The sequence below is a fragment of the Cysteiniphilum sp. JM-1 genome (genome assembly GCF_008711525.1).
In the GTDB taxonomy this organism is placed as follows: domain Bacteria; phylum Pseudomonadota; class Gammaproteobacteria; order Francisellales; family Francisellaceae; genus Caedibacter.
Genome location: NZ_VXKS01000021.1, coordinates 1 through 45,417, shown reverse-complemented (window position 1 = coordinate 45,417; position 45,417 = coordinate 1). Strand labels below are relative to the sequence as shown.

Below are 45,417 nucleotides of genomic sequence, written 5' to 3'. Positions count from 1 at the left end.
CACTAAAGCCTGATTTAGCAGCGCAGCCAATCTGGGTGAGTTTATCTTCTTGTCTGAGTTTCATGTATAGCTTTACCTGTTCTGTTGTGACTCGTTTTCTTGCCATACCTTAATCTTAATTATCTGCAGCTTTATTGATTAAGGAATAGCCTACATGATTCAACCGGCAATTCTAGTTGTCGTGATCGGTAAAGCTAATTGTCACCTAATAGTTCCATAAAAATTGAACCATGAAAAATCATCACTATGATGAGTTATTCATACTCAATAATCAGATAAAAATAATGCTACCCGCAAAATATTATTGATACCCCACATAAAAAGATATCTTTTTATAGCAAATTTTCGTGTAAAAAAAATACAGATTTACAAGATCTACTTTGGATAAAATGACGCCAATACTTCTTGATCTTTATCACTCATGATCTTGTATGATTTGATATGTTGATACAATTCACTATATTCCACAAACTCACCTTTAGCATATAGCGCTTTGTTTATAGCAGTAAGCATTAGCTTAAGCGCTTTATCATCAACAACAGAAGCAACATCCATTGCACTGTAAAAGCTTTGATTGAATAAAGCATTACCCCAAGAGACAATTGCATGATTGACAGCGACTAGATCCTTATGATCACATGCTTTTTTAATATCTTTAAGCGCCTGATTGATATCCGGCTTTTCAATTGATGTTTGTTTATCTGAAGTTAGTGATACTTTCTTAGATCTAAACTTGCTAATAACCATAAGCAATACAATCAATGTAACTAACCATAAGATCGCAAAGATAATCGCTAACACCATCCATAGTTTGCTATGTACTACCTTAATGACTGTCTTTGCTGGCTGTGCTGCAGAAGCTGAATTTATCGCACTGTTTTGCACAGGTGTTACCACTTTGCCTGATAATACTTTAAAGGTTTGGGCGGGCAAAATGGCTGTTTGCATGGTCTGTGATTTCACATCAAACCAATGCACTGCAATCTTTGGAAACTCAATAACACCCTTCTCAGTTGGGATATAAGCAACCTTAAAGACTTTACTTGCTGCAGGTAGGTTATTCTCTACATAATCTTTGCTTTGCGCTTTATCTGGATATGCATTCACACTATCAGCATGTGGAAAGGTTAAATTAGGTAAACTAGCTGCTTCTACACCTGTTGCCGTTAATACAATCGTGCGCGTTACTGGCTCGCCAACAGTTAGCTCATTGGAATCACTTGACCAACTGTCTTTTAACGTAGCTGAATTGGCAGGCAACCAATCATTAATGTCAACATTTTGAGGAATTGGCTTCACATGCAACGTTAATGGATTTGACTTCACCAATATTGGCTTAGCACTTTGCATGGCAAAAAATGAATTGGGATTGTTTTGTAAAACCGCTGCCTGAATGATGCTTTGTGGAATAGTAATCTCACCCGCTTGACTGGCTGTAATTAAAAACTGTTGCTCAACCACATTATAGGTTTTGCCATTTTGTTGTGCTTGATATTGGCTATTTTTGCCAAAAGGCTCAATCGTTGCATTCGCTAATTGCAGTGGCTGCATACTTAAATTAGACAATGGCTCTGCATAATATAGTTTCAAGGTGTAGAGCACAGGTGTGTTAACGTACGCACTATCACTTGAAAGAGACGCATCCAAAAAGACATTTGCCGTTTGTTTACCATGAGCTCCTTGTGCTGCTTTAGTTACCGCAATTGTCAATGGCTTGGTTTGCTCACTACCAACAGTTAACGCTGGAATGGTGATGTTTCCAGTTTTTTTAGGTAATAAAGTCACAATATACGAAATATCCGACGTGCTTTTGCCATTAATAACGCTGGTCTGACTACTGGTGCTGGTACCATAAACATCAAAGTCCTGCTTCAATGGCGCCAAATCAGGTTGTTCATTCATATCATCAAGCTTAATCGTTAATGTCAAACTTTCACCATCTGCCACCTGTGTGCGATCAACTGATGCAGACACCGCAGCATGCAATGATTGCACCATAAACATAAATAAAGCAGGTATAAGTATAAGAATGCTGATTGTTCTTTTGATTTTTTCCATTTTGTATGTCTTATTTATTCTGCTGATAAATCTAATCATTATTCCCTCCATTTTGCGAGGTTTGACGTCGCTCATAATCTCTTAAGAATTTCTGCTTCAATAATCCACCTGGGTCATCTGGAATCTGTGACAAAATGGCATCAACCTTCTTCTGACGCAGTGCATCTTCACGCGCTTGGGCACTTGAAACCGCTACCTTTTGTGACGGATCATGATCATCTTCTTTGTCTTTGTCTTTCTCTTTTGCTAATGCCTGAGAACGTTCATCTTTTTGATTTTTATCATTATCTTTGTTTTTCTCACTTTGAGCACTTTGAGTGTTTTCAGTCGATGATTTATTATCTTGTTGCTCTTTTTGACCGTTTTGACCTTTTTGTTTTCTTTGCTCTTGCTGCTGATCTATATTCTGTTGATCATTGCTACGATCACTTTGACTCTGCTCATTTTTCTTATTTTGCTCATTTCTTTGACTATCTTTATCACTCTGTTGTTGATTAGCATGTGACTGATCTTGTTGATTTTGTTGATCTTTTTGATTCTGATTATTTTTATTACTTTGTTCATCTTGCTGATTTTTCTGATCACTATTTTGTTGACCCTGCTGACTTTGATCTTTTTGATCTTGCTTATTATTTTGATTGTTTTGACTGTTTTTCGTATTCTGTTGTTTATTCTGCTGATCTTTATTCTCTTTATTTTGAGAATTTTTCTGATCCTGCTTTTGCTGATTATTTTGTTGCTGTTGTTGCTTTAATAAATTCTCAATATACTCAAGGTTCGCTTTAGCGTCAGCAAAGTCGCTTTTTTTGGCTAAAGCCGCTTTATATGCTGCTATTGCTTTTTGATATTCATGCAATTGCGCTAAAGCATTGCCCTGATTATAGAGCCCAACTGCCGAGTTATCTTTCTCAAAAGCACTTAATGCTGCTTTATAATCTTGAGCACGATACAATGCCGCACCTTGCCAGCGACTATCACTAAACATCGCTGCTGCTTCTTTGTTTTTGTGCTCATTAAATAAGTTCTCAGCCTGTTGATTTTTATTCAACCACAGATCCTGCCAGGTGTTTGCCAACAACAGTGTCGGCAATAATAACACGACAACCCCACTGATACGTTTTACCGACATACTCTCTCCAACCAACCTTTTCGTGCAATCAATGCCACCACAATAATCAATAACCAAATAAACCAATGTCCTTCATCTTTCCACAATGCATTGGCTTTTTGTGCTTCTGTTTTTTGTGTCTTGCCATCACCATCATGGCTTAGCATTTTTGTGACATCCTGATCATTATCGGTAATTAAGCTAAATTGCCCATCACCTAAGCTTGCAAGTGTTTGCAATTCAGTAGCATTCATATTAGCAAATACAATTTGTCCCTTTTTATCAGTAACAAAACCGCCATCGCTATTTTTGATTGGTCCACCTTGTGCTGTACCAATCGCTAATACAGACGTTTTAATACCCTCTTTTGCTAGGTTTTTAGATTCTCTTAATGCTGCAGGTGACGGTGTACTATCAGTAACTAAAACAATCTGACCGTGAGCAAATCCCGCCTGTTTGATGAGTTTTGCTGATTCTACTAATGCTTTTTGGATATTATCACCAGCAATGGGTACAACGCTTGAATCCAGTGAGGGCACCATATTAGCAATCGTATTGCTATCAGCCGTCAAGGGCGATACCACAAAGGGCTCACTCGAAAATACGATCATTCCTGTTTGCCCCTCTTTAATCGATTTAAGTAAATCCAACACCTTAAAGCGTGCTCGCTCTAAACGCGTAGGCGGCACATCATTAGCATTCATGGTTTGAGAGACATCTAAGGCAATCACACGTGCTGCCACCTTTTGATAAACCGGTTGCGGGTACTGTGACCATGTTGGTCCTGCCAATGCAACAATGCCAATACACCACAATAAGAAAATCATCACTGGTAACATCCGAGTTTTACGTGCCTGCTGCCCGACTAATAGGTGCTTTAATAAGTGTGGATCACAATGCGCACTCCAGTTATTGCCACTGCTCTTGACTCTTAAGATCATAATGAGTAGAACAATCGCTGGAATGATCAACAAGAACCACCACGGACGTAAAAAGTGAAATGAATTAAATAAGTGGAAATCGATGGAACTCATATGACACTCCTTTGACTTCTTTTAACCCATAACAATGCCAAAATAAAGCTTAAGATCATCGCAGCTCCCAAAGTCCAGGGATAAAATGGTGTTATCGGACGAATGGTGATTTTATCGGATTTCACCGGCTCCAACTGATTAATTTTATTATAAATCGCTTGCAACTCTTTACCATCTTCAGCACGGAAGAACTCACCACCGGTCATCTGGGCAATTTTTTTCAAGCCATCAATATCCAAATCACTTGATGGATTAACAACTTGTGGACCAAACATCGTCTGCATCGTCATCTGCTTTGCGCCCAAACCAATGGTGTAAATTTTGATATGCTCATCTTTGGCAAGCTTAGCTGCCGTATCAGGATCAATAACACCGGCGTTATTGCCACCATCGGTCAAAAGAATAAGCGCGCGTGATTGTTTGGGATAATGCATCAATTGCTTAATCGCAAGACCAATTGCATCACCTATTGCCGTTTGAATGCCCGCAATACCGACGGTCGCATCATTAAGCATTTGTCCAACGGTTTTGCGATCAAAGGTTAATGGCGTTTGCAAATAAGGTTTAGAACCAAATAAGATAAGTCCCAAACGATCGCCTTCTCGCTTTTGAATAAACTCATTGGCAACCGTTTTCACCAAATCAATCCTTGACTCAGCCTTGCCATTGACCATCATATCTGGTGTACGCATACTGCCTGATAAATCAACTGCCAACATCAAATCACGACCTGTTTGTGGCAAAGTTAATGGCGCACCTAACCATTGCACACCAGCGCCTGAAACGACCAATAAGAACCAAATGATAAGTAACAAATATTTAAACCATGACAAATGAAGTGTTCGTTTAGCCTCACCTTCAGCCATTGTTTGTTGCAATGAGGTATAAAACGGAATCTTAAGCCCTTTTTTTGCATCACTATTGTTTATCCTTGGTAACACAAAACGAAAGATAATAGGTAATAAGAGTAAAACAAAAATCCAAGGATAAGCGATGGTCATCATAACACTTTCCTTAACCATTTTTTCGTTAATATAATGAGCGCTTGCTGCTCATCAATACTGACTTCTTTTAATCTATAGCTATCTAATAATAAACGCCCATCACCTTGACTAAAATCATCTGTTTTAAGCTGCTGATCCAGAAACTTCAACCAATCTTCATCAAAGTATAGATGTGCATTATCCACTTTAAGCTCTTGCATAATAACTCGCTTTATAAAAATAGAAACCTCTGATATAAAAGCCTGTGGTTTTTCTGACTGAGTAGCTTGTATCGTTTGATCAAACATCTTTATTATTGTTTGCTTGTGACGGTATCCCTTAATCTTTTTGGCTAAGAACCATATCAACAACGCAATCACAACTAAGATAATAACAGCCAAAATATACCAACCCACTGCCAGAGGCCAAATCGATACCGCAGGCGGAAGATGAATGTCTTTTAGCCCCGCTAATACATCAGTAGCCATAGCGCATTACTCCATGATTCAAGGTTTTAACCACATCATCATTCGTTGCTAATGCGACAAACTGCATATTATATTTGCTTGATAGTGCTTTGACCCTATCTAGGCGCTGATTAAATGGCTCGGCATAGCGCTTATGCACATCTTTGTCCGCGGCATTTAGCTCCAAGAAATGCAACTGCCCATCACTAAAGCAGTATTGCCCCCTATCAGGTAAACTCGCTTCTAATGGATCATAAGTAAATACTTGGATGATCTCACTCTTGCGATTAATTAATTTCAAATACTGTTCAGCTTCATCATCAAAATGCACAAAGTCACTGATCACAATCACAACACTGCCACTTTTAAGTGTTTTTGATAGATTCTTCAGTGTCATTGCCATTGAATGACTATTTGATGGTCTTAGCATATTATCTGGGTCACTCAGGCATTTGAAAAACTTCAATAAATGCGTGCGACTACGTGCTGGTGTTAACTGATATAAACCTTCATCGGCAAATACCACACCACCGACTTGTTCATGATGATTCAATGCTGCCCAACCTAATAATGCACATACCTTAGCGGCTAGTACACTTTTAAAACAAACGCGCGTTCCAAATTGCATCGATGCGGTTTGATCGACGATAAAATAAATCGCTCGTTCTCTTTCTTCCTTATACACTTTGGTATAGGGTTTGCCTAAGCGCGCAGTTAACGGCCAATGCATTAAACGAATATCATCACCTGGCTGGTAATGCCGGACCTCTTCAAAGTCCATTCCTCGCCCTCTGGCGCGTGAGACATGTTGACCGACCTGATTGGTATTAACCCGTTGACTATTAAAAAATTGAATATTTTGCGCCTGAAAACGCAAACTCAATAATTCATTAATATCTGCCGTTATACCTTGTTGATCACTTGTGTTTTTTAAACTCATGAGCGTTTCCCCTCTTCCACTTATGGAATCGGCACGGCTTTTAAAAGTGCATCAATCACATCATCACTGGTAATATTATCAACTTCAGCTTCAAAGCTTAGCAATATCCTATGCCTTAATACCTCATGAATCACCGCATGCACATCATGAGGTGACACATAGTCTTCTGCATTAAGCCAAGCATGCGCACGTGCCGCGCGCTCAAGTGCAATCGTGCCACGTGGACTTACCCCAAAACGAATCCATTTAGCTAAATCTTCATTGTATTTCGCGGCATCACGTGTGGCTAATACCAACTGAATCATGTACTCCTCAACGGCACTAGAAACATGCAGATCTAACACTTGTTGTTGCGCTGTAAATATTTGATCTTGTGTTATTAGCGGTGGCTTTTGCAAGTTCACTGAACGATTGCCACGATTTAATGCTAAAATTTCTTTTTCCATTGCTGCATCTGGATAGCCGATTTTAACATGCAGCATAAAGCGATCCAATTGCGCCTCGGGTAAAGGGTAAGTTCCCTCTTGCTCAATCGGATTTTGCGTTGCCATCACTAAGAATAAATCAGGCAATGGATAGGTTTGTTTGCCAATGGTAATCTGCTTCTCACCCATTGCCTCTAATAGTGCTGATTGCACTTTAGCCGGTGCGCGATTGATCTCATCTGCTAGCAATAAATTATGAAACAAGGGACCGGTTTGAAACTCAAAGCTTTGGCGCTCAGGAATATAAATCTCAGTGCCTGTTAAATCAGCAGGTAATAAATCAGGGGTGAATTGAATACGATGATATGAACATTCAATACATTCAGCTAAGGTTTTGATTGCCGTGGTTTTAGCAAGACCAGGCGCGCCCTCAACCAATAAATGTCCTGATGATAATAAGGCAATTAGAAGGCGCTTTGTCAAAGCGCGTTGCCCAACAATACGCGCATCTAAATACGCTAATAAACTTTCAAAATCCTGATATACCGGCATAAACCCTCCTAAGGCTTTAAAAACTTCATATAGTTAACGGTCCTTATTTTATAAATCCGTTTATGAATTTCAAGCCTCGTTATGCTTATGCCGTAAATTTCTAGACTTTATCCCAATAAACTTTAATGCCTGCAACAACATTTTGTGGGATACCGACATAATCAAGTTTTTGAGCAATCTTGTCACCTTGCTCAGAATAAGCAAACGTAAAGAATTGCTTAATATCTTGATTGATCCCCTGCTTTGCTTTCTCAGGTAACAAAACAAAAGTCGTTGCAACAATTGGCCAGCTGTTATTGCCAGGTTGATTTACCAAGAGCAGATTATAATTATCCTTTGCCTGCCATGATGCATACTTTGCGGCACTTGCAAAACTATTTAAATCAGCAGTTACTGTTTGACCACTTTGATTAATCAGTTTAACGGTTGGGATATTCGCGGTTTTGGCATAGGCATACTCGACATAGCCGATACTATCATCCACTTGCTGCACTTGTGCTGCCACGCCTTGGTTACCTTTAGCACCAATACCTACCGGCCATTGCACTGAAGTATCAACACCAACTTGTTTCTGCCATACAGGGTTAACTGATGCTAAGTATTGCGTAAAGTTATAAGTTGTCCCTGAGCCATCTGCGCGATGTACCGTGATAATCGCACTATGTGGTAACTTAAGCTTTGGATTTAACGCGACAATCGCTGGATCATTCCAATATTGGATTTTCCCTAAATAAATATCTGCTAATACTTGACCACTTAGGACAAGCTCATTTGTCTTAATACCCTGAACATTAATCACAGGCACAATACCGCCAACAATTGCAGGGAATTGTAATAAATTGTACTTACTAAGCTCAGCATTATTTAGTGGCTCATCTGATGCTGCAAAGTTAACCGTGCCTGCAAAAATCTGGCGCTGCCCGCCACCTGAACCAATTGGTTGGTAATTAATTTTAACACCTGTTTGATTATAATATTCATTTGCCCAACGTGACATTGCAGGATAGATAAAACTTGAACCTGAGCCCATAATAACTGACTGACTTGACACTGCCTTGCCATCACTTTCATGTGCTTTTTCGCTGCATCCTGATAATGCCAATACAGCCATAGCACTACTTGCCAGAGCACCAATCAATACAGTTTTCTTAAATTTTACTAACTTCATTAATTTATCCTTATGTTGTAAGTTTAAACCACTATTCATCTATTCATTATGAATATAATCAACCGTTCGTGGATCCTTAGGTGCGTTAAAGAATACATCAGTTGGGGCATACTCTACAAGCTCGCCATTAATCATAAACATCGTACTGTCTGATAAGCGCTCAGCTTGCTTTAAATTATGTGTCACCATCACGATCGTATATTGAGCCTTTAACGCTGTAAGCAACCCTTCTATCTTCTTGGTGGAAATAGGATCAAGCGCCGATGTTGGCTCATCTAGTAATAAAATTTTAGGTTTCACAGCCAATGTACGTGCAATACACAATCGCTGCTGTTGCCCACCTGAAAGACGTGTGCCTTGCTGTTGTAATTTATCTTTGACCTCATCCCATAAAGCGGCTTGCTTTAATGCCTCCTCAACGCGCTGTTGCAACTCAGTCTTAGGTAACTTCTCATGCAACTTAATGGCAAAAGCAATATTATCAAAAATACTCATGGGAAAAGGCGTTGGTTTTTGAAAAACCATACCAATTTCTTTGCGCAGTTGATTCAAATCGATATTTTTTTCTAAGACATTTTGCCCTTGTAACAAAATCTGACCTGTAGCTTTTTGCTTGGGGTATAACTCATAAATACGATTTAATGTTCTAAGCAAAGTGGACTTTCCAGAACCTGATGGACCAATTAATGCGGTAATTTTATTTTGCGCGAAGCTTGCATTAATATCATGCAATGTCTTGCTGTCACCATAATAAAAGTTAAGATTTTTTACTGATAAGTACTGCTGACTTGGCAAATTTAACACCCTCCCTTGAGTTTCAAATTGACTATGATGAGTTTGAGCTTGTGCTGTGCTTTCTATGTTTTCTAAATTCTTTAAGCTTTTAAATTCTGTCGATTGTTGCATGATCATCTCTTATTCTTTGATTTATTACCAGTTATTTATCTTTTGCAATCCAACGCGCCGTTAAATTCATTACCAATACTAATGCGGTAACAATAAGTGCCGCCGTCCATGCAACTTGTTGAAACTCCGGATATGGCTGCATTGCATTTTCAAAAATCATCACCGGTAGGCTCTCAATCGCTTGCCCCATATTGAAACTTAAAAAGCTGTTTTTTGCTGAAGTAAACAACAATGGTGCACTTTCGCCCATCACTCTTGCCGTGGCTAATACCACCGCAGTAATGAGTCCCGTCTTTGCCGAGCGAAAACCAATCATCACAATCACACGCCACTTTGGCACACCTAGTGCGATGGCTGATTCCTTTAACATCGGAGATACAAGATATAACACATCCTCCGCTGCACGTGTGATCATCGGCATCGCGATAACCGCTAGCGCAATGATTCCGGCATAACCTGAAAAACTGGTGTTAACAACAATAAGGGTATAGATAAATAAACCAACAATCACTGATGGCGTGCTTAACATCATATCATTGATAAAGCGTAAGACTTTAATCGTGCGTCTGAATTGTCGAAACTCAACAAAGAAAGTCGCCGTTAAAATGGAAATTGGCGTGGCAATGACTATTGCACCAATTGTTAACATCAATGAGCCAACAATCGCATTTCTAAGCCCTAGTTCCCTCGTGTCATGTATAAAAAGATACGTGCTAAAGCTAGGCATACCACGCATTACCAACTCATATAAAATGCTACACAAAAAAAAGATACTAATAATCGCACTTAGCCAGCACAGTGAGACAAAAATATTTGATTTAATACGGCGCTTAAGTGCGACTTGTCCAATTATATTCATTATGCCACCCCTACTTTGTAACGCTTTAAAATCCAACGTGATATCAGTAAAACCACCAGAGTGATTAAGAATAATATCAATCCTGTTTCAACTAGTGCGGCAGGATATAATGTGCCTAATGCTTCATTAAACTCATTAGCAATGGCTGATGAGATGGTCGCGCTTGGCATAAATAGACCTTGCAAACTATGGACATTACCAATCACAAAGGTCACTGCCATTGTCTCACCTAGAGCACGGCCAAAGCCTAAAATAATCGCACCCATCATACCAGGTAAGGCATAAGGAAAAATGACATTTTTAGTGACTTCCCATTTGGTCGCACCAATACCAAATGCTGCTTCTTTTGTCACTTGTGGAATCGCACTGATCACATCACGCATCACCGATGAGATTAAAGGGATCACCATAATGGCTAAGATAATACTCGCAGCAAAAATACTACTGCCCGTTGGTAAGCTTTTGATAAAGAACATCACAAGCGGCTCAAAGTGTGCCCAAAATGAGCCACTCTCGGCAAGAGCTGAAAACTTAGCCTGCCAAGATAGTGATAAGGGCATTAATTTTAATTGCAAAGATTTCACCCACGGCAAAAGGACAAAAAGCCCCCAAATACCATAAACGATACTCGGAATCCCTGCCATTAGCTCAATCAATCGCGCAAGAATTCTACCTATGCGTCTGGGTAATAACTCATCGATTAAAAGTGCAACACCTAAGCTAAAGGGCACAGCAATTACAAGTGCCAAAATAGATGTAACCAGCGTACCAATGATAACTGAATAGGCGCCAAATTGCTCAGTTACAGGATTCCACGCATCGCTCCACAGAAAAGAGACACCATACTCACGAATACTTGGCCAACTAAATACAATAAGACTCATTAACAGCAACACAAAAATGATCAGTGTTAGCGATGCCAAAGCTATTAATAGCTTCAAAAAATTTCTATCCCCACTTTGCCTCAAAACCTATCCTTCCTACTTAATTAAGTCGTTGCTAAGCATAAATATCAATTGTTACAGTTATGTTACAATTGATGGCTATGGTTGTTTTAAATTGAATTTCTCATATTTCTCACTATTATTCCATATGAACATAGGACTAAACACTAAGGAATATTTATGTTTCACATCTCAGAACGTAGAAAATGGTATATTGGATTTGGTATTGTCTTACTCATTATTCTTGCTTTTTTGGCTTTATTGCACAGTGAGATTACGATGAGCATTGTTATCATTGCGCTTATTATTGTTGCCATTTATGATGTAACACAAAAAAAGCATACCATACTACGCAACTTCCCCGTCCTTGGGCATATGCGCTTTATCTTGGAGTTCTTTCGCCCTGAGATTCAGCAGTATTTTGTTGCGACAGACCAAAGCGAGCGCCCTTTTGATCGACAAACTCGTTCTTTAGTTTATCAACGCGCTAAAGGCATCGAGGACACGCTTCCCTTTGGTACCGAGCGCGATATTAACCGCCCAGGTTATGAGTGGGTTTTGCATTCATTAGCACCTATCCACCCAAAGGATGTGGATCCTAAATTTCAAATAGGCAATCATCAATGCACCAAACCTTATATCTCATCACGCCTAAATATTTCTGCCATGAGCTATGGCGCCTTATCTAAAAATGCAATTATGGCACTTAATAAAGGTGCGAAGCTTGGTGGATTTTGTCATAACACTGGCGAAGGTGGTTTAACAGAATATCATCGCCAAGGTGGTGATATTTGTCTGCAAATTGGGACAGGATATTTTGGTTTTAGGACTAAAGATGGGCAGTTTGATCCAGATAAGTTTGCCATTCAAGCGCAGTATGATGATATTAAAATGATTGAGATTAAACTCTCACAAGGGGCAAAACCTGCTCATGGCGGTGTGTTACCTAAGGAAAAACTCACCCCTGAGATTGCTAAAATTCGTGATGTGCCGATGGGTGAAGATGTTTTATCTCCGCCTGCGCACACTGCTTTCTCAACTCCTGTTGAGCTATGTCAATTTATACAAAAATTGCGCGATCTCTCCGGTGGTAAACCCATTGGGTTTAAACTGTGCATAGGGCGCAAAACCGAGTTTTTCTCAATTTGTAAAGCCATGTTAAAAACGCAAATTTTTCCTGATTTTATTACCATTGATGGCGCTGAAGGTGGTACAGGAGCAGCTCCTGAGGAATACGTCAATCATATTGGTGTGCCACTTGAAGATGCTTTAGCATTTGTTCACAACGCATTGGTTGGTTCTGGTATTCGCGAGCATATTTGTATTATTGCCAGCGGTAAAACAGCGACAGGCTTTGATATGGTCAAGCGTATTGCCTTAGGTGCTGATGTTATCAATAGCGCCCGAGCCATGATGCTATCCTTAGGATGCATTCAATCTAAACAATGCAATCGCAATACCTGCCCAACCGGCGTTGCCACACAAAATCCACGACTATATAAAGCGCTTGATATTGATGATAAAAAACAACGAGTGTACCGCTTTCATGACGCAACCGTTAAAAGCTTTACTGAACTTGTTGGCGCTATGGGACTTAAGAACCCAAGTGAGCTTTCCGCCTCACGTGTTATACGTCGTATTGATGAAAAAACCGTGCAATCACTCGATGAAGTCTATCAATACCTTAAAAAAGGTAGTTTATTAGATGATAATAACTTGCCAGCGCAATATGCTAAGTACTGGCAACAAGCATCGGCTGAGCGCTTTTAAAAAAACTATCAGCAAAACGTCCATTTTATCGACTTATTTTAAAAACTGCTTGCAAGTGATTAACTAAAGATTGTAAGGTATCCACCGGTAACTTGCTCTTACACTTTTTTAAATACTTAAATTATAATAAATAACAGGTTTTGGTTTATCATCTGACTAGCAGTAAGAGAAGTCATATGAAAAAACGACTTGAAAACAACGAACAAATAGGAGGTAAAATGCACAAAACAATAAGTTTTATTAAAACCGAATATGGCGTTATTTTGCCCATCATCCTCTTTGTTCTATTAAATATGGTTTTTTTAGGTCTGGACCCATATAACATTAGCCACTTTGCCACGGCAGCTACAACCTTTGTTATCTTTGCTGTGATGCTCGTTTGCGCCTTTAATGTCGTTAAACACGCGGATTGGTTAGCTGAAAAATTTGGTGAACCCTATGGTACCTTAATTCTAACCCTTTCTGTTATCTCAATTGAAGTGGCATTAATTATCACCATGATGTTGATTGGCAAAGGGGACCCCACCCTTGCCCGAGACACGATGTTTGCCGTAATTATGATTGCCGTTAATGGCTTTGCTGGACTTAGTCTATTAACAGGAGGTATAAAACACAACACACAAATGTATAATACCGAAGGTGCTAGTATTTATATTTCTTTACTCATTCTTTTATTAACAGTCTGTTTAATACTCCCTAATTATACTGTCGCAACTGATGCGGGCACGTTTAACTTAAGTCAATCAGTTGTCGTGATTATTGTTTGTGTCATCCTTTATGCGGTATTTCTAGTGAAACAAACGGTAACACATAAAGACTATTTTCAGTATAAGCATGATGGCGATAGTGATGAGGAACACCACAGCCCTATGGGCTCAGTACTCTATCATGTCATTATGTTACTCCTTGGTCTTGTCGTGATGATTGCCTTATCAAAAAACCTTGCCAGTTTTCTTGAGTTTAGCATTCAAGAGGCAGGACTTCCCAGTAAGTTAGGCGGTTTTATTATCGCGCTTTTAGTATTAACCCCAGAGGGAGTGAGCGCTATTCAAGCTGCTTATAAAAATCAATTACAGCGCTCAATTAATCTATGCATGGGCTCTGCGGTTGCTACCATTTGCCTTACCGTGCCATCGGTACTTGTCATAAGCCTTGTCCTTGGTCAACCATTAATTCTTGGATTAAATAGCACATCAATTGTGATTATGGTGCTAACCTTTTTAATTGCCTTGGTTACCTTCACTTCACGACGCACTAGCGTCTTTAATGGAATGGTTCTTCTGAGTGTCTTTATCGTTTACTTTGCGTTGATTTTCGATGTCGCTCAACCTTTATCCCAACTATAAGGTCTCTGCTGTAAGCAAACAGCAAGACAACCTTCGCAATTGGCAAATCAAGAAAATGCAGCAAGGATTAAAACAAGCTCAAAACGATCAAATTGCAGCTGTCTATGATGTTTTACGCGTTTTCAATAAATGCAAAAAATGAAAAAGTAAAAAAGTAAGCTACTGTATATTTTCCTAGGTGATATACTGTTGACATTAATTAGCACGATACCTTTATTTGTTAATGTCAAAAAATAAACATAGCAAAAGCAGCAAACGTTGGCTTGATGAGCATCATAATGATCATTATGTTAACCAATCTAAAAAAGATGGTCTAAGATCACGCGCAGCTTACAAACTCATGGAGCTACAACAAAAAGATAAGCTATTCAAACAAGGCATGACCGTTGTTGATCTGGGGGCGGCTCCTGGTGGTTGGTCACAGGTTTTAACGGATTTTGTTGGTTCTGAAGGCAAGGTGTTTGCCTTGGATATTCTCGAGATGGATCCATTACCTGATGTGACCTTTATTCAAGGCGATTTCACCGAGGATGAGCCATATGAAGCCTTAATGCAATTAACTGAAGGTGAGTCAATTGATTGGGTGATCTCTGATATGGCACCAAATATGAGTGGAAATCGCAATACCGATCAAGCCGGATCAATGTATCTGGTTGAATTGGCACTTGATTTTGCCGATAGCACATTAAAATCACGTGGTAATTTCTTAGCTAAAGTTTTCCAAGGTGAAGGCTTTGATCCTTTTGTAAAGGCAGTTCAAGAGCGCTTTCAAAAAGTTGTTATTCGTAAACCTGATGCATCTCGTGCGCGCTCACGCGAAGTCTATGTGATCGGATTTAATAAACGTTAAAGGAATCATTCATGGGTCATAGACTATCAAAAATTTACACCAAAACCGGCGACAAAGGTACTACTGCCCTCTCAGATAATATTCGTATTGATAAATGCGAACCGATTATTGAAACCATTGGTCAGATTGATGAGTTAAACGCCGCCATTGGTGTGATTGTCGCCTTTTCAAGCAACCTTGACATAAACAACCAACTACAAAATATTCAACATCATTTATTTAACATCGGTGGCGAGCTATCGTTTCCTCAATTTAGCCAACTAACGGATCATGCTGTTACCGCACTTGAAATCCAAATTGATCATTGGAATGAGTCTTTACCACCTTTGAAAGAGTTTATTTTACCTGGTGGTTCACAGTGTGCGGCTTTAAGCCATCAAGCACGTACCATCGCACGTAAAGCAGAACGCCACTATGTTGCCTTGATCCAAGATCAGACAAAAGCGCATAACCCACTTATTTTAAGTTTTTTGAATCGCTTATCTGATTATTTATTTGTGTTGGCACGTTTTTTTAACCAATTAGATCAGCATGATGAAGTGTTGTGGAAAAGCCATAGAAGTGATAAAACACAGGAAAAATTATGAAAATTATTATTTTAGGCGCCGGACAAGTCGGCAGCTCTCTGGCTAAGAATTTACAAAAAGATCATAACATTAGTGTCGTGGATGAAAAAGCTGAGCGACTAAGACATATTCAAAATCACTTTGACGTCAAAACGATCTGTGGCTCGGCATCACATCCCAATATTCTTGAAGAAGCAGGTGCTAATGATGCGGATATGATTATTGCGGTAACTAATAATGATGAAGTTAATATCGTTGCTTGCCAGATCGCCTATAGCCTTTTTAAAATCCCAACGAAAATCGCACGTTTACGTAACAAAAACTACGCGCGCTATCCGCAAATTTTTAATAATGACAATATCCCAATTGATCTTATTATTAACCCCTCCGAGTTAGTTACTCAACGCCTAGTACGTTTAGTTGAGCACCCTGGTAGTTTCCAGATTGTTGATTTTGCTAATGGACGCTTGCAGTTAGCAGGGAGTGAAATTGCCGAGGACTCACCACTTCATGGCATGAGTATTCGTGAGTTTAGACAAGAGCTTCCTGATATCGATGCGCGTGTTGTTGCTATTTATCGCAAAAAACAAAACTTACTTATATCCGCTGATACCGTTTTGCAAAAAGAAGATGAAGTATTCTTTATTGCTGAGCGAATTAATATTCCTGCGATTTTACGCGAATTTCAACCACAACAAACGGCATGCCGCAAACTCTTTATCGCTGGAGGTGGCAATATCGGTATGGGGCTTGCTAAGAAGCTTGAGAATGATTATTTGGTTAAAATCGTTGAGCGCAACTATGAGAACTGTCACTTAGCTGCTGAAACGCTAAACAATACCACCGTACTCTCAGGTGACGCCTCTGATGCTGAGTTATTAAATACCGAGAGCATTGATGACACCGATCTTTTTTGTGCAGTAACCAATGATGATGAGGCTAATATCATGTCAGCAATGCTTGCTAAGAAAATGGGCGCTAAAAGCACCATTGCCCTTGTTAATAGCCTAAGCTATGCGGCTTTAGTTGATGAAACACACACCATTGATCGCGCGATTTCACCGCAAAGAATCACTATTGGTGTGATCCAAACTTACTTGCGCAAAGGTGATATGCTAAATATCTATTCACTTTATGGAGGACATGCGGAAGCCTGCGAAATTGTCGTGCACGGCACAGCTGACAGCTCGCCAATAGTTGGTAAGAAAATCAGTGAACTAAACTTACCAAAAGCGATTATTATTGGCGCTATCGTTCGCGATGACACCGTATTGATTGCGCATGATCATTACACGATTGAGTCAGGAGATCACGTTATTGTCACGATCACGGATCTTGATCATGTCTATACAATTGAAAAGCTCTTTCAGGTATTGCCGGTTTTTCTATAATCCTTTATTACATATTTTTTCATCTACCCACTTTACATCAAGCACATTTTCACCTAAATTATATAAATTATTTTTTATATAAAAATTCATGGATTTATAATGAGTGATATTGATGAACTTATTTTAACGAGAATTGCTGATGTGTGCCATATCATGGGCGATGCCAACCGTATGCGCATTTTGTTTCTATGTGCTAAAGAAGCAACGCCGGTCAATCACTTTGTTGAAAAGCTTGGCGTATCTCAGCCTCTGGTTAGTCATCATTTGAAATTAATGAAAGAACAGCGTCTGATTAAAGGTGAACGCCAAGGCAAACAAGTGCTCTATTCCTTATACGATGAGCATGTGCATTGCATTTTACAAGATATGTATAAACACTGGTCGGATGAAACCCATTAATCAAACGAAGGGAAAAAGAGGATATAAGATGTTTGAATATAAAATTTATGGCATGGACTGTTTGGATGAAGTTTCTGTGGTGAAACGAGAGCTTCTGCCTTATGTTAAAGATGAGAATCTTTTACAGTTTAATCTGTTAAAAGGCAAGCTCATGATCCATAATCAAACACAGCAATTTACACAAGCTGAAATTGAAAAAAGACTCAAAGCGACAGGCTACCAATTTATCAGTTGGCAACAATATGAGATCAAACAGCAAAGCAATAGCGAAAGCTTTTGGCAAAAACATATGCGCAGTCTATTAACACTAATTTGCGCACTATTTTTAATCATAGGCTTTGCTATCCATGGCAGTTATCATGGATTTTTAGATGCCCTTATTGGTGAGCATGGTGTAGCAACTGCTCAGCCTGTTAGCTCTATTATTTTCTATATTTTAGCTTTAATCATTGGAGGGTGGTTTATTTATCCTAAAGCCTGGGCAGCATTAAAACGTATGCGTCCTGATATTAACCTTTTGATGACAATCGCTGTGATTGGTGCGATATGTTTAGGTCAGTGGCTAGAAGCTGGCATGATTGTCTTTTTATTCTCCATTGCCTCATTGCTAGAGTCGTGGAGTGTTGGTAAAGCAAGAAAAGCTATTCAAGCCCTATTAGAAATTGCTCCAGATACTGCTAATGTTTACTGCGCACATCACAAAGACATTGATATTAAAAAAGTCGAAGAAGTCAACATTGGCACAACAATCGTTATTAAACCCGGTGAGCGTGTACCATTAGATGGCGTTGTTACAGAAGGTGAAAGCTTTATTAATCAAGCACCTATTACCGGTGAATCATTACCTGTCGAAAAAAAATCAGGTGATCCCGTATTTGCCGGCAGTTTAAATGAAGATGGTCTTTTGTATGTCAAAGTAACAAAACTTGCCACTGAATCGACACTGTCAAACATTATCCGTCAAGTGGAATTAGCGCAAGCAAATAAAGCCAAATCAGAGATGTGGGTTGAACAATTTGCCAAATACTATACCCCTTTGATGATGCTATTTGCCCTATTAGTCGCCATTATCCCGCCGTTATTATTTGGTGGTAGTTGGTACAACTGGATTTATGAAGCATTGGTTATTCTGGTCATTGCCTGCCCTTGCGCTTTAGTTATTTCGACACCTGTGAGTATTGTCTCAGGCTTAAGTGCTGCGGCCAATCATGGCATTTTAATCAAAGGTGGTAGCTTTCTTGAGTTACCTGCAAAGCTTAAAGCGATTGCTTTTGACAAGACAGGGACGATTACCCAAGGCAAACCTGTCATTCAGTCAATTATTAATATCTCAAAAGAGTATAGTGATAATGAATTATTACAACTTGCTGCAGCATTAGAAGAAGGTAATAACCACCCCTTAGCACACGCTATCTTTGATAAAATGGCGGCGCTTAAATTAGAAAAAACCTTTAATGTTTCTAATGTTCAAGTGATTAAAGGCAAAGCGATTACCGGACAAATTAATGAGCACAATTACTGGATAGGCAGTCATAAATATTTACATGAGAAAACAGAAATCACAGCAAATTTAAATGCTTTTCATGACCAGATTCTCGCATTAGAAAAAACAGGACATTCGCTATTAATCTTTGCTAATAGCAATCATATTCTTGGCTTATTTGCTGTTGCTGATAGCATCAAAGATAATGCAAGAGAAACCTTAGCCAAACTCAATGCGCTGGGTATTAAAACCGCGCTATTAACCGGTGATAATAAGGGTGCTGCACAGTTTATTGCACAACAAGCTGGACTTGATGAAGTTTACTCTGAGCTTTTGCCCGAAGATAAAGTAGCAAAAATCAAAGTGTTACAAGCACAATATCAAACAGTTGCGATGGTTGGAGACGGCATTAATGACGCTCCTGCTTTGGCAACAGCTGATTTAAGTCTTGCCATGGGGGATGCCGGTAGTGATGTTGCCATTGAAACGGCTGATATTGCATTAATGTCCGATGATCTAGCTAAATTACCGTGGCTTATACAACATGCCAAACGTGTTAAAGTCATTATTCAGCAAAACATCACCTTTGCCTTAGGACTTAAAGTAGTCTTTATGGCATTAGCTTTACTTGAGCTTGCTAATATTTGGATGGCCATTGGTGCTGATATGGGTGCGTCCTTACTCGTGGTATTTAATAGCTTGCGTTTATTAAAAAGCAAAAATCAGGATTGATAGTGCGTTTGGCGTTGTTTATCGCGGAATGCCTTATGGCATTGCCAAGGAAGTCCCTGCTCATTAACCGCAAACTGCTACAAAGCCATTAAAGGATATGCTACACTGTGACTCCGTTGATGCCATCAAATCAATGATGGCATAGATCTAAAATGGAGCATCTTATGGAAAACTTTATTTATTACAACTCAACTCGCATTTACTTTGGTCAAGGACAAATCACACAATTAAGTCATGCAATTGCCAAAGATCAAAAAGTACTATTAATCTACGGTGGTGGCAGCATTAAACAAAATGGTGTTTATGATCAAGTAAAAACAGCATTAGCCAACCATCAAGTGACTGAATTCTCAGGCATTGAACCAAACCCTGAATATGAAACCTGCCTCAAAGCAGTTGAACTCATCAAGCAAAATAATATTGATTTTGTCTTAGCTGTTGGTGGCGGCTCAGTCATTGATGCCACTAAATTTATTGTTGCAGCCGCTAAATTCAAAGGTGATGCATGGGATATTTTAGCCAAACATACTGACATTAGTGAAGCGGTACCTTTTGGCTGTGTGTTAACACTGCCTGCGACAGGCTCTGAAATGAACTCAGGATCAGTTATCTCGCGCCGAGCGTTGAATAAAAAACTTGCATTTATGCATGAGAAAGTATTCCCTGTTTTTTCAATTCTTGATCCAGAGACAACTTACACCCTACCGGCAAGACAAGTTGCTAACGGTGTCGTTGATGCCTTTGTCCATGTAATGGAGCAATATTTAACTTATCCGCAAAACGCCCAATTACAAGATCGTTTTGCTGAAGGCATTCTCAGCACGTTAATTGAAGAAGGTGAAAAAGTACTAACTCATCCTCATGACTATGATGTGCGTGCTAACATTATGTGGGCAGCAACACTTGCATTAAATACACTGATCGCTCAGGGTGTCAAAACCGATTGGGCAACACATATGATTGGGCATGAGTTAACTGCCTTTTACGGTTTGGATCATGCGCAAACCCTTGCAATCATTCTGCCAAGCATTATGGAATACAAAAAGGATAAAAAACAAGCCAAGCTGATTCAATACGCTGAGCGCGTCTGGCAGGTTGATAAAGCGCTTGCTGCTGAAACAAAAGTGCAAATCGCTATTGAGAAAACACGCGCCTTTTTTGAAAAAATGGGCAACCCAACCAAAATCAGTGCTTACCAATTGACTCAAGATAAATTTGACGACATTATTAATAATCTCAAAGATAATGGTCTTATCGCATTGGGGGAACATGCTGATATCACGCCTGAAGACAGTTTAAAAATCTTGCAAATGAGTTACTAAATAATAGTGAGTATATAATACAAATCTTCACCTCTGCCCTTGCGGGATTGCTCGTGCAGCATAGGCTGTGCGGGTAAGGGGTTTTTGAATTTATTCTCTTTCACTTATCAACACATCCTGCTAAAATTCACTCACTAATATCATACTTATTTATCAAAAAATGAAAAGATCTAAACTAATCAATACAGCTTTACCTATATTCGTTGCAACAACAGCCTTAGCAATAAGTGCTTGCTCATCAAATACTGGATTGGGTAATTACAATATCAATCAAGCGATGAGTTCAATGCCTACAAAGGTAAAAACACAAACCACTGATTTTAAATTTTATTTTGGTAAAAACTCAGCTCCCGCAGGCGCTAAAGACTTAGGTGAGATTACAACAAGCCGCCGAGCTAACGCCTTTGCCAAAGACCCTGTTGCTTCTTGTAACTGGGTATTCTACTCAGCCCTTCTAAGCTTAGAAAGCCAAGCCAAAGAAATGGGTGGCAATGGCGTTGCTAATATTCAATCGAATTGGAAAAATAACACGACATCAAGCACAGATACTTATGTGTGTGAAAATGGCTTATGGATGTCTGGTGTCGCTTTAAAAGGTAACGCCATCAAGCAGTAAGTCATTACCGCTTTCTGACACAAATAAACCGATGCGGCATCTCTTTTTTATCCTCTAATATGTCAAATCCTGCTTCAATAAATAATTCATGTAAATCCAGCTGATGAAATGCTTTAACAAAAGGTTCATTTAATTTGCGCGCTAACAATTTGAAATAAACACCTTTGATCCCGTGATCTTTACATAATTGCCATGTTTTATCTTGATATTGCAGTGGTGATGGTTCAGCAATAACAAACACCCCACCCTTTTTAAGTACACGTGAAGCTTCTGCGATAAGTTGTGTGATATATCTTGGTGGGATTTCATGTAACACATAGCACGCACTTAGTCCATCAAAGCGTTCATTAGTAAATGGCAATGATTCGGCAACACCTTGAATAAACTTTATGTGTGGGTAGTCTAACGCCGCATGCTTTAATAAATAAGGACTTGGATCAATCCCCCAAATATCGTGGGCACCTTGTTGATAAATCGCGTTGGAAGTTTTACCACCGCCACAACCGATATCTAGCACAGCGTGACAGTCTTTTAGATAATGTGCTATTTTTTTGCGTATGGGATCAACTTGATTAAGCATTGCAACATCAAAGCCTTTGATATAACCACGCGTTAATAGCTTTGAATAGTTTCCACAAGGAATATTATGAAACTCCTGTAAAACATACTTAGGAACAGGCATTTCCTGCAATAGTTTTTCATCTAAACGCACAGATCTATTTTTTGGATAAAAAACTGCCTTTATTAAGGTAAGCCAAGCTATTGGTGATTTAAAATTCAACTCATCAACCCAGCTTTTAGGTAAATCCAATTCATCCCAGTTTTGGATGTCAGGATCTAGGAAAGCTTTATTATCAACTTGCTGCATGGTTGAGAATCATATATTCAACAAACTATAAAGAATTGCTTGACGCATAAATACACCATTTCTAGCCTGCTGAAAATACCACGCGTATTCAGTTGCATCAACTGAGTTGCAAATCTCTTGCACGCGCGGCAGTGGATGCATCACAATCAAATCATCATGTGCATTATTGACTAACATATCCGCCGTAAGCACATAATCCATTGTATGCCCCCCATCTTCTTCGGAAAAACGCTCTTTTTGTAAGCGCGTCATATATAATACATCAACCACACCAATGACATCAGCTAAGTTTTCAACACAGTGTACGGCTACGTTTTTATTTTTAAGTTGAGCTAAGATTTCTTCTGGAATTTGCAATGCCTTTGGTGCCACATAATAAATCGTAATATCACGATAGTTTAATAATGCATAGCTTAATGAATGCACAGTACGCCCATAACGCAAATCACCAATCATCGCGATTTTTATACCATCAATCTGCTCAAATTTTTGCTCTATCGTAAAAAGATCAAGTAAGGTTTGTGAAGGATGTTCATTTGAACCGTCTCCGGCATTCACCACAGGAATACGTGAAATATTTGCAGCAATTTCGGCACTTCCTGCCTCAAAATGACGCATCACAATCGCATCAGCATAGCCATTAAGCATTTGGATGGTATCGCTTAAGCTCTCGCCTTTCTTACCAAAGGAAGTATTATGTGCATCAGCAAAACCAATGACCTTAGCGCCTAAGCGATGAATCGCTGCTTCAAAGGATAAGCGCGTACGCGTTGAAGCTTCAAAAAAGCAGCTGGCAATAATCTTATCATTCAAAGTATTTATAAGTTTGCCGTGCTCGGCTTCATGCGCAAGCTTCATCAGTTGATCAAAATCATCCCGTTTTAAATCTTTGATACTGACAAGGTGCTTTGTTGTGTTATTGGCTGTAGATAATATCGTCTCAAGCATATTATGTCCCTTAAGGTGTTAAATTACTTTAATTACTCTATGCATATCAGGCAAACAGCGCTATCCTATCAAGAAAAAATAACAAGGTATATTAAAACATGTTTCCCGTTGCATTGACTGGTGGTATTGGTAGCGGTAAAACAACAGTTGCTCATCTTTTTCATGAACTGCATAACATTGATATTATCTGTGCGGATCAAGTCGCTAGAGAAGTTATCCTATCACCCAAAGTCATTGAAGCCATTGTTGATAAGTTTGGCGATACAGTAATGACTAACGGTATGATTGATAGAAAAGTCTTACGCAGTATTATCAGTCAAGACACATCAGCACGCACTTGGTTAAACAATCTCATGCATCCGATTATTCGTCAGCAGATTGAATTAAACTTATCAAAAAGCCAATCCATCTATACGATCATAGATATTCCACTTTTAACAACCGCAACACTTATTAACTATCCTTATCTTAAGAAAATCATCTCGATATGTGCATCTATGGAAACCAAACTTGATCGCATTACAGCGCGTGACAACCAAACAACGTCACAAGCTTTATTGATGATTCAAAGCCAAATTAGTGATGATGAGCGTCGCACATTTAGTGATTTTATCATTAAAAATGATGGTGATATTTCTGAGCTTACACCCCAGATTAATGCTATTCATCACAGCATATTGTCATTCTTAAATGGCACCTCTTGACAGGCAATAATATCTAATTCTCGTGGATAACCCACTTCAATTAAGTACAAACCTTGAGGGGGTGCCGTGATACCTGCTTGCGTGCGATCTTTTGCACCTATCAATGCTTTGATCCAATCGGGCGACTTTTTGCCTGAACCCACCTCTAACATTGATCCGACAATATTTCTGACCATATGATGCAAAAATGCATTTCCTTGAATATCAAAAATAATAAACTGACCATGCTCGATAAAATACGCATGCTGAATATTGCGCTTAGCACTTATTGATTGGCATTGTGATGAACGAAAAGAGCTGAAATCCTGCTCACCGAGCAAATAGGTGCAAGCAGCATTCATTTTGCTTATATCCAATGACTGATTAATCCAAGTTACTCGCTCATGCCATAGTGCACTCGATGTTTTATTCTGATAAATCACATATTGATAGCGTCGATATAACGCACTAAAGCGCGCACTAAAGTTCGCATCAACCTCATAAGCAGCAGAGACACTAATATCATTAGGCAAATGTGCATTAACACCCAACACCCATGCTTTTTCTTGCCTCACTGCTAACGTTGAAAAATTTACCACTTGTGCCGTGGCATGTACACCAGTATCCGTTCTGCCCGCGCAGACTACTTCAATCGGTTCATTGGCAATAATGGATAGTGCTTTTTCTAAGCGCTCTTGTACACTATCACTATGATTTTGGCGCTGCCAGCCACAGTAATTGGTGCCTGCATATTCAAGTACCAACGCATAATGTTTTAACATCGTTTTTTAGTTTAAAATCAGTATTCACTAAGATCGTGAATCATAGCACAACTTACGATGTTTTATAACACCAATGCCAAGGTTCATAAATAAACCCATAGGTATTATCTCGAGGGTAACTCAGTGAGAAGTGAAATTTTCTGGCATGCTTTGTCAGCCATTTAAAGGCTTTGGTTTGCTCAAAACTTTCTGTTAGCACCTCACTCTCCTCATCTGAGGTAAAATCCAAGGCACATCCTGTGTGATGCTCACTAAATCCAGGCAAAGCTGATACTTTTAAAATATCCTCCAGCAATAAACCTTTATTTAACTTATTTAGAATAATATTAGCTTGATACAGGTAGCTACGAAACGCTGAAATAATCATGAGATTCACACCATCTTGCAAAGCGCTTTGCTGCATTTTCAGCCATGCATGATATGCCTCATGTTGCATATAATAATCTCGATCAAACACATCTTTACCGCCACAGATGAGTATAGACTCTGGACATTCTTGAAAAAATGGCTGTTTATTATTATCGGCAAATGCTATTGGCAAAATCGCATAAGCGCGCGCAAGTTTTTGATGATTATTAGGCATTGGCTGGCTTTCCTTGCATAAATAAATTCTCGGCAATTGCACTTAATGGTTCATGTAATAGCTCAAGCGGTGTTTTTTCAAAGCCTGGCATTTTTGAACTTATGCTATTAATATGCACTTCATCAATAAGTTGGTTCGTTCTTAGATCATATATTTTAATGCTTAATTCAACTTGATCGGCAACCCCAGTAAGTAATGTATAACTCTCTGTCCATTTACTGATTCTCGGCAAAATAAAATAATCATACTTTTTATCACGTGCCGCTAGATATTCAAACTGTGCCGACTGGAAATGTGATGCCAGCGTCAGCGTTTTAAAGTGGTCTTTTAATGCATTATTTAAAATTGATAATGTGTCCTTAGCAGTTCCTGGATAACTATGTAAATCATCATAGCCATTATTAGGATATGCCATATAAGCGGTAGCATCCTTAGGCAATTTCACTAAGCCATCACGAAAATGAATATCATTACTCTGTGCTGCCACTGTCTTTTGCATCGAGTTTGCAACGATTTCATGTGTGCTTGCACAGCCTGTCATTAAAAAGCAAAGAGCTAAAAAAAGTTTCTTCATTTTTGTTAAAAACACAACTAACGATACAAATATTATACAGAATATACCGTTTAGACCAAGTAGGCACAGCGCTTTTTTTTGATTTTCTTACAAGCCTGAAATCAACGACATTAATTCACTACGACTTTTCTCATCTTTTCTGAAAATCCCGCGCATACAACTTGTCACTGTTGAGGTTTCAGACTTATGTACTCCTCGCGTTGTCATACATTGATGCATGGAATCAATAATCACGGCAACACCTTTGGGTGCTAAAGCTTTCTCAATTGCCAAAGCAATTTGCATTGTTAAACGCTCTTGCGTTTGTAAACGTTTGGCAAAAACATCCAACACGCGCGCTATTTTACTGATGCCAACAACTTTGCCATTAGGCAAATAAGCAACGTGCGCTTTACCGATAATCGGTACCATGTGATGCTCACAATAGGACTCTAAGCGCATATTCTTTAAAAGCACAATCTCATCATAACCCTCAACATCTTCAAATGTTTTTGATAATATCTCATCTGGATCTTCTGCATAGCCTTTAAAAAACTCATCGTATGACTTAATGACACGCTTGGGTGTTTCAAGCAATCCTTCACGATTAGGGTCTTCACCAATATATTCGAGTAAAGTTTTTATCGCTGCCTCAGCTTGCTCGGCATTTGGTTTTTTTGTCATTGCATTCACTTCATTTATTTTATTTATTTTATTTTATTTGTTTTTTATTTCATTTGTTTCATTGTTTATTTTTATCAAATGCCATTTTAATGCCTTGTAGCACTAAGTCAGGCACGATAGCATCAAATAACCCAGGGACATTAAATAATTGCGAAAATCCACCAGTAGCGACAGTAATGACATTGCTTGGATCTGTTTTTAATTCTTGAATCATCACTGATTTGAGCTCTTTTAGAGCACCTAAGTGCCCATAATAAATGCCTGATTGTAGATTAGTATCAGTATCTTTGCCTATTGCCATCATCGGTTTAACAATACTGACGGACGAAAGCTGAGCAGCATTACTACTTAATGCTTCAAGTGAAATACGCACACCCGGCAAAATGGCGCCACTTAAATAGATTTTATCTTTACGCACCACATCAAAAACCGTGGCAGTGCCTAAATCAATCACCAAAATATCTTTGTTGGCAAAAAGCTCAACAGCAGCGATGCATCCAGCAATTCGATCGGCACCAACCTCTTTAGGTGTTGCTACTTGCATTTTCAAGCCCGTTTTCACACCCGGTTGTAAGAGAAATGGTTCAAGATCAAAATACTTTAAAATCGCTGAGCGCAGTGAATAATTAATGGCTGGCACCACAGAGGCAATAGCAACACCTGTTATTTTATTTGGATCAAGGGCATTCTCACCCAACGCTTGTCTTAGAAAAATACCTATTTGATCCGAACTACCATGTGCTGATGCCGTAGTATAACGAAACTGTAATATCAACTCATCATGATCAAAAACACCCGCATGAATATGCGAATTGCCAACATCTAAAGTAAGTAACATCTGTTTTTTCTATCTTTTAAATATTTCAGCTTAGTTTAACGTCGCAGTATATACACATCATTACCCCTTTTACAGCACTAATCCACATTTTTTAAGTGTCTGATACTATTATTTTTTACGGTTTACGTTATGATGGCAGCAAGTTTATCCGACCCTATTTATTGAAGTATAAACATGGCTAGTTTTGATCGTCATTTTTATCGCATTTTATTGCTTATTATCTTGCTCACTGCCGCAGGGCAAATGACCAATACCATTTATGTGCCCGCATTAACGCAAATGGCGCATGAGTTCTCCGTCAGTGTTGGGCGTATGCAAGCTGTAATTGCCTGTTATCTTTTCCCTTATGGTTTACTGCAGTTTTTCTATGGTCCTTACTCCGATCGCTTTGGTCGCAAGCCAATGATTTTAATTGGTATTGTCTTTTTTACACTGGGATCTATTTTGGCTGTTTTTGCAACACACTTTATAACCCTTTTGATTGCAAGCTTCTTACAAGGCAGTGGTATTGCTGTTGCTGGTGTCATGGCGCGAACGGTCATGCGTGATCTATATTCTGGGATGAAGCTTCATAGCGCTAATAGTATTATGGCAATTGCGCTTATCTTCGCACCCTTAATTGCGCCTTTATTGGGAGGTCTTTTTACAGATCTTCATAGCTGGCGTGCTATTTTTGTTTTTCTAACCATTTATGGCATTCTACTTCTTGTCATTCAGTGGCTTTTCTTTCCTGAAACCAATACACAAAAATCAACTAAAGGTAACCTTTTAGCCAAGTATAAAACCGTACTATCCAATGGCAACTTTATGATTAATCTGATTTTATTGATCGTTGCCAATGGAGGTGTTGCGGTATTTGAAGTCAGCTCAGGCGCGCTTTTTACCTCCGTATTACAACTTTCGCCAGCAGTTGCCAGCTTATTCTTTATTATTCCTTTGCCTTGCTATATGTTTGGCAGCTTTCTCTCAGCACGTCTTGCGCGACGCTACAGCCTTGATCGCTTATTACTCATTGGTTGTTTTACTCTATTGATTAGCGGTATTGCCCTTGGTTTATCCTATTATGTATTTGGTGTAACCAGTCTTAGCATTATCTTACCAGGCTGCCTATATTTCTTAGGGTGTGGCATTATTTTCCCAACAGCAACCACCAAAGCATTAGAAGAGTTTCCAAGTATTGCAGGAACCGCTGGAGCTGTTTTGGGTGGTGCGCAAAACTTAGGGGCTGGATTACTAACAGCATTAGCAGCATTTATTCCGTTAAAAAATCAGCTCCCTTTAGCCATTATTCTATCGACTTTATCCGTATGCGCTTTAGTGAGTGTAATGATGAGTCAGCGCTCACGTATTGTGAAAGTAAGTTAAATATAAAGAATGTATAAAAAAGGTTATGACCATATTCCTGCCCACTTTGATTGTGTAAGCGTTGGCTGAGCGTAAGTCGAAGCCTTTATGAAGTATGATTTTCCCAAACTACCCTTCGACTTACGCTCAGGGCACGGTGAGCACTTGTGGGTGAGCATTTAGTCTTAGCCATAAAAAACATAAAAGAAAGTTCATCTTCTCTTGAGAAAATGAGCTTGTATACGGTTGGTGGGTAATTTTTATTAGTTATCAATTAAAAGTTCAAAGACATCTTTTGTAACTCGCTCACCGGCACTTGCTTGACTTCTTTTTGCACTTTGCCATCTTTGCCCAACCACTCTCTTGTTACTGTCGCCGTCTTGCCATCTTGATTGGTTTGAATGCTTACGGCATTAAATGAACGTTGCATCTGATTTGCATTAGTATTTGGACTTGCATTTGCTGCTAGCGTTTTTGGCGCAGGCTGAGCTGCAGCTTGCGCTGGTGCATTTTGTGATTGTGCTTGACTCATTTGTTGCTGCAACTGCTGCATTTGCTGTTGGAGATTCTGGGCAGCTCTTTGATATCTTTGCTCAAATGCCTGACGTTCAGCTTCTAACTGTTTTTGTTGCATATTAAGTGCATTCACGGCTTGTTGGTATTGTGTTTGCATTTGCGCCTGTTTAACTTGTGCCGTATTTACCCAGCCAACTTGTCCTGTTTGTGTATCCGCAACTTTGATCCAATTACCCTGCTGATAGAACTGAATATATTGATTTTGATTCTGATCAGTTAGCTCAGAGACCACTTTAGCATTAGTCGTTGGCTCATTATAAACCTGATAAGTCGCGGCAAAAGCGGCACTTGAAGCGGCAATTAGACCCAAAGATAATAATAATTTTTTCATGCTGACTCCTTAAATGTTAAGTTAATTTAATTAAAGTTATTGATCAAAAGATCAGTTATGCTTAAAAACACAACAAAGTTAAAAGGGAAATCTTAACGCAAACTTAAGAAAACTGGCACAAATTTAAAAAAGCACTTACTAAGCGACTCAATAACATTTATGATTTGTCCATGACTAAGCTTTCGCTTTATGATGATAACGAATTACTACATTATTGCTGACTTGCATTTAAATGAGTCGCGCCCACAAACTACTGATTTATTTAAGACGTTTTTAGATGACATTAGCCACATGGGTAATGCCCTTTTTATCTTAGGTGATTTTTTTGATTACTGGGTTGGCGATGATGTAACAAGCCCGATGCAAGAAGATATTATCAAAGCACTTCATGATGCTCATGATAAAGGGTTAACTATTTATTTTATGCATGGCAATCGTGATTTTTTAATTGGCAAAAGCTTTACGCAAAAAGCAAAGGTAACTCTTATTAACGATCCATATCTTTTGCAATTAAAACACAAAAATATTGTGCTCATGCATGGTGACTTATTATGCACTGATGATAAGAGCTATCAAATGTTTCGCTATGTTGTCCGCACTCCAGTGGTTAAAAAACTTTATCTGTCCTTATCAGCAAAAACACGCCAGCGCATCGCACAAAAAATTCGCGCTAAAAGCAAACAGAAAAACGAAAAATACAAAATAATCGATGTCACGCCAAAAGGTATAAAACGATATCTAGGTGATAATAAAGTATTAATTCATGGGCATACCCATTTGTTTAATACCCACCATGAAAAAAACTATACACGTTATGTTTTAGGTGACTGGTTTAACACAGGAAGTTATATCCATATCGATCATGATGAAAATATTAGGCTTTTAAAGCTAGATGCAGTTTGAAAAATAGTAAGAATTTGCCATACTTGCCATGCAACAACTATTTAAAAACACATGGAGCTAACATACGATGAGTCAGGAAAGCATTACTAGCATTACAACTCAAACCACCACTTTATCAAGTGACCCTCATGCTATTTTAGGCATGGGCATTGCACTACTTATTATGATCGTTGTTTTCTATATTTTCTCGATTGCCTTTTCATGGAGCGTTTATAAACTGCTGAAAATCATCGATAAGGATAAACAAGTCACCAAGCCATGGTTTGCTTGGCTTTTCCTTATTCCAATCGTCGGTTATATTTTCCAGTGGATCGTTTTACCCTTTGGTGTTGGCAACGCACTTAAAAAATATCAGGATATGACCATTAAACTGCGAGGTGACACTTTATTTATCTTAGGGTTAGCTTTGGTGATATTACCCATTGTTACCTTTATTCCCATCATATCGCCATTTGCATCTGTCGCTTGTATGGTGATCTATATTATCTATTGGGTTAAAATTGTTAAAGTGCGTAAATTACTTGAAGCATCAAATCATGATGCTCAGGCACGCGGGTGATGCTCTTTATATAAATTCATTGATCGCACTTGTGAGATATGCGTATAAATCGTTGTTGTCGATACACTGCTATGCCCTAAAAGCATTTGCACTGAGCGTAAATCAGCCCCGTGGGTTAATAGATGTGTCGCAAACGCATGACGCAAGGTATGCGGTGAAATTTCTTTTTTGATGCCGACAAGATCCGCGTAAAACTTAATACGGTGCCAAAAAGTCTGACGCGTAATACCCTTTCGATGATGTGATACAAATAATTTATCAAGCTTTAAGCCCTGCAGCCAACCATCACGCACTTCATCAATGTACTTATGTAAATACTCTAAAGCATATTCACCGGTTGGCACTAAACGTTCCTTTGAGCCTTTACCCATCACGCGCACGACACCTTGACGTAAATTGACATCATCTAAGGTTAAATTAACCAATTCACTCACGCGCAATCCCGTGGCATAAATAAGCTCTAATAATGCTTTATCGCGAATGCCAATATCTGTCGTTAAATCAGGTGCATCCAACAACTTCTCAACATCTTCTTCAGATAGATCTTTAGGTAAACTTTTGGGTAATTTAGGTAATATTAACTTCTGTGTTGGATCTGTTGTAATCTTTTGCTGCGCGTAACACCAACCGTAAAATTTATGTAAGGTTGAAATCATCCGCGCATTAGATCGGGCACTATAACCTTCATTTAAGCGCTTGGCTAAAAAGGTTTGTAACGCTGAAAGTTTTAGATTCACTACATCATGCTCTTGATAGAACTTAAGTAGATGGTTTAAATCGGTTTTATAAGAGGATAAAGTATTTTGGCTTAAGCCCTCGCTTAGCCAGATATCATCGATAAATTGATTAATGATGTCAAAATTTGACTGCATAAAGCATAAGAACAAAAAAGGTTGGCGATGCCAACCTTAAAATTATACTTTTTCTTTGATTCTTGCTGCTTTACCAGTCAAGCCACGCATGTAGTAAAGTTTAGCGCGACGAACTTTAGCACGTCTTTCGACAACAACGCTGTCAATGATCGGGCTGTGTGTTTGAAACGTACGCTCAACACCTTCACCAGATGACATTTTACGCACAGTAAACGCTGAGTTGATACCACGATTCTTGATCGCAAGTACGAAGCCTTTAAACGCCTGAATACGCGCTTTATCACCTTCTTTTACCCATACGTTAACTGTTACTGAATCACCAGGGTGAAATGTTGGTAAGTCAGTACGTAGTTGTGAATTTTCAACCATTTCTAAGTATTTATTCTTCATTTTTTTCTCCTAATTGTGCATTCTCTATCACATTTATTGTTTTTCATCTTGCGCTAATTGCTCAAGATATTGCTTATCTTCATTCGATAGACATAGGCACTCAATCAATTCTTTACGTCGTAAAAAAGTACGTTTTAACTTTTGTTGATGTCGCCATTGCTGAATTTTTTGATGATCCCCAGATAACAGCACCGCAGGTACATCACCTGCATCCACATGTGTTGCAGGTCGCGTGTAATGCGGACAATCTAATAAACCATCGTAAAATGAATCCTCAACAGCTGACGCTTGATCATTTAACACCCCGGGCAGTAAGCGCACGATGCTGTCAATCAATGTCATCGCCGGTAGCTCGCCACCGCTTAAGACATAATCACCTATTGAAACTTCTTCATCAACATGACGCTCAATCAAACGCTCATCGATACCTTCATAACGACCACAAAGCAAGATTAAAGCATCTTCACAAGCAAACTCTTTAACCAAGTTTTGAGTTAAGGGTTTTCCTTGCGGCGACAAGTATACAACTTTAGCGGGTTTGTTCAATCTTTTTTTGGCTTCAGTAATGGCTTTTTGCAGTGGGTCATACATCATCACCATGCCAGGTCCACCACCAAAGGGGCGATCATCAATTGTCTGATAGCGATTGGTTGCAAACTGACGTGGATTAATGGTCATAAGCCCCGCTTTTTCAAGCTGAAATGCGCGTGCTGAAACGCCATATTGGGTAATCACATCAAATATTTCAGGAAATATTGTAATCGCTGCAAAGTTAATCATTATGCTTACTCTTAATAGTCGTACTGCCAATCAACGGTTATTAGCTTCTCATCTTTGTTGACCTCAATCACATAGTCATTCACAAAAGGGATTAAATACGATTGATCTTTATGTTTACAACAAAGCACCTCATTGGCACCTGTATCTAAAATATCATCAACCTTGCCAAATGATTGCCCTTCTTTGTTGACAACCTGCATACCGATTAAGTCTACCCAATAGTATTCATCTTCTGCTGTCTCTTTTAGCACTGATCTTGGCACAGCCAGTAAGGCATTGGTATATTTCGCTGCAATCTCTTTGACATCGGCATCAGCAAATTGAATCACAAGCTTATCACCAACGCGACTGACCGATTCACCTGTTAACACGGACCACGTGCGATCACTTGCTTTTTTGATATACCACTGACCATAAGACAATGCCGTTTCAATTGAATCACTTAAGACATAGAGTTTTAATTCGCCTTTTAAGCGATATGTTGCACCCACCTTGGCAATGACAATCATCTCATCATTTTGTACATTATCTTGTTGTGACATGTTAACAACCTTTATTACGCAATCAGTTTTAAAACAAATAAAATACATAAAACAAAAACGCCAATCAACGATACGAGCGTGATTGGCGTTTCTTAAAACTTAACATAAGCACTTAGCGTGCTTTGTGTTTTTTTTACTTAAGCTTGTACTGTTGCTTTACGCGCTTCTTTAACGATAGAAGTTACACGATCAGACATCTTAGCACCTGTACCTAACCAGTAGTCTACACGCTCAAGATCAACACGTACTTTTTCTTCATGTTCTTTTGCCAATGGGTTAAAGAAACCAACACGCTCGATAGGACGACCATCACGCGCTTTACGGCTGTCTGTCACCACGATTCTATAAAAAGGACGCTTCTTAGCGCCGCCTCTAGCCATACGAATTACGACCATTAGTCTTCTCCAAATTTTCTATTTTAGTTATTGTTGCTCTAGAATTTGTGCTAAACACAAAAACGGGCGCATTTTAACGTACTTTTGACGTGGGCACCAGTGATTTTAAGGCGTTAATTCATTTTTTATGGTATTTTCACCATTTCACCCTTTATTGATACCTTTCTCGAGAATGGATAGTGCTCGTTTTACCTTTTCAGCTGCAGTATAAGGTGGATTCACGATAATCATGCCTGAGCCATACATACCAATGGCTTTATTTGGGTTTTCAAACACCCACTCATCAACCGTCATCATAAGTTGTGCGTCACGCAAAATCTCTTTTAGACGTTCATGACGTCTTTGTGGCAACAAAGGATACCAGAGCATAAAAGTACCTGTTGACCATTTTTTGACGGATTGCATGAGTAGTCTTGCTTGACTTTCATACTCACTTTTAATCTCAAAGCTTGGATCAATCAAGACACCACCTCGACGCTCTTTGGGTGGCAAAAAGCCTGATATTAGCTTTGACATATCACCATATTTTACGCTGATCTGCCCAAAGTCATGCGTTGCCAGTTTAAGATGCTCAATCTCTTGCGGGTGCAGCTCAAGTGCTGTCATTCTATCTTGCTCACGCAGCAAGCTTGCAGCTAAATAAGCTGATCCTGGGTAAAACTGCAATGTTGTTTTATCAGAGTTCAATTCGTCAATGAGTCTTTTATATTTTGCCAATAAAGGGTTGTCACTTTTCTCAAAAAGCTTGAGCACCTTGCCAATGCCATTTAGCCCTTCTTTGGTCTTTTGCGCCTCAGGACTATACAGATCATAAACCCCACGTCCGGCATGCGTATCCAACCAAAAAAATGGCTTCTCTTTATTGCCTAAATGCTCAATAACCGCGATGAGCCATAAATGCTTATGAATATCCGCAAAATTGCCTGCATGATATATATGTTGATAACTTAATGACATAGGCTTAACACGCTGGCAGGTTGACTGCCAAGCCACCAAGAGATGTTTCTTTGTATTTGGTAGACATGTCTTTACCTGTTTCTTTCATTGTTTGAATTACTTGATCTAAGCTTACATGATGCTCACCATCACCTAGCAGTGAAAGCTTGGCACCATTGACTGCTTGCACCGCACCCATGGCATTTCTCTCAATACACGGAATTTGCACCAAGCCACCAATCGGATCACAAGTCAAACCCAAATTATGCTCCATGCCCATCTCAGCGGCATTTTCGACTTGCTCAACACTGCCACCTAGAATCGCGCAAAGCCCCGCTGCTGCCATTGAACAGGCGACACCAACCTCACCTTGGCAACCTACTTCAGCCGCGGAAATAGACGCCCCTTTTTTAAATAAAATACCAATCGCAGCCGTTGTTAATAAATAATCGATAATCTCTTTTTTACTGGTAAAGGGATGACTTAACACATGATGTTTTAACACTGCAGGAATCACGCCTGCCGCACCATTCGTAGGCGCTGTGACCACCTTGCCACCGGCAGCATTCTCTTCATTAACCGCAATGGCAAAAACATTAAGCCAATTAAGGTCTTTAATATCTAAACGCGATTCCTCTAAACGTTTTTTAAGTTTATACGCGCGCCGCTTAACCTTAAGCCCGCCGGGTAACTCACCATCTGTTTGTAAACCTTTTTCAATGGATTGATCCATCACCTGCCAGATTGCTAACACCCCTTCCTCAACTTCACGTTTATCACGTAGCGCACATTCATTTGCCATCATTAAATCGGCAATACTCATCTGATGTTTTTCACACAGATCCAATAGCTCTTTAGCCGTTGCAAATGGATAAGGTACGGCATGCGCATCAACAGGAGCTGGATCATTATGCCGATGCATTTCATGCTCATCTAAGATAAAGCCGCCACCAACTGAGAAATACTTCAATGTGTCAAGCTTTTCACCTTGCGCATTCCATAGTGTAAACAACATACCATTAGCATGCTCTGGCAGCGCTTCATTATAATGAAATATCAAATCAGTCGTATAATCGAAATCAATCTCATAAGATCCCAATAATTTCATCTTTTTGCTTTTAAGCATCTGATCATAACAAAGTGCAGCCGCATTAATATCAATACTATGCGGCTCAAAGCCTGCCGATCCCAAAATACAGGCATAATCTGTTTTATGCCCTTTTCCTGTGAGTGCTAATGAACCAAAAAGTTCAATCGTAAAACGCTTAGTCTCTTGTAATGCAGCTTGATGTTTTTGTAAAAACCGAAAGGCTGCACGCATTGGACCCACCGTGTGTGATGATGATGGCCCAACGCCAATAGAAAACAAATCAAAAATACTAATATTCATAAACTCACCCTTAAAAAAAGCCCATTTACCTTAAAAAAACCTGCTTACAATAAATCAGTGGCTGGCAGATGTAAAATAATTTACAATGCCAGCCAAAAATATATCGCTTAATACTTCATGTTTAAAGATACCTTATTTCTAAAGCTTCAAAAAATATTACCACAAGCCTGTTTATCACGCCTTGCTGGAAAGCTTGCTAATTGTGAAAACCCGACCGTTAAAAATAGATTAATTCACCTTGCGATGAAACGTTTTAATATCACATTAACTGATACATTAATAGACGATCCGACAGAATATACTAGCTTTAATGAGTTTTTCACCCGCAAATTAAAACCTGAAGCGCGCCCGATTGATCCAAGCGATAACAGCATTATCTCGCCAGCTGATGGCAAGATCACGCAAGCGGGAAAAATCACCGAAGGCAAACTAATCCAAGCCAAAGGCAAGTATTTCTCATTAAAAGCACTTGCCGCTGACACGGCAAAAGAAAACTATACTGATTTTTCGGTGATTTATTTATCCCCTTCAGATTATCATCGCGTGCATATGCCCATCGATGGGAAACTGACACGCATGACCTATGTTCCAGGCAAATTGTTCTCAGTCAATGAGTTAACCGCGGAAAACATTGATGGACTCTTCGCCAAGAATGAGCGCCTGATTTGTTACTTTGATACTGCTATTGGTGAGATTGCCGTTATTTTTGTCGGTGCAATGCTTGTTGCAGGGATTGAAACCGTTTGGCATAAGTTAGTTGCTCCTAATTACTACAGCAAAGTGATACACTTTGATTACTCTGAGCAAAACTTACACTTTAAAAAAGGTGATGAGATTGGTTTATTTAATTTTGGCTCAACGATTATCACGCTTTTTCCTGGCAATAAAATCGCATGGCAAGCGAACATCACAGGCAAAATCAATATGGGGCAGACGATCGCTAGCGCTATCTAAAAGCACTTAGCATGATTTAAAATTTAAAATATAAAATATCAGCAAAGCAATTTTTTTTATCTATACTCAAACTTGTCAAAAGCTAACAAAGAAACAAGGAGTTTGTGATGAAACCATTTGACGGATTATTAATCGCTGATTTTACCCATGTGTTATCAGGACCATTTTGTACCATGCTATTATGTGATCTAGGAGCTCGGGTAATCAAACTTGAACGACCAGAAGTCGGTGAAGATTCACGCCAATTTGGTCCCTTTATTGATGGCATTTCAATGTATTTTGAAACGGTTAATCGTGGCAAAGAAAGTATTGGCGTTAATCTTAAAGACCCCAACGATTTAGCACTTGTTAAAAACATTATCAAACAGGCCGATGTTGTGGTTGAGAATTTTCGCCCTGGCACCATGGCTAAGCTTGGTCTTGATTATGATTCTCTTTGTAAACTTAATCCTCGGGTAATTTTCGCCTCTATCTCAGGCTTTGGACAATCTGGCTCTATGTCACAGCTGCCTGCCTATGATGAGCTAATTCAAGCAATGAGTGGCTTTATGAGTGTCACCGGTGAGCCCGATGGTCCGCCAATTAAAGCAGGTCCTTCAGTTTCTGATATGCTTGCTGGTGTGTATTGCTTCTCGGCAATTGCCACAGCGCTTTATCAGCGTGAGAAAACAGGCAAAGGTTGCCAAATCGATATCGCTATGTTTGATGCAATGTTGTCATTTTTAGAAAGTGACGTCGTCTCTGATAAAATGTTGCATAAAATCCCCAGCCGAATTGGTAACAAACACCCCAACATCTCACCCTTTAGCACCTTTAAATGTAAGGATGATGATATTGTTATTTGTGCGGCAACTGATAAGCTTTTTGCTTCTGCTTGTGACGTTATGGGGCTTGATCAACTTAAAAATGATCCTAAATGCCAGAGCAATAAAGATCGCTTAGCACATAACGATCTTATCAAAGCTGCCTTTGAAAAGTCGCTTGGTAACGATACTGTTGCTAACTGGTATGACAAGTTTGTGAAAGCCGGCGTTCCCGCGGGCCCCATTAATAATGTCAATCAAGCCCTTAGTCTTAAGGTTGTTAAAGAACGTGATATGATTGTCAAAGCGGGGAAATATCAGCTTCCTGGATGTCCATTGAAATTCTCAACCAATAAGGAAACCGGCACAAGAAAAGAAGCACCTAAGGTAAATGCTGATGGCGCCAAAATTAAGAAAGAATTTAAATAATCGCTCTTTGATCATGCAATTAGCTCACGTTCTATGCTTTCGCCTCTGGCGTATGTTTTGTCGTGGACTTACTGCTGCATTTCTACTTATTTTTTTCTCACATGTAGCATTTGCGCAACAACTTGAAGATAACAATCAACCAACGATGATGGCAGCGCATTATGATGCCTTATTAACTGCTTTTAATACTGATTTACACATGACACAAACACTGTTACACGATATTAAGCTTAGGATATATGAGCCTGATATTAGCCAAAAACAATATGCCTTTTTTGCCAAACAATTAGATTTCGTGCGCCAGAAATTCTATCAATATCAAACTGAACTGATTAATGAAAGACATAAATTAAGTCATGAACTGACTCATTTTGAAGAAACCAGTCAACCAGGATCTATTCGTGATTTGAGTCATGGTATCGCACTATTTAAACGTGTGCATGGCGGTATTAATAAGCTTAAAGAGGCACAACAACAAGCACAAGAAATCATTAAAGCAACAAATCATCTATTGCTTAAACTTTCCGATCATGAGCGCTTACTCGATGATATTAAGGAGCTGAGACCAACGCCATTTATGATCTCACCACATTCATTTGTAACGTCATTTAAAGAGTTTAACACTTATTTTAATGACACTAATTTCAAGAAACATCATCTGGTTTTCCCCACCAAGGGGCAGCTGATCTTAGGTGCGTTATTGCTGCTGTTACTAGTGGCGAATATGACTTATCGTAATCGACTACAAGCTAAGCTTTACTTTTATCTGCGCCATTATGTTTATCGTTATATTTATTTACGCGTGTTTTCTACCTATTTCAATGAAATAAGCTACTTATTTACGCGTAGTATTTTTCCAGCATGTTTGTTGTATCTCATCTACTGCGTTATTTTCATTGATCAAGATCCGCTTAATATTATTAATATTACTGTTAACGCCTTGGTGCTGAGCTTGATTTTTTATGTATTATTTAGCACCACCATCAGAAACTTACTACATCTTAATGCATCTCAAAATAAATCTAGCCATCGATATGTTCGCCCCTTAGCCTTAGTGAGCTCAATGATTATTTTTATAGAGCACATAAATCCGATTGCTTTTGGCTTTAATATTGAGCCCTTTCTCATTGACTATGCTTACGCTCGCGTTTTTTGCATGCTTATCTTAGGTATTGTTCAACTCATATTACTCATAAAGCTATATTTGAGTTACACCAAAACGCACCACTTTCATTCAAGTCGCTATGGCTTACTTGTCTTACATTTTCTGCTCATACTCTATAGCTTATATGTTGTGATGGTACTCATCGGTTTTGGCAATCTAGCATCGATTGGTTTTTATAAGTTATTGCAAAGCTTATGGGTAATTTATATTGCCAGTCAAATAACACGTTTGATTGCTTTTTTATTAACACCATTAAGTGCATTTAAACTTCAGCGTATTACCCCACATAAAAAGCATACCAAAGCCCATGCGATTGTTGTCTATCACTGGTTAAAGCTCATTGGCATTATTATTAGCTATATGTCTGCGCTACTTCTTATTACCCTATTATGGGGTGTTGAAGCGAATGAGTTAAATGCGATGATGGTTTATCTTTTTACGACACCTTTTCCTATCAGTGACAATCAGATTTTTTCTGTTATACATATTTTCAACGCATTGGCTATTTTTCTGATTTGCTACGTGGCTTTATTGATTATTAAATGGATGATTCAACGCCTGATTATTCATTATTTAACCATAGAAGCTGGCACAAAATATGCGCTTGATAAATGTCTTAACTATCTGGTCTTTATTTTTGCGATTGTTATTCTTATTTACGCCATGGGTGTTAGCACACATGCATTAACTTTTATCATCAGTGGCTTATCGATTGGTATTGGTTTTGCACTACAAGATGTCATCAAAAACTTTTTCTCAGGGTTTATTCTGCTGATTGAGCGCCCTATTAAGGTTGGCGATATGGTGCATTGCGGTAATGATCTAGGATTTGTTAAACACATCAATATTCGCACAACCATTATCGAAACCTTTGATAAAAACACCCTAGTCATCCCGAATAGCCTTTTGATCAATGATAAATTAAGCAATGAAACCATTAATCCTTTAAGCCGCGCTAGCATTAGTATTGGCGTTGGCTATAACAGTAATCCTGAAGAGGTGAGAAATATCCTATTACAAGTCGCTGAGAATAATCAGTATGTCTTTGATGATCCTAAGCCATCGGTGAAATTTAATGACTTTGGCGACTCAGCACTTATTTTTGTCCTTAAGGCATTTGTTAATAAGCTTGAGCAAAGCAAAGCAGAAGATAGTCTCCGACACGAGATCTTTGCAGCCTTTAAAGTCCATAATATCGATATTCCTTTTCCACAATTGGACATTCAATTTAAAAATATGCGACGACCTTCTTAAGGTCTCATCACAATAGATATGGTGGGTTACTGACTTCTGTCATTTAGCACCCTAATCACCCCCAATATTCTAGATTATTTAAAGTATCAATCATTGCCGTAATAACTTTTTTAATGATCGGATTTTTATAGGATTCACTATTCACAAGCAGATATGTTGTAAATGGTTTACTCGATAAGTTAGGTAATATATTCACCAGTGTTTGATGATCTGATTTTACAACCGACTCTGGAATCAAGCTCACTCCATAGCCTATTTTTGTTAACTTATACTGCATAATAACCGCATCACAACCTATGCTTTGCTCAAATGTAACGGCGTGTTCATTTGGCTTATTTTGCTCATCTTGTAGCAACCATGATTTCGTCGGTAATAAGTTATTATAAATACAAATATGTTTTTTTAAGTCTTGTAAATCATTAATCGCTGGATGTGTTTTAAGATACTGTTCACTAGCATATAGCTTATGCGTCGTTTGTAAGCGCATTTTAACGAGCCATTCTTCATCATTAATTAAATTTATCAATACTGGAGATGTTAATTTTAAGCCCTCAATGCTTGCTAGTGATTATAAAATTTACGATGCAACAGGCAAAGACATCACTAACCAGATCAGCATTTTAGAAAGCTCATCATGCTTAAGTGGTAATGTTGTTGCACCTAAAGCAAGCTGCTCGCTAGTAGTTAATCCAGAAATTGCCATCTCCCAAGTTGTCCAACCGTTTAAGTTAGTTATTAATAACAGCAACACAAATACCGAAATCACTTTACCAAACTACAGCGATAACGGGATTTTTGTTGATGCAACACATACACCAAATGCTTTTGTTTCAGGTAAAGATGCCTCAATTTATGTAGTACTTTCGCCTGTTGAAGCCAAAGTGCTCTACGGCTTTAAACTACCCTTTGACATGCCATACACATTAGATACCAGTGTTGAAAACAGTTGCCAAATTGGTAATATGATTAGCTCGCCTTGTGTTGCCAAGCTTGATATCTCAGGGGTTGATTTAGCCAATAAAAGCCTGCTTAACAACTTGATCATTCAATGGGGTGACTCAAGTACAGATACAGAAACACTCAATATCAAGGTTGTCGATATTAATGATCCTGAAGCAGATACAAGTGAGCTTGTGGATCTTAATGTACTATCACAGTTAAATTACCACCGGCAGAGCCGGGGGCTTATTTTTGTTAGCCCCTCTAAGGGGCTGATAAAGATGAAGCGCTCAAAGCGCTATAGACCAAGTGTCAGTTGCTCATAGTGTTCATCCTCTTTTTCTTGATTTCGGATGTACTGCTTTACAACTTCCTCATCCAAACCAACTGTTGATACAAAATAGCCTCGTGCCCAAAAATTCTCACCCGTGAAATTCCTCTTTTTGCCCATATACTGTCTTGCTATTTGAATGGCACTTTTCCCCTTCATAAAACCCACAACATTAGAGACTGAATATTTTGGCGGAATACTTAAACACATATGCACATGATCACGCATCAAATGACCCTCAACTATTTCAACACCTTTCATTTGAGCTAACTCATGCAGTAGTTTGCCCAAATATTTTCTTAATGACCCATAAATAACCTTCTTGCGTCGCTTCGGAATAAATACAACATGGTACTTGCAATCCCATTTCGTATGCGACAAACTTTTGTAGTCTCTGATTGGTTCTTTTTCCTTTTGTCTGTTGATCCAAACAAAAGGATATTACGACCGCCTCAACGGTCAAACCTTTGAGAGTCACCCCAGCATAGCTGGGGGTTTACCATATTTAATCATTGGCAGCACTAAACTTAACAATGAAACTTTATTAGCGCCTGCCTCAAGCATTAAAGCCCAAGGGGTTGGTATCAACAAGCAACGTCTAAGCACCGAAACCACTTATAACCTGATGACTGGTTTAAATGATCCACAACAGGACAATGTTAAAGTAATAGGCGCACATATTGACCCACAAATTGATGGTCTTACATTGAAATATGTGGCTGATAAATCAGAAAAAAGCTGTCTTATCACCAATGATGATGGTTCAGTCACACAAACAACATTAACTGCTAATGACAGCTGTGTGCTTAATATTGAAACCATCTACACCGGCTCGCAAACACTTCTTGATCAAGAACTTAACTTAATTATCGAAGTGGAAAATATTGAAAACAAAGTGCTGCATTACCAAGGCAATTTTATTAAACAAGAAGATATCGCAACAGCACAATCATTAGCTAAAGCAAGTGTTACACCGATTACCATTCATAGTAACGGTCAAATTGATGTCGTTTTTAAAAATATTTCAGATAAAGCAATAAATCGCGTGGTATTAAATATTGCTGAAGATGATGATAGCAAATGGTTTATCGATCTGTTAGATGAGGCGACAAAAAAGCAACTAAATGCACATCATCAAATCGTCGATGATGAGAAAAATATTTTGCCTGATGAAACTGGCATTATCACTTTGCAACTTGACCCAGTTAAATTAAAAACTGCCCTTGAAGATGAAACTCATCAAGCACAACTTATAGATAATATTAACAAGGGTCATCTTCTTAACATTGATGCCAGCAATATTGCTAAAACGAATATTGCATTAGCCTATGATAAGCGTGTACTTGTTAGTGATCAATCTAATATCCATTTCACACAAGCAAATAGTAATACAGTCACGCTAAAGAATACCTCTAACAACCCAATTAAAATCAATCACATAGACATCACAGGCGATATTTCAGACGTTAACCTTACGGCAAATATCAAAGACATTGCCCCATTATCTGATGCCATGATTATGCTTAATGCACAAGCATCGGCAAAAGGTCAAGGTGAATTAATCATTGAATATACACACGATCATAGCATAACTGAGACAATGAATATTCCAGTAAGCGTTGTCAATACCAGCATTACATTATCTGCAATCAATGATAACAATCCTTTTGAGATAACAGACCAAAGCATTGAAGTCTCAACACATATCACCAACAATGGTAATTTCAACTGGTATCCAGCGACAGCATCAACACAAGGTGCGTATCAAGTGCAGCGAGTTGGTGACAAGAATATTGATCACTCTTTATCTAATTCAACCAATTGTCTTAGCTTAAGCGAAACGGGATTAGCACCTCAGCAAAGCTGTGAGATGCCGATAATGACCATTAACCCAGATACACAGGCAGGCACCTATGAATTTACTCTATATGCTAAGGCTCAAGATGGAACTATTTACACCAATCTTGATAACAATCATAGTGCCGTATTTTCAGTCATTGAAAGAGAGAAAGGACAAGCACAGTTTCAAACAATCGATGGCACAGCATTAACCAAGCTTCAGTTAAATAACATCGACAATAAAGCAACAATTGTGATTAAAAACATCGGCAAAGGTGATCTTAATAACTTATCCTTTAACAGTGATCAAGCTGATGTGCTGCACATTGATAGTCAAGCTTGTCAAGAAACCTTAACAGCAGATCAATCATGTCAAATTATTGTTAACACTGATTATGATGCTAATGATCCCCTTTATGCCAAGATTAAAGTATCTGCGCATAATATGAGTGAAGACAGCGCTGAGCTTCCTACTACTATTACTAAAGCAAAAACACGCCTGATATTCATAACTATGCAGAGCTTTAATGGTAATTTAGGTGGCGTTGAAGGTGCTAATGACAAATGCCAGCTTGAGGCAAGCTCTCGTGGAATGCATGGTCAGTACAAAGCAATACTCCCTGATACTTCGCGTAGTGTTAAAGATAATATTGGTTTTGATCAAACAGCATACTATATAAATTTAAATGGTGAAGTCGTGGCTGCTCCTAAGGCTCTATTTGTGTTTCAGGGAGTTAAATAAAATGTTGTGCAATAGTGATAAATCCTGTAGTTTTATGACGTTTTTATGTGATTAGATATGGCAATGATTAATATTCAACACTTAA

Annotated in this window: 46 protein-coding genes; 18 read left to right on the top strand and 28 right to left on the bottom strand. The window is 38.8% G+C overall.

Going from position 1 to position 45,417, the window contains the following annotated elements; all coding sequences use genetic code 11:
- Positions 1–375: 375 nt before the first annotated feature.
- The 11 genes from F3D68_RS09260 to pstC all read right to left on the bottom strand — a co-directional run bounded on the left by F3D68_RS09260 (position 376) and on the right by pstC (position 11,441).
- Positions 376–2,097: a BatD family protein gene (locus F3D68_RS09260; protein WP_191092780.1), complete on the bottom strand. Its 1,722-nt coding sequence runs from the start codon at positions 2,095–2,097 to the stop codon at positions 376–378.
- A complete protein-coding gene (locus tag F3D68_RS09255) occupies positions 2,090–3,187 on the bottom strand; it encodes a hypothetical protein (protein WP_151194154.1) in 1,098 nt (365 codons plus the stop codon). Before F3D68_RS09255 ends, F3D68_RS09260 begins: the two co-directional genes overlap by 8 nt.
- Positions 3,178–4,200: a vWA domain-containing protein gene (locus F3D68_RS09250; RefSeq protein ID WP_151194153.1), complete on the bottom strand. Its 1,023-nt coding sequence runs from the start codon at positions 4,198–4,200 to the stop codon at positions 3,178–3,180. Before F3D68_RS09250 ends, F3D68_RS09255 begins: the two co-directional genes overlap by 10 nt.
- Positions 4,197–5,204, bottom strand: a complete 1,008-nt coding sequence (locus F3D68_RS09245) for a vWA domain-containing protein (protein WP_191092779.1) — start codon at positions 5,202–5,204, stop codon at positions 4,197–4,199. The genes F3D68_RS09250 and F3D68_RS09245 overlap by 4 nt, the downstream gene beginning before the upstream one ends.
- Entirely contained in the window at positions 5,201–5,671 is a 471-nt protein-coding gene (locus tag F3D68_RS09240) for a DUF4381 domain-containing protein (protein ID WP_151194151.1), read from the bottom strand. Before F3D68_RS09240 ends, F3D68_RS09245 begins: the two co-directional genes overlap by 4 nt.
- Positions 5,661–6,590 carry a DUF58 domain-containing protein gene (locus F3D68_RS09235; RefSeq protein ID WP_151194150.1) on the bottom strand — a complete coding sequence of 310 codons (930 nt, stop codon included), beginning with the start codon at positions 6,588–6,590 and terminating at the stop codon, positions 5,661–5,663. Before F3D68_RS09235 ends, F3D68_RS09240 begins: the two co-directional genes overlap by 11 nt.
- Positions 6,591–6,610: 20 nt before the next feature.
- Positions 6,611–7,567: an AAA family ATPase gene (locus F3D68_RS09230; RefSeq protein WP_151194149.1), complete on the bottom strand. Its 957-nt coding sequence runs from the start codon at positions 7,565–7,567 to the stop codon at positions 6,611–6,613.
- Positions 7,568–7,667: 100 nt separating this feature from the next.
- On the bottom strand, positions 7,668–8,735 hold the full coding sequence (gene pstS, locus F3D68_RS09225) for a phosphate ABC transporter substrate-binding protein PstS (protein WP_151194148.1): 1,068 nt from the start codon (positions 8,733–8,735) through the stop codon (positions 7,668–7,670).
- 39 nt (positions 8,736–8,774) lie between these two features.
- A complete protein-coding gene (gene pstB / locus F3D68_RS09220; RefSeq protein ID WP_151194147.1) occupies positions 8,775–9,641 on the bottom strand; it encodes a phosphate ABC transporter ATP-binding protein PstB in 867 nt (288 codons plus the stop codon).
- A 31-nt stretch (positions 9,642–9,672) separates the two neighbouring features.
- Entirely contained in the window at positions 9,673–10,500 is an 828-nt protein-coding gene (pstA, locus tag F3D68_RS09215; protein WP_151194146.1) for a phosphate ABC transporter permease PstA, read from the bottom strand.
- On the bottom strand, positions 10,500–11,441 hold the full coding sequence (pstC, locus tag F3D68_RS09210; RefSeq protein ID WP_224728281.1) for a phosphate ABC transporter permease subunit PstC: 942 nt from the start codon (positions 11,439–11,441) through the stop codon (positions 10,500–10,502). Before pstC ends, pstA begins: the two co-directional genes overlap by 1 nt.
- A gap of 183 nt (positions 11,442–11,624) precedes the next feature.
- Between pstC and F3D68_RS09205 the strand changes: the two genes are divergently transcribed.
- The 9 genes from F3D68_RS09205 to F3D68_RS09165 all read left to right on the top strand — a co-directional run bounded on the left by F3D68_RS09205 (position 11,625) and on the right by F3D68_RS09165 (position 21,919).
- Entirely contained in the window at positions 11,625–13,214 is a 1,590-nt protein-coding gene (locus tag F3D68_RS09205; protein ID WP_151194145.1) for an FMN-binding glutamate synthase family protein, read from the top strand.
- Positions 13,215–13,432: 218 nt separating this feature from the next.
- A complete protein-coding gene (locus F3D68_RS09200) occupies positions 13,433–14,560 on the top strand; it encodes a calcium:proton antiporter (protein WP_151194144.1) in 1,128 nt (375 codons plus the stop codon).
- A gap of 223 nt (positions 14,561–14,783) precedes the next feature.
- Positions 14,784–15,410 carry a 23S rRNA (uridine(2552)-2'-O)-methyltransferase RlmE gene (gene rlmE / locus F3D68_RS09195; protein WP_151194143.1) on the top strand — a complete coding sequence of 209 codons (627 nt, stop codon included), beginning with the start codon at positions 14,784–14,786 and terminating at the stop codon, positions 15,408–15,410.
- Positions 15,411–15,421: 11 nt separating this feature from the next.
- A complete protein-coding gene (locus F3D68_RS09190) occupies positions 15,422–15,997 on the top strand; it encodes a cob(I)yrinic acid a,c-diamide adenosyltransferase (RefSeq protein WP_151194142.1) in 576 nt (191 codons plus the stop codon).
- Positions 15,994–17,367 carry a Trk system potassium transporter TrkA gene (gene trkA, locus F3D68_RS09185; RefSeq protein WP_151194141.1) on the top strand — a complete coding sequence of 458 codons (1,374 nt, stop codon included), beginning with the start codon at positions 15,994–15,996 and terminating at the stop codon, positions 17,365–17,367. Before F3D68_RS09190 ends, trkA begins: the two co-directional genes overlap by 4 nt.
- Before the next feature lie 99 nt (positions 17,368–17,466).
- A complete protein-coding gene (locus F3D68_RS09180; RefSeq protein WP_151194140.1) occupies positions 17,467–17,766 on the top strand; it encodes an ArsR/SmtB family transcription factor in 300 nt (99 codons plus the stop codon).
- Positions 17,767–17,794: 28 nt separating this feature from the next.
- The gene (locus F3D68_RS09175; RefSeq protein WP_151194139.1) at positions 17,795–19,981 is read left to right on the top strand and encodes a heavy metal translocating P-type ATPase; all 2,187 of its coding nucleotides are present in this window, start codon (positions 17,795–17,797) and stop codon (positions 19,979–19,981) included.
- A 164-nt stretch (positions 19,982–20,145) separates the two neighbouring features.
- Positions 20,146–21,303, top strand: coding sequence for an iron-containing alcohol dehydrogenase (locus tag F3D68_RS09170; RefSeq protein ID WP_151194138.1), 1,158 nt, complete (start codon positions 20,146–20,148; stop codon positions 21,301–21,303).
- Positions 21,304–21,463: 160 nt separating this feature from the next.
- A complete protein-coding gene (locus F3D68_RS09165) occupies positions 21,464–21,919 on the top strand; it encodes an excinuclease (protein ID WP_151194137.1) in 456 nt (151 codons plus the stop codon).
- A 4-nt stretch (positions 21,920–21,923) separates the two neighbouring features.
- Here the strand turns inward: F3D68_RS09165 and F3D68_RS09160 are convergent, their stop codons facing one another.
- Positions 21,924–22,787: a class I SAM-dependent methyltransferase gene (locus tag F3D68_RS09160; protein ID WP_151194136.1), complete on the bottom strand. Its 864-nt coding sequence runs from the start codon at positions 22,785–22,787 to the stop codon at positions 21,924–21,926.
- A 9-nt stretch (positions 22,788–22,796) separates the two neighbouring features.
- Positions 22,797–23,735 (bottom strand): aspartate carbamoyltransferase, encoded by a 939-nt coding sequence (pyrB, locus tag F3D68_RS09155; RefSeq protein WP_151194135.1) that lies wholly within the window; start codon positions 23,733–23,735, stop codon positions 22,797–22,799.
- A 98-nt stretch (positions 23,736–23,833) separates the two neighbouring features.
- Here pyrB and coaE point away from each other — a divergent pair, with 98 nt between their 5' ends.
- A complete protein-coding gene (gene coaE / locus F3D68_RS09150) occupies positions 23,834–24,439 on the top strand; it encodes a dephospho-CoA kinase (RefSeq protein WP_151194134.1) in 606 nt (201 codons plus the stop codon).
- On the opposite strand, the gene truA is transcribed toward coaE, so the two are convergent.
- From truA to F3D68_RS09125, 5 genes are all read right to left on the bottom strand, one after another.
- A complete protein-coding gene (truA, locus tag F3D68_RS09145) occupies positions 24,403–25,200 on the bottom strand; it encodes a tRNA pseudouridine(38-40) synthase TruA (RefSeq protein WP_151194133.1) in 798 nt (265 codons plus the stop codon). The two genes, coaE and truA, sit on opposite strands and share 37 nt — an antisense overlap.
- A 52-nt stretch (positions 25,201–25,252) precedes the next feature.
- Positions 25,253–25,783 carry a D-alanyl-D-alanine carboxypeptidase family protein gene (locus F3D68_RS09140; RefSeq protein WP_151194132.1) on the bottom strand — a complete coding sequence of 177 codons (531 nt, stop codon included), beginning with the start codon at positions 25,781–25,783 and terminating at the stop codon, positions 25,253–25,255.
- Positions 25,776–26,357 (bottom strand): DUF4823 domain-containing protein, encoded by a 582-nt coding sequence (locus F3D68_RS09135; RefSeq protein WP_117001336.1) that lies wholly within the window; start codon positions 26,355–26,357, stop codon positions 25,776–25,778. Before F3D68_RS09135 ends, F3D68_RS09140 begins: the two co-directional genes overlap by 8 nt.
- 87 nt (positions 26,358–26,444) lie before the next feature.
- A complete protein-coding gene (folE, locus tag F3D68_RS09130) occupies positions 26,445–27,020 on the bottom strand; it encodes a GTP cyclohydrolase I FolE (RefSeq protein WP_151194131.1) in 576 nt (191 codons plus the stop codon).
- Positions 27,021–27,078: 58 nt separating this feature from the next.
- A complete protein-coding gene (locus tag F3D68_RS09125) occupies positions 27,079–27,858 on the bottom strand; it encodes a type III pantothenate kinase (protein WP_151194130.1) in 780 nt (259 codons plus the stop codon).
- Positions 27,859–28,032: 174 nt separating this feature from the next.
- Here F3D68_RS09125 and F3D68_RS09120 point away from each other — a divergent pair, with 174 nt between their 5' ends.
- Complete coding sequence (locus tag F3D68_RS09120; RefSeq protein WP_151194129.1) at positions 28,033–29,223, top strand: Bcr/CflA family efflux MFS transporter; 1,191 nt, start codon at positions 28,033–28,035, stop codon at positions 29,221–29,223.
- 253 nt (positions 29,224–29,476) lie between these two features.
- Here the strand turns inward: F3D68_RS09120 and F3D68_RS09115 are convergent, their stop codons facing one another.
- Entirely contained in the window at positions 29,477–30,109 is a 633-nt protein-coding gene (locus tag F3D68_RS09115; RefSeq protein ID WP_151194128.1) for a hypothetical protein, read from the bottom strand.
- 189 nt (positions 30,110–30,298) lie between these two features.
- Here F3D68_RS09115 and F3D68_RS09110 point away from each other — a divergent pair, with 189 nt between their 5' ends.
- Positions 30,299–31,012, top strand: coding sequence for a UDP-2,3-diacylglucosamine diphosphatase (locus F3D68_RS09110; protein WP_151194127.1), 714 nt, complete (start codon positions 30,299–30,301; stop codon positions 31,010–31,012).
- A 67-nt stretch (positions 31,013–31,079) separates the two neighbouring features.
- Positions 31,080–31,571, top strand: a complete 492-nt coding sequence (locus F3D68_RS09105) for a hypothetical protein (protein WP_151194126.1) — start codon at positions 31,080–31,082, stop codon at positions 31,569–31,571.
- On the opposite strand, the gene xerD is transcribed toward F3D68_RS09105, so the two are convergent.
- The 7 genes from xerD to F3D68_RS09070 all read right to left on the bottom strand — a co-directional run bounded on the left by xerD (position 31,556) and on the right by F3D68_RS09070 (position 36,876).
- Positions 31,556–32,443, bottom strand: coding sequence for a site-specific tyrosine recombinase XerD (gene xerD / locus F3D68_RS09100; protein WP_151194125.1), 888 nt, complete (start codon positions 32,441–32,443; stop codon positions 31,556–31,558). The two genes, F3D68_RS09105 and xerD, sit on opposite strands and share 16 nt — an antisense overlap.
- 42 nt (positions 32,444–32,485) lie before the next feature.
- Positions 32,486–32,833 carry a 50S ribosomal protein L19 gene (rplS, locus tag F3D68_RS09095; protein ID WP_117001346.1) on the bottom strand — a complete coding sequence of 116 codons (348 nt, stop codon included), beginning with the start codon at positions 32,831–32,833 and terminating at the stop codon, positions 32,486–32,488.
- Between the two features lie 33 nt (positions 32,834–32,866).
- Positions 32,867–33,613 (bottom strand): tRNA (guanosine(37)-N1)-methyltransferase TrmD, encoded by a 747-nt coding sequence (trmD, locus tag F3D68_RS09090; RefSeq protein WP_151194124.1) that lies wholly within the window; start codon positions 33,611–33,613, stop codon positions 32,867–32,869.
- A gap of 11 nt (positions 33,614–33,624) precedes the next feature.
- Positions 33,625–34,155, bottom strand: coding sequence for a ribosome maturation factor RimM (gene rimM / locus F3D68_RS09085; RefSeq protein ID WP_151194123.1), 531 nt, complete (start codon positions 34,153–34,155; stop codon positions 33,625–33,627).
- 137 nt (positions 34,156–34,292) lie between these two features.
- A complete protein-coding gene (gene rpsP, locus F3D68_RS09080; RefSeq protein ID WP_117001349.1) occupies positions 34,293–34,550 on the bottom strand; it encodes a 30S ribosomal protein S16 in 258 nt (85 codons plus the stop codon).
- A gap of 144 nt (positions 34,551–34,694) precedes the next feature.
- Positions 34,695–35,507: a 23S rRNA (adenine(2030)-N(6))-methyltransferase RlmJ gene (locus F3D68_RS09075; RefSeq protein ID WP_151194122.1), complete on the bottom strand. Its 813-nt coding sequence runs from the start codon at positions 35,505–35,507 to the stop codon at positions 34,695–34,697.
- Between the two features lie 4 nt (positions 35,508–35,511).
- Positions 35,512–36,876, bottom strand: coding sequence for an L-serine ammonia-lyase (locus tag F3D68_RS09070; protein WP_151194121.1), 1,365 nt, complete (start codon positions 36,874–36,876; stop codon positions 35,512–35,514).
- Between the two features lie 117 nt (positions 36,877–36,993).
- Here F3D68_RS09070 and asd point away from each other — a divergent pair, with 117 nt between their 5' ends.
- The 3 genes from asd (at position 36,994) to F3D68_RS09055 (ending at position 41,481) form a co-directional block, all read left to right on the top strand.
- Positions 36,994–37,830 carry an archaetidylserine decarboxylase gene (gene asd, locus F3D68_RS09065; RefSeq protein ID WP_151194120.1) on the top strand — a complete coding sequence of 279 codons (837 nt, stop codon included), beginning with the start codon at positions 36,994–36,996 and terminating at the stop codon, positions 37,828–37,830.
- 107 nt (positions 37,831–37,937) lie between these two features.
- Positions 37,938–39,062, top strand: a complete 1,125-nt coding sequence (locus F3D68_RS09060) for a CaiB/BaiF CoA transferase family protein (protein ID WP_151194119.1) — start codon at positions 37,938–37,940, stop codon at positions 39,060–39,062.
- The gene (locus F3D68_RS09055; protein ID WP_191092778.1) at positions 39,031–41,481 is read left to right on the top strand and encodes a mechanosensitive ion channel family protein; all 2,451 of its coding nucleotides are present in this window, start codon (positions 39,031–39,033) and stop codon (positions 41,479–41,481) included. Before F3D68_RS09060 ends, F3D68_RS09055 begins: the two co-directional genes overlap by 32 nt.
- 55 nt (positions 41,482–41,536) lie before the next feature.
- Here the strand turns inward: F3D68_RS09055 and F3D68_RS09050 are convergent, their stop codons facing one another.
- The gene (locus F3D68_RS09050) at positions 41,537–41,968 is read right to left on the bottom strand and encodes a LysR substrate-binding domain-containing protein (protein ID WP_151194117.1); all 432 of its coding nucleotides are present in this window, start codon (positions 41,966–41,968) and stop codon (positions 41,537–41,539) included.
- 67 nt (positions 41,969–42,035) lie between these two features.
- Here F3D68_RS09050 and F3D68_RS09045 point away from each other — a divergent pair, with 67 nt between their 5' ends.
- A complete protein-coding gene (locus tag F3D68_RS09045) occupies positions 42,036–42,746 on the top strand; it encodes a hypothetical protein (protein ID WP_151194116.1) in 711 nt (236 codons plus the stop codon).
- Here F3D68_RS09045 and tnpA read toward each other — a convergent pair.
- A complete protein-coding gene (gene tnpA / locus F3D68_RS09040; protein ID WP_117002809.1) occupies positions 42,719–43,150 on the bottom strand; it encodes an IS200/IS605 family transposase in 432 nt (143 codons plus the stop codon). The two genes, F3D68_RS09045 and tnpA, sit on opposite strands and share 28 nt — an antisense overlap.
- A gap of 226 nt (positions 43,151–43,376) precedes the next feature.
- Between tnpA and F3D68_RS09035 the strand changes: the two genes are divergently transcribed.
- On the top strand, positions 43,377–45,332 hold the full coding sequence (locus F3D68_RS09035) for a hypothetical protein (protein WP_151194115.1): 1,956 nt from the start codon (positions 43,377–43,379) through the stop codon (positions 45,330–45,332).
- The last annotated feature ends 85 nt before the right edge of the window (positions 45,333–45,417 follow it).

Coding starts and splice junctions, on each gene's coding strand:
- rplS (WP_117001346.1), bottom strand. CDS start 32,833: ATGAAGAATAAATACTTAGAAATGGTTGAAAATTCACAACTACGTACT.
- rpsP (WP_117001349.1), bottom strand. CDS start 34,550: ATGGTCGTAATTCGTATGGCTAGAGGCGGCGCTAAGAAGCGTCCTTTT.
- F3D68_RS09180 (WP_151194140.1), top strand. CDS start 17,467: ATGAGTGATATTGATGAACTTATTTTAACGAGAATTGCTGATGTGTGC.
- F3D68_RS09050 (WP_151194117.1), bottom strand. CDS start 41,968: ATGCGCTTACAAACGACGCATAAGCTATATGCTAGTGAACAGTATCTT.
- F3D68_RS09140 (WP_151194132.1), bottom strand. CDS start 25,783: ATGCCTAATAATCATCAAAAACTTGCGCGCGCTTATGCGATTTTGCCA.
- F3D68_RS09045 (WP_151194116.1), top strand. CDS start 42,036: ATGCTTGCTAGTGATTATAAAATTTACGATGCAACAGGCAAAGACATC.
- folE (WP_151194131.1), bottom strand. CDS start 27,020: ATGACAAAAAAACCAAATGCCGAGCAAGCTGAGGCAGCGATAAAAACT.
- F3D68_RS09230 (WP_151194149.1), bottom strand. CDS start 7,567: ATGCCGGTATATCAGGATTTTGAAAGTTTATTAGCGTATTTAGATGCG.
- trkA (WP_151194141.1), top strand. CDS start 15,994: ATGAAAATTATTATTTTAGGCGCCGGACAAGTCGGCAGCTCTCTGGCT.
- F3D68_RS09175 (WP_151194139.1), top strand. CDS start 17,795: ATGTTTGAATATAAAATTTATGGCATGGACTGTTTGGATGAAGTTTCT.
- F3D68_RS09245 (WP_191092779.1), bottom strand. CDS start 5,204: ATGATGACCATCGCTTATCCTTGGATTTTTGTTTTACTCTTATTACCT.
- pstB (WP_151194147.1), bottom strand. CDS start 9,641: ATGCAACAATCGACAGAATTTAAAAGCTTAAAGAATTTAGAAAACATA.
- F3D68_RS09060 (WP_151194119.1), top strand. CDS start 37,938: ATGAAACCATTTGACGGATTATTAATCGCTGATTTTACCCATGTGTTA.
- trmD (WP_151194124.1), bottom strand. CDS start 33,613: ATGATTAACTTTGCAGCGATTACAATATTTCCTGAAATATTTGATGTG.
- F3D68_RS09235 (WP_151194150.1), bottom strand. CDS start 6,590: ATGAGTTTAAAAAACACAAGTGATCAACAAGGTATAACGGCAGATATT.
- F3D68_RS09240 (WP_151194151.1), bottom strand. CDS start 5,671: ATGGCTACTGATGTATTAGCGGGGCTAAAAGACATTCATCTTCCGCCT.
- F3D68_RS09170 (WP_151194138.1), top strand. CDS start 20,146: ATGGAAAACTTTATTTATTACAACTCAACTCGCATTTACTTTGGTCAA.
- F3D68_RS09075 (WP_151194122.1), bottom strand. CDS start 35,507: ATGTCATTAAGTTATCAACATATATATCATGCAGGCAATTTTGCGGAT.
- F3D68_RS09115 (WP_151194128.1), bottom strand. CDS start 30,109: ATGAAAAAATTATTATTATCTTTGGGTCTAATTGCCGCTTCAAGTGCC.
- rlmE (WP_151194143.1), top strand. CDS start 14,784: ATGTCAAAAAATAAACATAGCAAAAGCAGCAAACGTTGGCTTGATGAG.
- pyrB (WP_151194135.1), bottom strand. CDS start 23,735: ATGCTTGAGACGATATTATCTACAGCCAATAACACAACAAAGCACCTT.
- asd (WP_151194120.1), top strand. CDS start 36,994: ATGTTTAAAGATACCTTATTTCTAAAGCTTCAAAAAATATTACCACAA.
- xerD (WP_151194125.1), bottom strand. CDS start 32,443: ATGCAGTCAAATTTTGACATCATTAATCAATTTATCGATGATATCTGG.
- F3D68_RS09070 (WP_151194121.1), bottom strand. CDS start 36,876: ATGAATATTAGTATTTTTGATTTGTTTTCTATTGGCGTTGGGCCATCA.
- pstS (WP_151194148.1), bottom strand. CDS start 8,735: ATGAAGTTAGTAAAATTTAAGAAAACTGTATTGATTGGTGCTCTGGCA.
- F3D68_RS09110 (WP_151194127.1), top strand. CDS start 30,299: ATGATGATAACGAATTACTACATTATTGCTGACTTGCATTTAAATGAG.
- truA (WP_151194133.1), bottom strand. CDS start 25,200: ATGTTAAAACATTATGCGTTGGTACTTGAATATGCAGGCACCAATTAC.
- F3D68_RS09165 (WP_151194137.1), top strand. CDS start 21,464: ATGAAAAGATCTAAACTAATCAATACAGCTTTACCTATATTCGTTGCA.
- F3D68_RS09200 (WP_151194144.1), top strand. CDS start 13,433: ATGCACAAAACAATAAGTTTTATTAAAACCGAATATGGCGTTATTTTG.
- coaE (WP_151194134.1), top strand. CDS start 23,834: ATGTTTCCCGTTGCATTGACTGGTGGTATTGGTAGCGGTAAAACAACA.
- rimM (WP_151194123.1), bottom strand. CDS start 34,155: ATGTCACAACAAGATAATGTACAAAATGATGAGATGATTGTCATTGCC.
- F3D68_RS09105 (WP_151194126.1), top strand. CDS start 31,080: ATGAGTCAGGAAAGCATTACTAGCATTACAACTCAAACCACCACTTTA.
- F3D68_RS09260 (WP_191092780.1), bottom strand. CDS start 2,097: ATGATTAGATTTATCAGCAGAATAAATAAGACATACAAAATGGAAAAA.
- F3D68_RS09190 (WP_151194142.1), top strand. CDS start 15,422: ATGGGTCATAGACTATCAAAAATTTACACCAAAACCGGCGACAAAGGT.
- F3D68_RS09205 (WP_151194145.1), top strand. CDS start 11,625: ATGTTTCACATCTCAGAACGTAGAAAATGGTATATTGGATTTGGTATT.
- F3D68_RS09160 (WP_151194136.1), bottom strand. CDS start 22,787: ATGCAGCAAGTTGATAATAAAGCTTTCCTAGATCCTGACATCCAAAAC.
- pstA (WP_151194146.1), bottom strand. CDS start 10,500: ATGAATATAATTGGACAAGTCGCACTTAAGCGCCGTATTAAATCAAAT.
- F3D68_RS09125 (WP_151194130.1), bottom strand. CDS start 27,858: ATGTTACTTACTTTAGATGTTGGCAATTCGCATATTCATGCGGGTGTT.
- F3D68_RS09120 (WP_151194129.1), top strand. CDS start 28,033: ATGGCTAGTTTTGATCGTCATTTTTATCGCATTTTATTGCTTATTATC.
- F3D68_RS09250 (WP_151194153.1), bottom strand. CDS start 4,200: ATGAGTTCCATCGATTTCCACTTATTTAATTCATTTCACTTTTTACGT.
- F3D68_RS09035 (WP_151194115.1), top strand. CDS start 43,377: ATGACTGGTTTAAATGATCCACAACAGGACAATGTTAAAGTAATAGGC.
- F3D68_RS09255 (WP_151194154.1), bottom strand. CDS start 3,187: ATGTCGGTAAAACGTATCAGTGGGGTTGTCGTGTTATTATTGCCGACA.
- F3D68_RS09055 (WP_191092778.1), top strand. CDS start 39,031: ATGGCGCCAAAATTAAGAAAGAATTTAAATAATCGCTCTTTGATCATG.
- F3D68_RS09135 (WP_117001336.1), bottom strand. CDS start 26,357: ATGAAGAAACTTTTTTTAGCTCTTTGCTTTTTAATGACAGGCTGTGCA.